The sequence below is a fragment of the Paenarthrobacter sp. DKR-5 genome (assembly GCF_018531425.1).
In the GTDB taxonomy this organism is placed as follows: Bacteria; Actinomycetota; Actinomycetes; order Actinomycetales; family Micrococcaceae; genus DKR-5.
Window position 1 is genome coordinate 111599 of sequence record NZ_JAHBOI010000001.1, and the last position, 57671, is coordinate 169269.

The 57671-nt window shown below is 67.7% G+C and carries 48 protein-coding genes and 1 tRNA gene (2 of these 49 running past the window's edge); 13 read left to right on the top strand and 36 right to left on the bottom strand.

Annotated elements, in window-relative coordinates:
• The 18 genes from tuf to rpoB all read right to left on the bottom strand — a co-directional run.
• Positions 1-1120, bottom strand: the 5' portion of a protein-coding gene (gene tuf / locus KIH31_RS00585) for an elongation factor Tu (protein ID WP_214425130.1). It extends 71 nt beyond the left edge of the window; the window shows 1120 of its 1191 coding nt (coding positions 1-1120); it begins with the start codon at positions 1118-1120; its stop codon lies off the left edge, out of view.
• A gap of 211 nt (positions 1121-1331) precedes the next feature.
• Complete coding sequence (gene fusA, locus KIH31_RS00590) at positions 1332-3434, bottom strand: elongation factor G (RefSeq protein ID WP_214425131.1); 2103 nt, start codon at positions 3432-3434, stop codon at positions 1332-1334.
• A gap of 63 nt (positions 3435-3497) precedes the next feature.
• On the bottom strand, positions 3498-3968 hold the full coding sequence (rpsG, locus tag KIH31_RS00595) for a 30S ribosomal protein S7 (protein WP_214425132.1): 471 nt from the start codon (positions 3966-3968) through the stop codon (positions 3498-3500).
• Positions 3968-4342, bottom strand: coding sequence for a 30S ribosomal protein S12 (gene rpsL / locus KIH31_RS00600; RefSeq protein WP_214425133.1), 375 nt, complete (start codon positions 4340-4342; stop codon positions 3968-3970). Before rpsL ends, rpsG begins: the two co-directional genes overlap by 1 nt.
• A gap of 329 nt (positions 4343-4671) precedes the next feature.
• Positions 4672-5478, bottom strand: coding sequence for an IclR family transcriptional regulator C-terminal domain-containing protein (locus tag KIH31_RS00605; RefSeq protein ID WP_214425134.1), 807 nt, complete (start codon positions 5476-5478; stop codon positions 4672-4674).
• Positions 5479-5486: 8 nt separating this feature from the next.
• Positions 5487-6167: a 3-oxoacid CoA-transferase subunit B gene (locus KIH31_RS00610; RefSeq protein ID WP_214425135.1), complete on the bottom strand. Its 681-nt coding sequence runs from the start codon at positions 6165-6167 to the stop codon at positions 5487-5489.
• Between the two features lie 14 nt (positions 6168-6181).
• On the bottom strand, positions 6182-6871 hold the full coding sequence (locus KIH31_RS00615) for a 3-oxoacid CoA-transferase subunit A (RefSeq protein WP_214425136.1): 690 nt from the start codon (positions 6869-6871) through the stop codon (positions 6182-6184).
• 10 nt (positions 6872-6881) lie between these two features.
• Positions 6882-8060, bottom strand: coding sequence for a thiolase family protein (locus KIH31_RS00620; RefSeq protein WP_214425137.1), 1179 nt, complete (start codon positions 8058-8060; stop codon positions 6882-6884).
• Positions 8061-8174: 114 nt separating this feature from the next.
• Positions 8175-8624, bottom strand: coding sequence for a 4-carboxymuconolactone decarboxylase (gene pcaC, locus KIH31_RS00625; RefSeq protein WP_307857488.1), 450 nt, complete (start codon positions 8622-8624; stop codon positions 8175-8177).
• The gene (locus KIH31_RS00630) at positions 8621-9418 is read right to left on the bottom strand and encodes an alpha/beta fold hydrolase (RefSeq protein WP_214425138.1); all 798 of its coding nucleotides are present in this window, start codon (positions 9416-9418) and stop codon (positions 8621-8623) included. The genes pcaC and KIH31_RS00630 overlap by 4 nt, the downstream gene beginning before the upstream one ends.
• On the bottom strand, positions 9415-10782 hold the full coding sequence (pcaB, locus tag KIH31_RS00635) for a 3-carboxy-cis,cis-muconate cycloisomerase (protein ID WP_214425139.1): 1368 nt from the start codon (positions 10780-10782) through the stop codon (positions 9415-9417). The genes KIH31_RS00630 and pcaB overlap by 4 nt, the downstream gene beginning before the upstream one ends.
• A gap of 3 nt (positions 10783-10785) precedes the next feature.
• A complete protein-coding gene (pcaG, locus tag KIH31_RS00640) occupies positions 10786-11382 on the bottom strand; it encodes a protocatechuate 3,4-dioxygenase subunit alpha (RefSeq protein ID WP_214425140.1) in 597 nt (198 codons plus the stop codon).
• Positions 11375-12199, bottom strand: coding sequence for a protocatechuate 3,4-dioxygenase subunit beta (gene pcaH, locus KIH31_RS00645; protein ID WP_214425141.1), 825 nt, complete (start codon positions 12197-12199; stop codon positions 11375-11377). The genes pcaG and pcaH overlap by 8 nt, the downstream gene beginning before the upstream one ends.
• A 41-nt stretch (positions 12200-12240) precedes the next feature.
• A complete protein-coding gene (locus tag KIH31_RS00650; RefSeq protein WP_214425142.1) occupies positions 12241-14112 on the bottom strand; it encodes a bifunctional sugar phosphate isomerase/epimerase/4-hydroxyphenylpyruvate dioxygenase family protein in 1872 nt (623 codons plus the stop codon).
• 2 nt (positions 14113-14114) lie between these two features.
• A complete protein-coding gene (locus KIH31_RS00655) occupies positions 14115-15029 on the bottom strand; it encodes a shikimate dehydrogenase (protein WP_214425143.1) in 915 nt (304 codons plus the stop codon).
• A 121-nt stretch (positions 15030-15150) separates the two neighbouring features.
• Entirely contained in the window at positions 15151-16941 is a 1791-nt protein-coding gene (locus tag KIH31_RS00660; protein ID WP_214425144.1) for a N,N-dimethylformamidase beta subunit family domain-containing protein, read from the bottom strand.
• Positions 16942-17141: 200 nt separating this feature from the next.
• Entirely contained in the window at positions 17142-21041 is a 3900-nt protein-coding gene (locus KIH31_RS00665; RefSeq protein WP_214425145.1) for a DNA-directed RNA polymerase subunit beta', read from the bottom strand.
• 94 nt (positions 21042-21135) lie between these two features.
• The gene (rpoB, locus tag KIH31_RS00670) at positions 21136-24654 is read right to left on the bottom strand and encodes a DNA-directed RNA polymerase subunit beta (protein WP_214425146.1); all 3519 of its coding nucleotides are present in this window, start codon (positions 24652-24654) and stop codon (positions 21136-21138) included.
• 467 nt (positions 24655-25121) lie between these two features.
• On the opposite strand from rpoB, the gene KIH31_RS00675 reads away from it, so the two are divergent.
• Together KIH31_RS00675 and KIH31_RS00680 are read left to right on the top strand one after the other, a co-directional pair.
• Positions 25122-26312 (top strand): acetyl-CoA C-acetyltransferase, encoded by a 1191-nt coding sequence (locus tag KIH31_RS00675; RefSeq protein WP_214425147.1) that lies wholly within the window; start codon positions 25122-25124, stop codon positions 26310-26312.
• Positions 26313-26314: 2 nt separating this feature from the next.
• Complete coding sequence (locus KIH31_RS00680) at positions 26315-26800, top strand: aminoacyl-tRNA deacylase (RefSeq protein ID WP_214425148.1); 486 nt, start codon at positions 26315-26317, stop codon at positions 26798-26800.
• Positions 26801-26920: 120 nt separating this feature from the next.
• On the opposite strand, the gene rplL is transcribed toward KIH31_RS00680, so the two are convergent.
• The 13 genes from rplL to KIH31_RS00745 all read right to left on the bottom strand — a co-directional run bounded on the left by rplL (position 26921) and on the right by KIH31_RS00745 (position 40290).
• Positions 26921-27301, bottom strand: coding sequence for a 50S ribosomal protein L7/L12 (gene rplL / locus KIH31_RS00685; RefSeq protein WP_214425149.1), 381 nt, complete (start codon positions 27299-27301; stop codon positions 26921-26923).
• 60 nt (positions 27302-27361) lie between these two features.
• Positions 27362-27955, bottom strand: a complete 594-nt coding sequence (rplJ, locus tag KIH31_RS00690; RefSeq protein WP_214425150.1) for a 50S ribosomal protein L10 — start codon at positions 27953-27955, stop codon at positions 27362-27364.
• 266 nt (positions 27956-28221) lie between these two features.
• Positions 28222-29439 carry an MFS transporter gene (locus tag KIH31_RS00695; RefSeq protein ID WP_214425151.1) on the bottom strand — a complete coding sequence of 406 codons (1218 nt, stop codon included), beginning with the start codon at positions 29437-29439 and terminating at the stop codon, positions 28222-28224.
• A 26-nt stretch (positions 29440-29465) separates the two neighbouring features.
• The gene (narI, locus tag KIH31_RS00700; protein ID WP_214425152.1) at positions 29466-30224 is read right to left on the bottom strand and encodes a respiratory nitrate reductase subunit gamma; all 759 of its coding nucleotides are present in this window, start codon (positions 30222-30224) and stop codon (positions 29466-29468) included.
• Positions 30224-30859 carry a nitrate reductase molybdenum cofactor assembly chaperone gene (gene narJ / locus KIH31_RS00705; RefSeq protein WP_214425153.1) on the bottom strand — a complete coding sequence of 212 codons (636 nt, stop codon included), beginning with the start codon at positions 30857-30859 and terminating at the stop codon, positions 30224-30226. Before narJ ends, narI begins: the two co-directional genes overlap by 1 nt.
• The gene (gene narH, locus KIH31_RS00710) at positions 30849-32543 is read right to left on the bottom strand and encodes a nitrate reductase subunit beta (RefSeq protein WP_214425154.1); all 1695 of its coding nucleotides are present in this window, start codon (positions 32541-32543) and stop codon (positions 30849-30851) included. Before narH ends, narJ begins: the two co-directional genes overlap by 11 nt.
• Positions 32543-36259: a nitrate reductase subunit alpha gene (locus KIH31_RS00715; protein ID WP_214425155.1), complete on the bottom strand. Its 3717-nt coding sequence runs from the start codon at positions 36257-36259 to the stop codon at positions 32543-32545. Before KIH31_RS00715 ends, narH begins: the two co-directional genes overlap by 1 nt.
• Positions 36260-36344: 85 nt before the next feature.
• On the bottom strand, positions 36345-37430 hold the full coding sequence (locus tag KIH31_RS00720; protein WP_307857489.1) for a GNAT family N-acetyltransferase: 1086 nt from the start codon (positions 37428-37430) through the stop codon (positions 36345-36347).
• 149 nt (positions 37431-37579) lie between these two features.
• The gene (gene rplA / locus KIH31_RS00725; protein ID WP_214425156.1) at positions 37580-38287 is read right to left on the bottom strand and encodes a 50S ribosomal protein L1; all 708 of its coding nucleotides are present in this window, start codon (positions 38285-38287) and stop codon (positions 37580-37582) included.
• A 116-nt stretch (positions 38288-38403) separates the two neighbouring features.
• Complete coding sequence (rplK, locus tag KIH31_RS00730) at positions 38404-38832, bottom strand: 50S ribosomal protein L11 (RefSeq protein WP_214425157.1); 429 nt, start codon at positions 38830-38832, stop codon at positions 38404-38406.
• 132 nt (positions 38833-38964) lie between these two features.
• Positions 38965-39735: a transcription termination/antitermination protein NusG gene (gene nusG / locus KIH31_RS00735; RefSeq protein WP_214425158.1), complete on the bottom strand. Its 771-nt coding sequence runs from the start codon at positions 39733-39735 to the stop codon at positions 38965-38967.
• 94 nt (positions 39736-39829) lie between these two features.
• Positions 39830-40114 (bottom strand): preprotein translocase subunit SecE, encoded by a 285-nt coding sequence (secE, locus tag KIH31_RS00740; RefSeq protein WP_214425159.1) that lies wholly within the window; start codon positions 40112-40114, stop codon positions 39830-39832.
• Positions 40115-40217: 103 nt separating this feature from the next.
• Positions 40218-40290, bottom strand: a tRNA-Trp gene (locus KIH31_RS00745).
• 230 nt (positions 40291-40520) lie between these two features.
• Here KIH31_RS00745 and KIH31_RS00750 point away from each other — a divergent pair.
• The 4 genes from KIH31_RS00750 (at position 40521) to KIH31_RS00765 (ending at position 44120) form a co-directional block, all read left to right on the top strand.
• Positions 40521-41720: a pyridoxal phosphate-dependent aminotransferase gene (locus tag KIH31_RS00750; protein ID WP_214425160.1), complete on the top strand. Its 1200-nt coding sequence runs from the start codon at positions 40521-40523 to the stop codon at positions 41718-41720.
• Between the two features lie 181 nt (positions 41721-41901).
• Positions 41902-42156 (top strand): PspC domain-containing protein, encoded by a 255-nt coding sequence (locus tag KIH31_RS00755; RefSeq protein WP_214425161.1) that lies wholly within the window; start codon positions 41902-41904, stop codon positions 42154-42156.
• A gap of 207 nt (positions 42157-42363) precedes the next feature.
• Positions 42364-43389 carry a 6-phosphofructokinase gene (locus KIH31_RS00760; RefSeq protein WP_214425162.1) on the top strand — a complete coding sequence of 342 codons (1026 nt, stop codon included), beginning with the start codon at positions 42364-42366 and terminating at the stop codon, positions 43387-43389.
• 35 nt (positions 43390-43424) lie between these two features.
• Positions 43425-44120, top strand: coding sequence for a GNAT family N-acetyltransferase (locus KIH31_RS00765; RefSeq protein WP_214425163.1), 696 nt, complete (start codon positions 43425-43427; stop codon positions 44118-44120).
• Here KIH31_RS00765 and KIH31_RS00770 read toward each other — a convergent pair.
• From KIH31_RS00770 to KIH31_RS00785, 4 genes are all read right to left on the bottom strand, one after another.
• Positions 44117-45637 (bottom strand): DHA2 family efflux MFS transporter permease subunit, encoded by a 1521-nt coding sequence (locus KIH31_RS00770; protein ID WP_214425164.1) that lies wholly within the window; start codon positions 45635-45637, stop codon positions 44117-44119. The two genes, KIH31_RS00765 and KIH31_RS00770, sit on opposite strands and share 4 nt — an antisense overlap.
• Positions 45638-45755: 118 nt before the next feature.
• Positions 45756-46835, bottom strand: a complete 1080-nt coding sequence (locus KIH31_RS00775) for a folate-binding protein YgfZ (RefSeq protein ID WP_214425165.1) — start codon at positions 46833-46835, stop codon at positions 45756-45758.
• A gap of 57 nt (positions 46836-46892) precedes the next feature.
• Positions 46893-47492 (bottom strand): FABP family protein, encoded by a 600-nt coding sequence (locus tag KIH31_RS00780; protein WP_214425166.1) that lies wholly within the window; start codon positions 47490-47492, stop codon positions 46893-46895.
• A 152-nt stretch (positions 47493-47644) separates the two neighbouring features.
• Positions 47645-48379, bottom strand: a complete 735-nt coding sequence (locus tag KIH31_RS00785) for a permease (protein WP_214425167.1) — start codon at positions 48377-48379, stop codon at positions 47645-47647.
• A gap of 153 nt (positions 48380-48532) precedes the next feature.
• Here KIH31_RS00785 and KIH31_RS00790 point away from each other — a divergent pair, with 153 nt between their 5' ends.
• The 7 genes from KIH31_RS00790 (at position 48533) to asd (ending at position 56480) form a co-directional block, all read left to right on the top strand.
• Positions 48533-49237, top strand: coding sequence for a response regulator transcription factor (locus KIH31_RS00790; RefSeq protein WP_214425168.1), 705 nt, complete (start codon positions 48533-48535; stop codon positions 49235-49237).
• Positions 49238-49552: 315 nt separating this feature from the next.
• Positions 49553-50557, top strand: coding sequence for a mycothiol synthase (gene mshD / locus KIH31_RS00795; RefSeq protein ID WP_214425169.1), 1005 nt, complete (start codon positions 49553-49555; stop codon positions 50555-50557).
• Between the two features lie 61 nt (positions 50558-50618).
• Complete coding sequence (locus tag KIH31_RS00800) at positions 50619-52844, top strand: RNA degradosome polyphosphate kinase (protein ID WP_214425170.1); 2226 nt, start codon at positions 50619-50621, stop codon at positions 52842-52844.
• A complete protein-coding gene (locus tag KIH31_RS00805) occupies positions 52844-53836 on the top strand; it encodes an NUDIX hydrolase (RefSeq protein WP_214425171.1) in 993 nt (330 codons plus the stop codon). The genes KIH31_RS00800 and KIH31_RS00805 overlap by 1 nt, the downstream gene beginning before the upstream one ends.
• Before the next feature lie 136 nt (positions 53837-53972).
• Positions 53973-54776, top strand: coding sequence for a thymidylate synthase (locus KIH31_RS00810; RefSeq protein ID WP_214425172.1), 804 nt, complete (start codon positions 53973-53975; stop codon positions 54774-54776).
• Entirely contained in the window at positions 54773-55312 is a 540-nt protein-coding gene (locus KIH31_RS00815) for a dihydrofolate reductase (RefSeq protein WP_214425173.1), read from the top strand. Before KIH31_RS00810 ends, KIH31_RS00815 begins: the two co-directional genes overlap by 4 nt.
• A gap of 40 nt (positions 55313-55352) precedes the next feature.
• The gene (asd, locus tag KIH31_RS00820) at positions 55353-56480 is read left to right on the top strand and encodes an aspartate-semialdehyde dehydrogenase (protein ID WP_214425174.1); all 1128 of its coding nucleotides are present in this window, start codon (positions 55353-55355) and stop codon (positions 56478-56480) included.
• Positions 56481-56487: 7 nt separating this feature from the next.
• Here the strand turns inward: asd and KIH31_RS00825 are convergent, their stop codons facing one another.
• Positions 56488-57671, bottom strand: the 3' portion of a protein-coding gene (locus tag KIH31_RS00825; protein ID WP_214425175.1) for an MFS transporter. It continues 4 nt past the right edge of the window; only the last 1184 of its 1188 coding nucleotides appear in the window; its start codon lies off the right edge, out of view; the stop codon is at positions 56488-56490.

A 57671-nucleotide genomic window follows, 5' to 3' on the forward strand; every position in this document is an offset into this window, starting at 1 on the left:
CCTCTTCCATGGCGATGGGCTGGATGAGCTCAACGGTCATCTCAGTGTTGTCGCCGGGCATGACCATTTCAGTACCCTCGGGGAGGGTGATGACGCCGGTCACGTCCGTGGTGCGGAAGTAGAACTGCGGGCGGTAGTTCGAGTAGAACGGGTTGTGACGCCCACCCTCGTCCTTGGACAGGATGTAGACGTTCGCCTCGAAGTCGGTGTGCGGGGTGATCGAACCCGGCTTGACGACAACCTGGCCACGCTCGACATCTTCGCGCTTGATGCCGCGGAGCAGCAGGCCACAGTTCTCGCCGGCCCAAGCCTCGTCGAGCTGCTTGTGGAACATCTCGATACCGGTAACCGTGGTCTTCTGGACCGGACGGATGCCGACGATCTCGACCTCGGAGTTGATGGCCAGGGTGCCACGCTCTGCACGGCCGGTGACGACGGTTCCACGACCGGTGATCGTGAAGACGTCCTCGATCGGCATCAGGAACGGCTTGTCCTTGTCGCGAACCGGGTCCGGAACGTTCTCGTCCACGGCGTCCATCAGGTCCTCAACGGACTTGACCCACTGCGGGTCGCCTTCCAGAGCCTTCAGGCCCGAAACGCGGACAACCGGAGCGTTATCGCCGTCGAAGCCCTGCGAGCTCAGGAGCTCACGAACTTCCATTTCGACGAGGTCGAGGAGCTCTTCGTCGTCAACCATGTCGGACTTGTTCAGGGCAACCAGCAGGTAGGGAACGCCAACCTGGCGGGCGAGCAGCACGTGCTCGCGGGTCTGGGCCATCGGACCGTCGGTAGCGGCAACCACGAGGATCGCGCCGTCCATCTGGGCTGCACCAGTGATCATGTTCTTGATGTAGTCAGCGTGGCCGGGAGCGTCAACGTGTGCGTAGTGGCGCTTTTCGGTCTGGTACTCGATGTGCGCGATGTTGATCGTGATACCGCGCTGCTTCTCCTCAGGAGCCGCATCGATCTGGTCGAAGTTGAACTTCTCGTTGATATCCGGGTACTTGTCAGCAAGCACCTTGGAAATGGCAGCGGTCAACGTGGTCTTACCGTGGTCAACGTGACCAATGGTGCCGATGTTGACGTGCGGCTTAGTCCGCTCGAACTTTGCCTTCGCCACTGGTTCCTCCTAGAACGTTTTGTAGACACATCCACTTCCAACCGCGGGATTTGCGATTGAAACCAGAGCAAGTCTACTTGGGGGGCTGTTATTTGTTGAAATTGCTCTGCACAGGCCGCCCAGCTTATCGCCTTTGGCCTGCGGTTGGGGTTGGCGCCGCCCTCCTCGAAGGAGGCGGCCGGCGCCAACCGCCGGAACTAACGCCGGGAGATTACTCGCCGCGGGTCTTCTGGATGATCTCGTCGGCAACTGCCTTCGGGACCTCCACGTAGCTGTCGAACTGCATCGAGTAGACTGCGCGGCCCTGGGTCTTGGAGCGCAGGTCGCCGATGTAGCCGAACATCTCGGAGAGGGGCACATTGGCGCGGATTACCTTCACGCCACTTGCGTCCTCCATGGACTGGATCATGCCGCGGCGCGAGTTCAGGTCGCCGATGACGTCACCCATGTATTCCTCAGGGGTGCGCACCTCGACGGCCATCAGCGGCTCAAGCAGGACCGGGTTGGCGCGACGTGCGCCTTCCTTGAACACCTGGGAGCCGGCGATCTTGAACGCCATTTCCGAGGAGTCGACGTCGTGGTAAGCGCCGTCGATCAGGCTTGCCTTGACACCCACCAGCGGGTAGCCCGCCAGGATGCCCATCTGCATCGCGTTCTGGATACCGGCATCCACCGAGGGGATGTACTCGCGCGGAATGCGGCCACCGGTGACCTTGTTCTCGAACTCGTAGAAGGTGCCGTCCGTGGTGTCCAGGGGCTCGAAAGTCACCTGAACCTTCGCGAACTGGCCGGATCCACCCGTCTGCTTCTTGTGGGTGTAGTCGACCTTCTCGACCTTCTTCTTGATCGTCTCGCGGTAGGCAACCTGCGGCTTGCCCACGTTGGCCTCGACCTTGAACTCGCGGCGCATGCGGTCCACCAGGATGTCCAGGTGGAGCTCGCCCATGCCGGCGATAACCGTCTGGCCGGTGTCTTCGTTGAGGGAGACCTGGAAGGTCGGGTCCTCTTCGGAGAGCTTCTGGATGGCCGTGGAGAGCTTCTCCTGGTCACCCTTGGTCTTCGGCTCGATGGCCACCGAGATCACGGGCTCCGGGAAGCTCATGGACTCGAGGACGATCGGGTTCGCGGGATCGCACAGGGTGTCACCGGTGGTGGTGTCCTTCAGCCCGATCGCGGCGTAGATGTGGCCGGTCGTGATTTCGTCGACCGGGTTCTCCTTGTTGGCGTGCATCTGGAAGAGCTTTCCGATGCGCTCCTTCTTGCCCTTGGTCGAGTTGATGACCTGGGCGCCGGAAGCGGCCTTGCCGGAGTACACGCGGATGTAGGTGAGCTTGCCGAAGAACGGGTGGGTCACAACCTTGAACGCGAGGGCGGCGAACGGTGCGTCGGCGCTGGCGTCACGGTTGAGGATGATCTCCTCGTCCTTGACGTCGTGGCCCTGCACCGACGGGACGTCCAGCGGCGACGGCAGGTAGGAGACAACGGCGTCGAGCATCGGCTGCACGCCCTTGTTCTTGAACGCCGAGCCGCAGAGCACCGGGTAGAGCTCGGAGGCGATGGTGAGCTTGCGGATGGCGCCCTTGATCTCGGCGACCGTGAGCTCTTCGCCCTCGAGGTACTTCATCATCAGCTCTTCGTCCGCCTCGGCGACGGTCTCGAGCAGCTGGTGACGGTACTCGTCAGCCTTTTCCTTCAGGTCGGCCGGGATTTCCTCGACGGTGTACTTAGCGCCCATCTCGGTCTCGCCGCGCCAGTACAGCGCGCGCATCTCGACGAGGTCGACGACGCCCTCGAAGTCGTTCTCGGCGCCGATCGGCAGCTGCAGAACGAGCGGCTTGGCGCCCAGGCGGTTGATGATGGTGTCGACGGTGAAGTAGAAGTCGGCGCCCAGCTTGTCCATCTTGTTGACGAAGCAGATGCGGGGAACGTCGTACTTGTCGGCCTGGCGCCACACAGTCTCGGACTGCGGCTCCACGCCTTCCTTGCCGTCGAACACCGCAACGGCGCCGTCGAGCACGCGCAGGGAGCGCTCAACCTCGACCGTGAAGTCCACGTGGCCGGGGGTGTCGATGATGTTGATCTGGTTGTTGTCCCAGTAGCAGGTGGTAGCAGCGGAGGTAATGGTGATACCGCGCTCCTGCTCCTGTGCCATCCAGTCCATGGTCGAGGCACCGTCGTGGGTTTCACCAATCTTGTGGTTGATACCCGTGTAGAACAGAATGCGCTCGGTGGTGGTGGTCTTGCCGGCATCAATGTGGGCCATGATGCCGATGTTGCGGACCTTGTTGAGGTCGGTAAGCACGTCGAGTGCCACGGTTTCTCCCTTAGTAGGTTTGCTCAGCGGCGACGGCGGTCTCCCGCCGTCGCCGGCAGGCTATTACCAGCGGTAGTGAGCGAAGGCCTTGTTGGACTCGGCCATCTTGTGGGTGTCTTCGCGACGCTTCACAGCGGCACCGAGACCGTTCGAGGCGTCCAGGATTTCGTTCTGGAGACGCTCGGTCATCGTCTTCTCGCGGCGGGCCTTGGAGTAGCCGACCAGCCAGCGCAGGGCCAGGGCGGTCGAACGGCCCGGCTTGACCTCAACGGGCACCTGGTAGGTAGCGCCACCGACACGGCGGGAGCGGACCTCGAGGGTCGGCTTGACGTTGTCCATGGCCTTCTTCAGGGCGGCAACGGGGTCGTTGCCGGTCTTGGCGCGGGCGCCTTCGAGGGCACCGTAGACAATGCGCTCGGCGGTGGACTTCTTGCCGTCAACCAGAACCTTGTTGATCAGCTGCGTGACCAACGGGGAACCGTAAACGGGATCAACTACGAGCGGCCGCTTGGGGGCCGGTCCCTTGCGAGGCATTACTTCTTCTCCTTCTTCGCGCCGTAGCGGCTGCGGGCCTGCTGGCGGTTCTTGACACCCTGGGTGTCGAGGGCGCCGCGCACGATCTTGTAACGGACACCGGGCAGGTCCTTCACACGGCCGCCGCGCACCAGCACGATGGAGTGTTCCTGCAGGTTGTGGCCGACACCGGGGATGTAAGCGGTAACTTCGACGCCGCCGTTGAGGCGGACACGGGCGACCTTGCGCAGAGCCGAGTTCGGCTTCTTCGGGGTCGTGGTGTAGACGCGGGTGCAGACGCCGCGGCGCATGGGGCTGCCCTTAAGCGCGGGAGCCTTGGTCTTGGAGACCTTGGGTGAGCGGCCCTTGCGGACCAGCTGCTGAATCGTAGGCACTTTCGTGTTCTCCGTATTTTCCGGAACCGCCGGCGGGCGGCTCTCCTTTTGCTTTGCCCCGCTCCTGCGTCCGGGAGGCCCGGGCGGTCGAGGCGAAGCACTTTTTCGTCGGATCGCATGCCCTGCTACCGTTCAGCGAGGTGAGTCACCCTAGGCATGCAAAAATGTGGCATTCGTTGCACAAGGACCCTGCAACCCGGAACCGGAAACCTTCGCGGCGAACCGACCGAAGGAACCTCTCATCCACTGCCACACTAACAATTGTCATCCAGTCTACCATGTGCAGCCCTCTCCCCCTGCACCGGGCCCGGACAGGCCCTCCGGCAGCCCTACAGGCTGGCCGCGAGGCTGGAGCGCGGCGACAGCGCCGCCAGGTCGGAACTGATGCTTCGCGCGGTCTGAAGGAGGCGCGGCAGCACGAAGTCGAGTTCGGTGCCCGGCTCGGACTGCGGCACCGGCATCGAAACGTTGACGGCGGCGACCACCCTGCCGTTGCGGCCGAGCAGCGGCGCTGCCACGGACCGCAGCCCGGCTTCGAGTTCCTGGTTCACCAGGGCCCAGCCCTGCTCGCGCACGGTGGCGATTTCGGCCAGGAGCGCATCCACGCTGTCGACGGTGCCCGGCGTGAGCTTGCGCAGCTCGAGGCCGGCCAGATACGCGTTCAGCTCCGCCTCGCCCAGGCCGGCGAGCAGCACCCGGCCCATCGAGGTCGCGTACGCAGGGAACCGGGTGCCGATATTGATGCCGACGGTCATGATCCGCCGGTAGGGAACCCGCGCAATGTAGACAATGTCCTGGCCGTCCAGAATCGAGGCCGACGTCGACTCCTTCACTTCCTGCGAGAGCGCCTCCAGGTGCGGCTCGGCAATCTGCGGCAACGTCAGCCCGGACAGGAACGAGTACCCCAGTTGCAGCACCTGCGCGGTGAGCGTGAACAGCCTCCCGTCCGTGCGGACGTAGCCCAGCTGCACCAAGGTCAGCAGGAAGCGCCGCGCGGTGGCCCGGGTCAGCCCGGTGCGGCGGGCGACGTCGGCCAGGGTCATTTCGGTGTTCTCAGCGTCGAAGGCGCGGATCACCGCGAGGCCCCGGGAGAGGGACTGGACGAACTGGTCGCTCGCCTGCGGGTTTTCGGTCATGTCTTAGCTTAGACAGACGAGGCCGCGACGGCGGACGAGTGCGCGGTCCCGTCGATGAGGTCGAAGCCGAGCAGGTCTTGAAGGTCCGCCACCTCCATCCCGAAGGTCTGCTCCACGGTGACGGTTCCGCCCGCCAGGCTGAAGACAGCGTATTCGGTGTAGACCCGGCTGACGCAGCGCACGCCCGTCAACGGGTAGGTGCAGCTGCGCACGAGTTTGGCGTTCCCCGCGCGGTCCTGCAGGTTCATCATCACGAAGACCGCCTTGGCTCCTGTGGCCAGGTCCATCGCTCCGCCGACGGCGGGAATCGCGTCCGGGGCCCCGGTGTGCCAGTTGGCCAGGTCGCCGTCCACCGACACCTGGAAGGCACCGAGCACGCAGACGTCCAGGTGGCCGCCGCGCATCATCCCGAAGGAATCCGCGTGGTGGAAGTAGGAAGCGCCGGGCAGTTCGGTGACGGGCACCTTGCCGGCGTTGATCAGGTCGGGGTCGACCTCGTCGCCATGGGCCTCCGGACCCATCCCGAGCATCCCGTTTTCGGTGTGCAGCACGATGCCGCTGCCTTCGGGCAGGTAGTTGGCGACCGTCGTCGGCTGGCCGATGCCGAGGTTGACGAACGAGCCCGGAGCGATGTCCGCCGCCACGAGGCGCGCCATCTCGTCGCGGGTGAGCTTGCGGCTGGTGTCCATGGCTGCCTCCTGGCTCACTGCCCGTCCCCGGGCAGCATTGATGTCGGGCTGATAGCGACCACGCGGTTGACGAAGATGCCGGGGGTGACAACGCTTTCCGGGTCGATCGCCCCGGTCGGGACGACGTCGGCGACCTGCACCACGCTGGTGGCGGCCGCGGCGGCCATGATCGGGCCGAAGTTGCGAGCGGTCTTGCGGTAGACAAGGTTTCCCATGCGGTCCGCCTTCAGCGCCTTGATCAGGGCGAAATCGCCGTGGATCGGGCGCTCGAACACGTAGCCCCGGCCGTCGATTTCGCGGGTCTCCTTGCCCTCGGCGAGCGGGGTGCCGTAGCCGGTGGGGGTGAAGAAACCGCCGATGCCGGCCCCCGCCGCCCGGATCCGTTCGGCCAGGTTGCCCTGCGGCACGAGTTCCAGTTCGATCTTTCCGGCACGGTACAGCGCGTCGAAGACATGCGAGTCGCTCTGCCGGGGAAACGAGCAGATCATCTTGCGCACCTGCCCGGCACCCAACAGGGCCGCCAGACCCGTGTCCCCGTTGCCGGCGTTGTTGTTGACGATGGTCAGGTCCTTGGCGCCGTTGCGCCGCAGGGCGTCGATCAGTTCGATGGGCTGGCCGGCGGTTCCGAAACCGCCGATCAGGATGGTGGCGCCGTCGGAAATGCCCTCGACGGCGGCGTCCGCGCTCTCGTGGAAGCTCAGCATCGGTTGCCCCTTACGCAGCGTTCTCAAGGACGACCGCCAGGCCCTGGCCGACGCCTATACAGATGGCCGCGACGCCCCACCGCTGTCCGGACGCCTGCAGGCTGCGTGCCAGCGTGCCCAGGATCCGGCCGCCGGAGGCGCCCAGCGGATGGCCCATCGCGATCGCTCCGCCGTGCGCGTTGACGATTTCCGGGTCAATGTCCCAGGCGTCGATGCAGGCCAGCGACTGCGCCGCGAAAGCCTCGTTCAGCTCAACCGCCCCCACCTCGGACCAGCCGATTCCGGCCCGCTTGAGGGCCTGGTTCGCGGCCTCCACAGGAGCGAACCCAAAGAACTGCGGGTCGATGCCTGCCGCGCCGCGGCCGGCGATGCGGGCCAGCGGTGCGGCACCGAGCTTCTCCGCCGCGGCCTCGCTGCCGAGCAGCACCGCGGAGGCGCCGTCGTTGAGCGGGGAGGCGTTCCCGGCGGTGATCGTGCCATCCGGCCGGAAGACCGTCGAAAGGCCTGCGAGTTTCTCCACCGTGGATTCCCGGATGCTCTCGTCGCGCTGCAGGCCGGCGCCGGGCACCGCCACAGTCAAATTGTCGTAGAAGCCGTCGGCCCAGGCGCGCGCGGCGAGCTGGTGGGAGCGGAACGAGAATTCGTCCTGGCGCTCCCGGCTGATCCCGTGCTTCTCCCGGAGCCGCTCGGTCGCCTCGCCGAGCGAAATGGTCCAGTCCTTGGGCATCGCCGGGTTCACCAGCCGCCAGCCGAGGGTCGTCGAGGCCAGGACCTGGTCCCCCGTCGGGTACGGCTTGGAGGTCTTGGGCAGCACCCACGGTGCGCGGCTCATCGACTCCACGCCGCCAACCAATACGACGTCGGCTTCATCCGCGTTGATCTGCCGTGAGGCGATGATCGCTGCATCGAGGCTGGACCCGCAGAGCCTGTTCACCGTGGTGCCGGGGACCGACGTCGGCAGGCCGGCCAGCAGGCTGGCCATCCGTGCCACGTTGCGGTTCTCCTCCCCGGCGCCGTTCGCGTTGCCGAAGACCACTTCGTCGATCTGCTGCGGATCGAGGGCCGGAACCCTGGCCACCTGTTCCTTGACCACAAGGGCCGCAAGGTCGTCCGGCCGCGTGCCCGCGAGGGCCCCGCCCAGCCTGCCAAAGGGCGTGCGCACGGCGTCGTAGAGATATGCCTGCTTCATCAAAGACTCCGGTGTCCTTCTGCGGGTGTTCCACCCGACTGGTTCTTGCTTGCCGGCTGCATCTCTGCCGCCTGCACCGATGTTCGCTTTGCGAACGGACGTGCGATATTTGAACTATAGGGAGGAGCGGCTGTCCGCGTCAAGGTCCCTGAAGACCTGCTGGGCGATCTTGAAAGCCGTGTTTGCCGCCGGCACGCCGCAGTAGACCGCGGACTGGAGCAGTATTTCCTTGAGCTCTTCCCGGCTGAGGCCGTTGCGCAGGCCGGCGCGGACATGCATGGCAAGCTCCTCGTGATGGCCGTGGGCGATCATTGCCGTGATGGTGATGGCGCTGCGCATCCGCCGGTCCAGCCCGGGACGGGTCCAGATGGTCCCCCAGGCGTACTGGGTGATCAGGTCCTGAAATTCCCCGGTGAACTCGTCCTTGGCGGCGTTGGCGCGGTCGACGTGGCTGTCGCCGAGGACGGCGCGGCGCACCGCCATGCCGGCGTCGTAGACCTCGCCCCGCGTCGCTTCGTGCCTGCTGATGCCGCTGTCGCCGGCCCCGGCCGGGCCCGCGCTCACCGCGCGGCCCCGTTGCGGCCGAAGAATTCCCGCAGCGCTTCTGCCGTGGCGGCCGGGGCCTCTGCGGGCGCCTGGTGCCCCACGTGCGGCAGACCCGTGGCGCTGCCGTCCTTGACGCCGCCGGCCACCAGGGCCGCGACCTCCTCGGAAGCCACCTCGTCCTCGTCGCCGTAGAGGGCCAACACGGGAACCCGGACGTCGTGCAACTGGCCGCGCAGGTCGAAGCCGGCGAGGGCCTCGCAACAGAAGGCGTAGCTGAAGCGGTCCGTGTCGGAGAGCGAATGCAGCAGCCGGCTCGCGACCGCGGGCTGCGCGGCGATGAAGTCCTTGGCGAACCAGCGGCGGGCAGAGCCGTCGACCATGACAGGCGTGCCTTGCGCCTGCACCGTCGCGCCCCGGACCCGCCACGACGCAGGATCGCCGAGCGCAGCCCCGGAACAAATCAGGGCCACGGCGGCCAGCCGCTCCGGCTTGTCATGCGCCAGCTGCAGTCCTACCGCCCCGCCCAGGGAGTTCCCCGCGTAGAAATGGGCTCCGGACTCCCCCGCGGCCTCGCGCACCGCCCGGTCCACCGCCTCCGCCAGCTCACCGACGGTGAACGGCTCGGCGGCGGCCGGACTGCGGCCGTGGCCCGGCAGGTCGACGGCGAGCAGGTCGAAGTCCTGCCGCAGCAGGGCCGCGGTCTCCGGCCACAGCGCGGCCGCCGAAGTTCCAAGCCCGGGCACGAGGACGAGCAGCGGTTTTCCCGTGCGCGCTTCCCCGAAGCGGCTCACGGTCAGTTGGGGAACGGTCATCGGTGAAGATCCTTTCCGTACCGGTGAAGTATGCGGTCGATGATGGCGCCGGCCTCGCCCAGGTACGCGGCCGGGTCAAGCAGCTGCCGAAGCCGGACGTCGTCGAGCTCCCCCTCGGGCAGGAGCGCCTTGAGGGAGTCGGCGAGCTCGCCGGGCCGTGCGGATGCCGAGCCGCTGATGACGGCCTGCACCCGGTCCCGGCCCGCGCGCGGACCGAGCTCGGCCATGATCCGCTCGCTGACGATCAGCGGACCGGCGTCGGAGAGGTTCCGGCCCATCCGCTCCGTGTGGACCTGCAGGCCCTCGAGCAGGGTGGCCGCGAGGGCTGCGGCTCCGCCGGCCAGGCGCAGCAGTTCGGTGAGGCTTTGCCATTCGGCGTGCCACGCGCCGTCGGGGCGCTCGTCGACGGCGAAGGCCGCTGCCGCGTGAAGCGTGGCGCACTGCCCCGGCGCCGCGATGGCGGCGCTGCGCACCAGCACCGCCAGGACCGGGTTCTGCTTCTGCGGCATGGCTGAGGATCCGCCCTTGCCCGGGGCAGCGGGCTCGGACACCTCGCCCACCTCGGGCCGGGACATCAGCAGGACGTCGGCGGCGATCTTGCCGAGCGCGTCCGTGACCGCCGTCAGCGCGTCGCCCAGGCCGGTCACCACCGCGCGCTGGGTGTGCCACGGGGCGACCGGCGAGGCCAGGCCGAGGTCCGCCGCGAGTGTGTCCTGGACATCCCAGGCGCTCACGCCGCGGCCGCCGGCGTACAGGGCCGTCGCGGCCATGGTGCCCGAGGCTCCGCCAAACTGCACGGGAAGCGGTTCGGCGGCGGCAAGGCGCTCGGCGGCTTGGCCGAGCCCCTCCAGCCAGTAGGCGGACTTCAGCCCGAAGGTGCCCGGCACGCTGTGCTGGGTCAGGGTCCGGGCGACCATCAGGTCCTGCCGGTGGCGTTGCGCCAGCCGGGCCAGTGCCTCCCGGCCGCGGTCCAGGTCGCGGCGGATTGCCGGAAGGGCCCGGGCGGCCACGAGCATCAGCGCTGTGTCGAGGATGTCCTGGCTCGTGGCGCCCCGGTGCACGTAGTCCCGGGTCCCCGCCGCGGTCCGGGCGCGCAGCCTTTTCAGCAAGGGGATCACCGGGTTTCCGCCGCCCTGCGCCTCAGCGGCGAGCGCCGGCAGGTCGTAGCCGGCGATGTCGAACCCCGCGGGGTCGAGCGCCTCGTCCGGCGCCAGGCCGAGGGTGACCTGGGCCGCCACGAGGGCGCGCTCGACGTCGAGCAGTGCCTGCCCGACGGCCCGGTCCGACGTCGCGGCCGCCGCCTCGGAACCGGCCCAGGCCGGGGCGAGGAGGCCGTGCGCGCTGAACTGCTGCCTGTCCGCCATGGGTCAGCGGCCCTCGAAGTCGAGGAAGACGGTCTCCCCTTCGCCCTGCAGCCGGATGTCGAAGCGCAGACCGCCGTCCGCGTCGCGGGTGGCGACCAGGGTGTCGCGGCGTTCCGGTTCGAGAGCGCCCAGCAGCGCGTCGGAGGCCAGCGCCTCCCCGCCTTCGGGCAGGTAGATGCGCGTGAACAGACGGTTCATCAGACCGCGGGCGAACACGGCAACCGCGATGAAGGGCGCCGAGCCGGGCGACGTCGGGCCAGGGTTGACCGTGGTGAAGGTGTAGCGCCCAACGTTGTCCACCGGCGCCCGGCCGAAGCCGGTGAAGGTGAAGCCGTCCCGCTTCAGCGACCCGGTCTCCTGCGCGATGCTGCCGTCGGCGTCGGCCTGCCAGATCTCGACGATGGCGTCCGGAACCGGAGTGCCGGCACCGTCGTACACCACGCCGTGCAGCCGGATGGCGCCCGGGTGGGCGCGGTCCACCAGTTCGGAGCCGCGTTCGAACGGCAGCGCGTAGCCGAAGAAGGGTCCCACCGTCTGGCCGGGGGTGGGGGGCAGCGGCTTCCTGCCGGTGCCGATCTGGGTCACGGGTGCCTCACTCATGCTCGTCGCCTTCCGGTTCGGCCCAGGTCTTCCCGGAGCCTGTCAACACAATGTCCCAACGGTAGCCGAGCGACCATTCGGGGCTCGTCAGCTCGTGGTCATAGCTGGCCACCAGCCGGTCCCGCGCGGACTGGTCGCGGATGGACTGGTAAATCGGGTCCAGCGGGAACAGCGGGTCGCCGGGGAAGTACATCTGCGTCGCGATGCGCTGGGTGAACGCGTTGCCGAACAGCGAGAAGTGGATGTGCGCCGGCCGCCAGGCATTGAGGTGGTTCTTCCACGGGTAGGCGCCCGGCTTGATCGTGGTGAACCGGTAGGTGCCGTCGTCGCCGGTGATGCACCGGCCCACCCCGGTGAAGTTCGGGTCGATCGGGGCCGGGTGCTGGTCCCGTTTGTGGATGTAGCGTCCGGCCGAGTTGGCCTGCCAGATCTCCACCAGCTGCCCGCGCACGGGGTGGCCCTCGCCGTCGAGCACCCGGCCGGTGACGATCATCCGCTCCCCCAGCGGTTCCCCGTTGTGCTGGATGGTCAGGTCGCTCTCGATCTCCGCGACGTCGCGGTGCCCGAAGGCCGGGGAGACCAGTTCGATGGTCTCCGGATCCGTGTGCCGGAGGTCCTTGGTCGGGTGGCGCAGGATGCTGCTGCGGTAGGGCGCGAAGTCGAGCCGCGGCTGGGCTTCGGGCGCTCCGGTCCGGTCAAGGGTGCGCTGGTACTCGCCGTGCAGCTGTGCGATCTCGTCGCTGATCTGCGCCTGGGTGCAGGCGGCGGCGTCGGACGAGTAGACCTCGGCTGCGTCGTCCACTTCGTGTGAACCCATTCTCTTCTCCTTTGAATAGTGCCGTTAGCGGTAAGGCGCCGTCAGCGGCGCTTGCTGTGCTCGTATTGCGCAGCGAGCCGCACCGGCGCGTTGGGGGCGCCGTACCCCTCGTAGTGCCGGCCGCGCTGGACGACTTCGAAGAAGACGCTGCCTACGGTGGCGGTGTAGAAATGCAGGAACTCCCCCTCGTCGTCCTCGTCGTAGAGCAGGTTCAGTTCCTGGAGCGTGCCCAGCAGGGCCGGCGGCACGTCGAGCCGTGCGCGCAGGTCGTCATAGTAGTTCTGCGGCACCGGCAGGAAGGCCAGCCCGCGTTCGAGCGCCCGCCGCGCGACGCCGATCAGGTCCTCGGTGGCGAGCGCGATGTGCTGCGGGTAGGCCGCGACGGCGGAGGGCCCGGATCCTTCCAGCGCCAACGGTGCGATGTTCAGCGCCAGGCGGACCCTCCCGTCGTCCGAGCGCATCACCTGGCTGCGCACCAGCCCGGTGGGGGCGGCGACGTCCTGCGAGGGCTGGGCCGTCAGCGACAGCGCGCTCTCGTAGAAGAGCACAGCTTCGTCGAAATGCTGCCACGGCTGCGCGAGGTTGATGTGGTCGATCCGGCCGATCAGGTCCGGGCCCGCGGGCGCGTCCGTTCCCGGACCGAACTCGCTGGTCCAGGCCGCCGTGCCGTCCGCGCTGCCCTGGCAGAGGAAGACCTCCGTGGAATCCGGGGCGGCGAACGCCTGCAGGACCTCCTCGTCCGCCTGGCTTTGCCGCGGCACGGGCACAGCGCGCAGCTGGAGTGCGCGGGAGGCAGCCACCAGGGGGTTGGCAACGTCGAACCCGATCGCCGAGATGGCCGGCTCATGGCCCTGGGCCTGTTGCTCATTGACGACGATCCGGGCGTTGCCCTGCGTCCACAGCTGCACCGGCTTGGTGCGGTGCCGGCCGTCGAAGCGGAATCCCAGCTGGTGCAGGATCGCTTCGAGCTCGGGGGCGTCGACGGCGCGGACCTCGGCGAAGTTGAACCCGGAGGGCTGGTCCACCCGCGGCAGCGTGGCGAGCTTCATCGCCCCTGGAACCGGCGCGGCGCCTGCGGCCGGCGCCGTTTCGTCGCGGAGCCGGTGCGCTGCCTGTTCTTCGAGCCAGATCAGGGAGCGCATTGCATCGACGGCGGTGCGGTCCACCGGGCTCTGGCGGAACACGTCGTTGAACACCTCCAGCGACACCGTGCCGGCATAGCCGCTGCGGACCAGGTGCGCCATGAACCCGGGGAGGTCCCAGCTGCCCTCCCCCGGGAACACCCGGTGATGCCGGCTCCAGGACAGCACGTCCATCGACAGCTGCGGCGCGTCGGCGAGCTGGACGAAGAAGATCTTCTCCGGGTCCAGCGACTCGATCGGCGCCGGGTCCCAGCCGCGGGAAAGAATGTGGAAGCTGTCCAGGCAGGTGCCCAGCGCCGGGTGCCCCACGCGTTCGACGAGGCGGCAGGCGTGCTCGAAGTCCGAGACGTTCCGCCCCCACGCGAGCGCCTCGTAGGCAATGCGGATCCCGTGCGCCGCGGCCAGCTCTGCTGCTTGGCCGAGCTGGTCCGCTGCCAGTTCATCGTTGTCTTCCAGCGCCGTGGCGACGTTGCTGCAGAACAGGATGGTGTCGGCCCCGAGGTCTGCCATCAGGGCGAACTTCGCCTCGGCGCGGCGCAGGTTGCGTTGGAGCTGCTCCGGCGCCACGCCTTCGAAATCGCGGAACGGCTGGTACAGGTCGATGCCCAGGCCTTCGTCGGCTGCCATCCGCGCAATCTCGGCGGGGCTGTACCGGGAAACAACCAGATCGTTCTCGAAGATTTCCACCCCGTCGAACCCGGCGCGCGAGCAGGCCCGAAGCTTCTCGTCCAGGCTGCCGCTGAGGCAGACGGTTGCAATTGAGCGGCGCACTGTCAGCTGACTCCGGTCCGCAGGTTTTCGGCGTCGACCAGCTCAAGGAAATGGCGGCGCATGCGGGCCGCGTCCGGTTCGACGCCGGTGAAGAGCGCGAAGGCGTCCGCCGCCTGGTGGACCGCCATCCGGCCACCGTCGAGCACGGCGCAGCCCTTCTCCCGCGCGCGCCCGATCAGCTCCGTTTCAAGCGGGCGGTAGACGACGTCGGCGACCCACTGCCGGGGCGCGAGCAGGTCGACGTCGACCGGTACGCCGGGGTGGCTGTGCATTCCAATCGGCGTGGCGTTGACGAGGCCGTCGGCGTCGGCCAGCTGGTCCTCGACGTCGCTGGCGGAGACGGCGACCACCTGCTGGTCCGGGAAGACGGCTGCCAGGGAACCGGCCCGTTCCTGGGCCCGGGTCCGGTCCACCTCGGACAGCACGAGGGTCTGCACACCGCTCTTGAGCAGGGCATAGGCGACCGCAGACCCGGCGCCTCCGGCCCCGAGCTGCACCACTTTGCCCTTCCGGGCGCCGGGAAGGCCCTCCGCCAGCGCTGCAGCGAAGCCGGAGTGGTCCGTATTGTGTCCGATGAACCGGCCGTCGCGGATCAGCACGGTGTTCACCGCCCCGAGACGGCGGGCGTCGTCGGAAATCCCGTCGAGGAACGGCAGGACGAGCTGCTTGCAGGGGTGGGTGATGTTCAGCCCGTTGTAGCCCATCGTGCGGGCCTGCTGCAGCAGGGTACCGACCGTTTCCGGGGCGAGGCCGAGTTCCGTGAGATCGAGGATCCGGTAAACGTACCGCAGCCCGTTCGCTTCGCCCTCGCGTTCGTGCATGGGCGGCGTCAGCGAGGCGCTGATGCCTTCACCGATAAGGCCCACGAGGTAGGCAGGTTTCCCGAGGGGCGACGTCGCCTCGGCGGTCTCATTCATCGGTGGCGCTCTTTCCCGGCTGTCCGATGCAGCCTCGTGGATGAATACTGAGTGACACCGGTTACATTAGCGCAAAAGTTCGAATGGCGCATCCAGGTTCATCATGCGAACACTTGTCTCCTCAACTGCCGATGCGAACCGGCCCGAAGGACAACACATGCCTGCCCCTGCGCGAGACCTCCAGCAGGATGTTTTGGGTGACCTGCCGGGCAAACGCACGCGACCGCGCCGGCACCGCCGGGTCCGCCTGGGACCGCAGCCAGTTCAGCGAGGCCATGTTCACCACCAGGGCCCCGGAGCGGGCCTTGTACACCGTGGATGAAGCCCATCCTTTCCTCGTGTGGTCACCGGACTCGGGGGACCGCGCAAAAATGTGCAGGTTGGCGGGGTACTTGAACTGCGGATACTCCTTGTGTGAATAGACGAAGTCGGTCTCTCCGCCGCTGATGCCAAAGTAAGTATCCCCGCGCACGGCCCCTGTGCCCGCGTAGGCGAAAAACGCCGGGTCGCTGACGGTGAAGATCCCGGTGGAGTTCAGGTCCCCGTACATGGCACCGGTCAGCGAGCATTCCGGCTGCGGCCGGGGTTCCTGCCGCCACAGGACGGTCGCCAGCTCAGGCTGGCGCCGCGCCAGAGGATCCAGCACCGCCTTCCGGTAGCAGACCAGCACCCTGTCGGCGCCGTTCCGGGAAGGTTCCGTGCGCGCTCTCCAGTACACGTTGTTGGCTCCGAAAAACACGACGTTGACGCCGTGGTCACGCGCCGCCTCGATGCCGTGGCGCAGCGACGGCGGCCAGTACTCGGAATGTGCGGCGAAGACGACGGCGGCCGCTTTGGCCAGCCGTCCCGCATAACGGGAGAGCCGGGCCTCCGTGGTGTAGGCCAGGGCCATCCCCGTTCCGCGGATGCTTTCCGCCGCCCGGATCAGCGGCGCGTTGTGCGTCTCGAACTCACCGAAGTTGGAGTACGGGCGGTCGAAGGAGACCTTGTAGGAGCGACTGGAGGCGCGCCCGTCGGCTCCCCGGTAGAGGCTGTAGCCGCCCCACTTGTTGTAGGCCTGCATGGTGAAGTCGTTGAAGACGAGCACCGTCTTTCCGTCGAAGGACGCCGATTCGACCACGAGCGGCACCCTGTGGCTCAGTCCCCCGCCGGCCGTGAGCACGAGGTAGTAGAACCCTTCCGGCCAGTGCGTGGTGTCGATCGACGTCGTCGACTTCCACCGGCATGACACGGTCCGGGTCTTCCGGTCCAGGTCGGGCTGCCGCTGCCGGGAGACCTTCACGGGGCCGGATTCCCAGACGAGCCGCTGTCCCGCTCCGCCGTAGTCGCCGAGCCGGAAGGCCATGATCCGGATGACCTTGCGCGTGGAGGTGGCGTACAACTGCACTTTGCGCCGCGCCGCCGTGGAGGCGTGCTGGCCCAGATAGGCGGCGAGCCGGCGGTCCGAGGTCGCTCCGGCGGGCAGCAGCCGGCCCGGCGACCCGGGCTTCCGGTTCTCGGCGCCGTAGCTGAAGGGGGCGCCGACGGCGGTGACCGGGAGGTGCGGCACCGGGGGGACCGCGGCGTCGGGCGGCGCCGGGGACCGCGTGGCTGCGCTGGCTTGGCTGGCCTGGCTGGACAGGCTGGGCGCGCTGGCCGGGCTGGACGGGCTGGACGGGCTGGACGGGCTGGCCTGGCTGGCCGGGCTGGACGGACTGGACGGGCTGGCCTGGCTGGACGCGCTGGCCTGGCTGGACGCGCTGGCTTGGCTGAACGGCCGGGGGTGCGGGTCGTCGGCACAGGAAGCCAGAGCCAAGGCCGTGAACGAGAGGCCGGCGCCGAGGAAGGCGCGTCTGCTGACCGCTTCCGGCGCACCGCAGCGCTCGGCGCCGCGGCCGCCGCCGGCGCCCCGCTGTACCTGTTTCCCGTCCACTGGCCGCCCCCGCGTCCCTGCCGCGCCCCTGCGGGCGCGGCCTCATAACGAAGAGAACCCACTAGGCGTTACTGCGGCGTTACTGCCCGGGCCGGCGCCGGGGGAAGACGAAAAGGGCCCCGCACCGTGAACGGTGCGGGGCCCTTTTCGCGTCGCCCCGGGAGGACGCGGCTCAGGCCGCGGTTCCCGGGAGCGGACGGTTAGCGCAGGTCGCTGCCGAAGTCATAGTCATCCAGCGGGATGGCGTGGAACTCCGGGGCGAGATCGCCGTTGGCGCTGTCGTAGGAGAAGTCGCTGAACGCGCTCGGGCCGGTGAACAGATTGGCCTTCGCTTCCTCAGTCGGCTCGACCGTGACATTGGTGTAGCGCGGCAGGCCGGTGCCGGCCGGGATGAGCTTACCGATGATCACGTTCTCCTTCAGGCCCAGCAGCGGGTCGCTCTTGCCTTCCATTGCCGCCTGGGTCAGGACCCGGGTGGTCTCCTGGAAGGAAGCGGCCGACAGCCACGACTCGGTGGCCAGCGACGCCTTCGTGATACCCATCAGCTCCGGACGGCCGGCAGCAGGCTGCTTGCCCTCGGAGACCACGCGCCGGTTCTCGTCCTCGAAGCGGCTGCGCTCAGCCAGTTCGCCCGGGAGCAGATCCGATTCACCGGACTCGATGACGGTCACGCGGCGGAGCATCTGGCGGACGATGACCTCGACGTGCTTGTCGTGGATGCCGATACCCTGCGAGCGGTACACAGCCTGGACCTCGTCCACCAGGTGCTTCTGGGCGGCACGCGGGCCGAGGATGCGCAGGACCTGCTTCGGGTCCACAGCGCCTTCGACCATCTGCTGGCCGACGGAGACGTGGTCCCCTTCGGAGACGAGCAGGCGTGCACGGCGCAGCACCGGGTAGGCGATCTCTTCCGAGCCGTCGTCCGGGGTCAGCACCAAGCGGAGCTGACGCTCGGTCTCCTCGATGGTGACGCGGCCGGCCGCTTCCGCGATCGGTGCCACACCCTTCGGAGTACGGGCTTCGAAGAGCTCCTGGATACGGGGCAGACCCTGGGTGATGTCGTTGCCGCCACCGGCGGAGACAGCACCACCGGTGTGGAAGGTACGCATCGTCAGCTGGGTGCCGGGCTCACCGATCGACTGCGCGGCGATGATGCCGACGGCCTCTCCGATGTCCACGGTCTTGCCCGATGCCAGCGAACGTCCGTAGCACAGCGCGCAGGTTCCGACGCTCGACTCGCAGGTCAGCACGGAGCGGACCTTGACCTCGGTGACGCCGGCGCCGAACAGTTCTGCGATCAGCACGTCCCCGACATCGGCGCCCGCGGTGGCGAGCACGTTGCCCTTCGCATCGACCACGTCGGTGGCGAGGGTGCGTGCGTACACGCTGTTCTCGACCTCCTCGTGCAGCGTCAGTTCGCCGTTGACGTCCGCCACGGCGATCGGCAGGGTCAGGCCGCGTTCGGTGCCGCAGTCCTCTTCCCGCACGATCACGTCCTGCGAGACGTCCACCAGACGACGGGTCAGGTAACCCGAGTTGGCGGTACGCAGCGCGGTGTCGGCCAGACCCTTACGGGCACCGTGCGTGGCGATGAAGTATTCCAGCACCGACAGGCCCTCGCGGTAGGAGGACTTGATCGGACGCGGGATGATCTCACCCTTCGGGTTGGCCACCAGGCCGCGGATACCCGCGATCTGGCGGACCTGCATCCAGTTACCACGGGCGCCGGAGGACACCATGCGGTTGATGGTGTTCATCGGCGAAAGGCTCTCGCGCATCACCTGGGCGATTTCGTTCGTCGCCTTGTTCCAGATGTCGATCAGTTCCTGGCGGCGCTCTTCGTCGTCGATCAGGCCCTTCTCGTACTGCGCCTGGATCTTGGCGGCCTGGTTCTCGTAGCCCTCGAGGATCGCAGGCTTGGAGGCCGGCACCTCGATGTCGGAGATGGCCACAGTCACGCCCGAGCGGGTCGCCCAGTAGAAACCGGCGTCCTTCAGGTTGTCCAGCGTCGCGGCGACGACGACCTTCGGGTACCGCTCCGCGAGGTCGTTGACGATCGCGGAGAGCTGGCCCTTGTCGGCCACCTTCTCAACCCACGGGTAGTCCTCGGGCAGGGTGTCGTTGAAGACCACCTGTCCCAGCGAGGTCTGGATCAGCGCCGGCGTCCCGGGCTCCCAGCCTTCCGGGGCGGGACGGTCCGAGCTCGGCACGAAGCCTTCGAGACGGATCTTCACCTGGGAGTTCAGGTGCAGTTCGCCCGCGTCGTGAGCCATAATCGCCTCGGCGGGGGTGGAGAACACACGGCCTTCGCCGGCGGATCCCTCGCGCTTGGTGGTCAGGTGGTACAGACCGATGATCATGTCCTGCGAGGGCAGGGTGACCGGACGTCCGTCGGAAGGCTTCAGGATGTTGTTCGAGGACAGCATCAGGATGCGGGCCTCGGCCTGGGCCTCCGGGGACAGCGGCAGGTGCACAGCCATCTGGTCGCCGTCGAAGTCAGCGTTGAACGCGCCGCAGACGAGCGGGTGCAGCTGGATGGCCTTACCCTCAACGAGCTGCGGCTCGAAGGCCTGGATGCCCAGACGGTGCAGGGTTGGTGCGCGGTTCAGCAGCACGGGGTGCTCGGTGATGATCTCCTCGAGCACGTCCCAGACCTGCGGACGGTAGCGCTCGACCATGCGCTTGGCGCTCTTGATGTTCTGCGCGTGGTTCAGGTCCACGAGGCGCTTCATCACGAACGGCTTGAAGAGCTCCAGGGCCATCTGCTTGGGCAGACCGCACTGGTGCAGCTTCAGCTGCGGGCCGACGACGATGACCGAACGGCCGGAGTAGTCGACGCGCTTTCCGAGCAGGTTCTGGCGGAAGCGGCCCTGCTTGCCCTTGAGCATGTCGCTCAGGGACTTCAGCGGACGGTTTCCGGGGCCCGTAACGGGACGGCCGCGGCGGCCGTTGTCGAACAGCGAGTCAACAGCTTCCTGGAGCATGCGCTTTTCGTTGTTCACGATGATCTCGGGGGCACCGAGATCCAGCAGGCGCTTCAGGCGGTTGTTGCGGTTGATCACGCGGCGGTACAGGTCGTTCAGGTCGGAGGTCGCGAAGCGGCCGCCGTCGAGCTGGACCATCGGGCGCAGTTCCGGCGGGATCACCGGGACGGCGTCGAGCACCATGCCGAGCGGGCTGTTGTTGGTGGTCAGGAACGCGTTGACGACCTTCAGGCGCTTCAGGGCGCGGGTCTTGCGCTGGCCCTTGCCGTTCTTGATCGTGTCGCGCAGGGACTCCGCTTCGGCTTCCATGTCGAAGTTCTCGAGGCGCTTCTTGATCGCCTCGGCACCCATGGAGCCTTCGAAGTACAGCCCGTAGCGGTCGCGCAGTTCGCGGTAGAGCGCTTCGTCGCCCTCGAGGTCGGCGACCTTGAGGTTCTTGAAGCGGTCCCACACCTGCTCGAGGCGCTCGATCTCGGCGTCGGCCCGCTTGCGGATGTTCGCCATCTGGCGGTCCGCGGAGTCGCGCGCCTTCTTCTTGTCGGCAGCCTTGGCGCCCTCACCCTCGAGCCTAGCCAGCTCGTCCTCGAGGTCGCGGGCGATGCCGGCGATGTCCGAGTCGCGGGTGTCGACCAGCTGCTTCTTCTCCAGGTCGTGCTCGGCCTGCAGGTTCGGCAGTTCGGCGTGACGGTTTTCCTCGTCGACGCTGGTGATCATGTAGGCAGCGAAGTAGATGACCTTCTCGAGGTCCTTCGGTGCCAGGTCAAGGAGGTAGCCCAGGCGGGAAGGAACGCCCTTGAAGTACCAGATGTGCGTGACGGGGGCAGCAAGCTCAATGTGGCCCATCCGCTCGCGGCGGACCTTGGCGCGGGTGACCTCGACGCCGCAACGCTCGCAGATGATGCCCTTGAAGCGCACGCGCTTGTACTTGCCGCAGTAGCATTCCCAGTCGCGGGACGGGCCGAAGATCTTCTCGCAGAAGAGGCCGTCCTTCTCGGGCTTGAGAGTGCGGTAGTTGATGGTTTCCGGCTTCTTGACCTCGCCGTACGACCAGTCACGGATTTCTTCCGCGGTCGCGAGGCCGATCTGCATGAGGCCGAAGGAGGATTCGCTGGACATGTGGTCCCTGTTCTCTCTTGTTCTCTAAATCTGAATGTCTAAGGGGATACGGGAAGAGGTGGGGCGCCGTCCCGAGGGGGACGGCGCCGTCGCACTAAACCTCTTCGACAGAACTCGGCTCGGCCCTGGAGAGGTCGATGCCCAGTTCTTCCGCGGCCCGGAAGACTTCTTCATCCGAGTCACGCATTTCAATCGAGCTGCCGTCGGTCGAGAGCACCTCGACGTTCAAGCAGAGCGACTGCATTTCCTTGATCAGCACCTTGAAGGATTCGGGGATACCCGGCTCCGGGATGTTCTCGCCCTTGACGATGGCCTCGTACACCTTCACGCGGCCGTGGATGTCATCGGACTTGATCGTCAGCAGTTCCTGGAGCGTGTAGGCAGCGCCGTACGCTTCGAGCGCCCACACTTCCATTTCACCGAAGCGCTGGCCACCGAACTGTGCCTTACCACCCAGCGGCTGCTGCGTGATCATCGAGTACGGGCCGGTGGAGCGTGCGTGGATCTTGTCGTCGACAAGGTGGTGCAGCTTCAGGATGTACATGTAGCCCACGGAGATCGGGTCCGGGAACGGCTCGCCGGAGCGGCCGTCGAACAGACGGGTCTTTCCGGAGGAGTCGATCAGGCGCACGCCGTCGCGGGTCACGTTGGTGGAGTCCAGCAGGCCGGAGATTTCACCTTCGAGCGCGCCGTCGAACACCGGGGTGGCGACGGTCGTCGGACCGGTTTCACGAGGCAGGTTCGGCAGGGCCTTGACCCACTCCGGCTCACCCTCGATCTTCCAGCCGGTCTTGGCGATCCAGCCCAAGTGGGTTTCAAGCACCTGGCCGACGTTCATGCGGCCGGGCACACCCAGCGGGTTCAGCACGATGTCCACCGGGGTTCCGTCGGCCAGGAACGGCATGTCCTCGATCGGCAGGATCTTGGAGATGACACCCTTGTTGCCGTGGCGGCCGGCGAGCTTGTCGCCGTCGGTGATCTTGCGCTTCTGGGCCACGTAGACGCGGACGAGCTGGTTCACGCCCGGGGGCAGCTCGTCGTCGTTGTCGCGGTCGAAGACGCGGACGCCGATGACGGTTCCGGACTCGCCGTGCGGGACCTTCAGGGACGTGTCGCGGACCTCGCGGGACTTCTCGCCGAAGATCGCGCGCAGCAGGCGCTCCTCCGGGGTCAGTTCGGTCTCGCCCTTCGGGGTGACCTTGCCGACCAGGATGTCCCCGGCCTCGACCTCGGCACCGATGTGGATGATGCCGCGCTCGTCCAGTCCGGCCAGGACTTCCTCGGACACGTTCGGGATGTCACGGGTGATTTCCTCGGCACCAAGCTTCGTGTCGCGGGCATCGATCTCGTGCTCCTCGATGTGGATGGAGGAGAGGACGTCCTCGGACACGAGGCGCTGCGAGAGGATGATCGCGTCCTCGAAGTTGTGGCCTTCCCAGGACATGAATGCCACGAGCAGGTTCTTGCCGAGCGCCAGCTCGCCCTTGTCCGTCGCGGGGCCGTCGGCGATGATGCCGCCGACCTCGAGGCGCTGTCCTTCATCGACCAGCACGCGCTGGTTGTAGGAGTTGCCCTGGTTGGAACGGGCGAACTTGTTGATCCGGTAGTTCGTCTCCGTGCCGTCGTCGTTGAGCATGACGACCAGGTCGGCGGAGACCTCGGAGATCACGCCGGCCTTCTTGGCGATGACGACGTCGCCGGCGTCAACCGCGGCGGCGCGCTCCATGCCGGTGCCCACGACGGGCGCCTCGGAACGGACCAGCGGCACGGCCTGGCGCTGCATGTTCGCACCCATGAGGGCGCGGTTGGCATCGTCGTGCTCGAGGAACGGGATCAGGGCGGTTGCCACCGACACCATCTGGCGCGGGGAAACGTCCATGTACTCGACCTCGTCGGCCGGGATCAGCACCGGCTCGCCGCCACCACCGCGGGCACGGACGAGGACCATCTCTTCGCTGAAGCGGTTGTTCTCGTCCAGCGGCGCGTTGGCCTGGGCGATCACGACCTCGACCTCGTCGTCAGCGGTGAGGTAGTCCACCTGGTCGGTGACGAGGCCGCCCTCGACCTTGCGGTACGGGGTCTCGATGAAGCCGAACGGGTTGATGCGGCCGTAGGACGCGAGCGAACCGATGAGGCCGATGTTCGGGCCTTCAGGGGTTTCGATGGGGCACATGCGGCCGTAGTGCGACGGGTGGACGTCACGGACTTCCATGCCGGCGCGGTCGCGGGAGAGACCGCCCGGGCCCAGCGCGGACAGGCGGCGCTTGTGCGTCAGACCGGCGAGCGGGTTGTTCTGGTCCATGAACTGCGAGAGCTGGGAGGTTCCGAAGAACTCCTTGATCGCCGCCACAACGGGCCGGATGTTGATCAGCGTCTGCGGGGTGATCGCCTCAACGTCCTGCGTGGTCATGCGTTCGCGGACGACACGCTCCATGCGGGACAGGCCGGTGCGGACCTGGTTCTCGATCAGCTCGCCGACAGCGCGGATGCGGCGGTTGCCGAAGTGGTCGATGTCGTCCACCTCGACGCGCAGCTCGTGCGGCTGGCCGTCGCGGACACCGGGGAGGGTCTTCTCACCGGCGTGCAGGGCAACGAGGAACTTGATCATCGCGACGATGTCGTCGATGTTCAGCACCGACGCATCCGGATCGCCCAGCGGCTTGTCGACGCCGAGCTTGCGGTTGATCTTGTACCGGCCGACCTTGGCCAGGTCGTAGCGCTTCGGGTTGAAGTACAGGTTGTCCAGCAGGTTCTGGGCAGCCTCGACCGTCGGCGGCTCGCCCGGACGCAGCTTGCGGTAGATGTCCAGCAGCGCGTCTTCGCGGGTCTCGGTCGGATCCTTCTCGAGGGTTGCGCGCATCGAGTCGTACTCGCCGAAGGTTTCCAGGATCTGGCCCTCGGTCCAGCCGAGCGCCTTGAGCAGCACCGTGACGGACTGCTTGCGCTTGCGGTCGAGGCGGACGCCGACCTGGTCGCGCTTGTCGATTTCGAGCTCGAACCAGGCGCCGCGGGACGGGATGATCTTCGCGGTGAAGATGTCCTTGTCGCTGGTCTTGTCCGCGGCACGCTCGAAGTAGGCGCCCGGTGAACGCACCAGCTGCGAAACAACAACACGCTCCGTGCCGTTGATGACGAAGGTTCCCTTTTCGGTCATCAGCGGGAAGTCGCCCATGAACACGGTCTGCTGCTTGATTTCGCCCGTGTTGTTGTTCATGAACTCGGCCTTGACGTACAGCGGCGCGGCGTACGTGGCGTCGCGGTCCTTGCACTCGGCCATGGTGTACTTCGGGTCAGCGAACTCCGGCTCGGAGAAGCTCAGGGACATGGTGCCCTGGAAATCCTCGATCGGGGAGATCTCCTCGAAGATGTCAGCCAGCCCGGAGGTGGTGGCAACGCTCTGGTCGTTCTTCGCGACAGCCTGGGCGACACGTTCCTGCCACCGTTCGTTTCCGATGAGCCAGTCGAAGCTCTCGGTCTGAAGCGCAAGAAGATTAGGAACATCGAGAGGTTCGTGAATCTTTGCGAATGAAATCCGGCTTGCGGCACCGTCAGTGCTGTTGGCTCCGGACTTGTTGCTAGCGGTTTCGTTATTAGAGGTGCTCGAGGCGACCAAGAGGGATCCTTCCACAGACCTTCAGGCTTGTTCCGCGCTCCCCCGCATGACACCCGTGTCTGCCTGGTCCGCACCGCCGCCCGGAGGGGCAAAACGACATAGATCAGGCAAAGCCCACCGCTATATGAAGGCTGAAGGTTAAGAGGGAATACGCAAAGATCTACGCTACGCCAAGAAGGCCCCGTTGTCCAGTGGACACGGGGGCAGGACCCGGGAACCGCCGCAAGCGGCGATGGACCGGGCGGAAGCCGTCACGGATTGCACGAGGGGTCAGACGCGTCATCTGGAACATCCACCTACATCCAAGGCAGAAGGCCGGTGGGCCAACAGCAAAATAATCTTCCCAATCCCTGCGCAGGTCAAATGGACACGCCAAGTGGCGCCCCCGGGGAGGCTGGCATAGCGTTGGTGCTGAGCAAGGACGCTCGGGCGCGCCTGCCGCGTTCCGCCGACCGAAAGTGAGCATCATGAGCAACCCCAATGACGTTGTCATCCTCGCCGGAGCGCGAACGCCGCAGGGCCGGTTGAACGGCCAGCTGGCCGGCTTCACCGCAGTCGACCTGGGCAGCTTCGCCATCAAGGGTGCGCTGGAACGCAGCGGAGTGGCGGCATCCGACGTCGACGCCGTCATCATGGGCCAGGTGCTCCAGGCCGGGGCCGGCCAGAACCCCGCCCGGCAGGCCGCAATTGCCGCCGGCATCGGCTGGAATGTGCCGGCCGTGACGACCAACAAGGTCTGCCTCTCCGGTCTCGCGGCGGTCACCGACGCAGCCCGCCTGCTGCGCAGCGGCGAGGCACGCGTGGTGGTGGCCGGCGGCCAGGAATCGATGACGCGGGCGCCGCACGTGCTGCCCGGATCCCGGCAGGGCTGGACGTACGGCTCGGTCCAGATGCTCGACGTCGCGGCCCACGACGGCCTGACCGATGCGTTCGACGGCGACTCCATGGGCCTGTCCACCGAGCGCCGCAACCTGACCCTTGGCATCGACCGCGCTTCGCAGGACAAGGTCGCTGCCGCCTCGCACCAGCGCGCCGCGGCGGCCTCCGAGGCAGGGGTCTTCGAAGCGGAAATCGTCCCCGTCACGGTTCCGCAGCGCAAAGGCGAGCCGCTGGTGCTGACCGCGGACGAGGGCATCCGGCCGCAGACCACGGCCGAGACCCTGGCTCCGCTGAAGGCGGCATTCGCCACCGACGGGACGATCACCGCCGGCAACAGCTCCCCGCTCTCGGACGGCGCCGCGGCCCTGGTCCTGACGACCCGGGGCTACGCGGAGGAACACCACCTGGAGTGGCTCGCCGTCGTCGGACGGCCCGGCCAGGTCGCGGGCCCGGACAATTCGCTGCACTCGCAGCCCGCCAACGCCATCAAGCAGGCCGTGGAGCGCGCAGGCTGGTCAGTGCAGGATCTGGACTTCATCGAAATCAACGAGGCCTTCGGCTCGGTTGCCGTGCAGTCGCTCAAGGAGCTGGACTACCCGCTGGAGAAGTGCAACATCCACGGCGGCGCGATCGCTTTGGGGCACCCGATCGGCGCCTCGGGCGCGCGGCTGGCCCTGCACGCCGCCGCGGAGCTCGGCCGCCGCGGGTCCGGCAAGGCCGCCGTCTCGCTGTGCGGCGGCGGCGGCCAGGGCGAAGCGCTGCTGCTCTTCCGGGATTGAGCATGGGACCTGCACCCGAGGGGCTCAGTGGCCGCGAACGTTTCCTCGCGGACGCCCGGGCCCGCGGGGTGGCGGTGCAGCTGGTCAGCCGGCCGGACGCACGCAGCCTGGCGGAAGCCGCCGACCTGCTGGGCATTGAGCCGGCGGACATCGTCAAGTCCCTGGTGGTCAAGCATCAGGACGGCACTTTCCTCTTTGCTCTCATCCCGGGAGACCGGCAGATCTCGTGGCCGAAGCTGCGAGCCCTGCTGTCTGTGAACAAGCTCTCCATGCCGCACCAGGACGTGGCGCTGGAAGCAACCGGCTACGAACGCGGAACCATCACCCCGCTGGGCAGCACGACCCCGTGGCCGGTCTACGCCGACTCCTCGATTGCCGGCCGCCGGATCGCAATGGGGGCTGGCGAGCATGGCTACAGCGCGTTCGTCGACGCCGACGACCTGGTCCGCGGCCTGGAGGCAACCATCGCTGACATCAGCGACCGCTAACGACTGCGGCGGCTGGGAACGCTGCGGCGGCCGCGAAGGCTGCGTCCACGCAAAAGGCCCCGCACCGCGACGGTGCAGGGCCTTTCGGCTGGAACAAACCGCTCAAGCGGCTGCCGGGTGTTACTTGAGGGTAACGGTGGCGCCGGCTTCTTCGAGCTGAGCCTTGGCCTTCTCGGCAGCTTCCTTGGTGGCGCCTTCGAGGACGGCCTTCGGAGCGCTGTCGACCAGGTCCTTGGCTTCCTTCAGGCCCAGGGAAGTCAGGGCGCGGACTTCCTTGATCACTGCGATCTTCTTGTCGCCGGCAGCCTCGAGGATGACGTCGAAGTCGGTCTTCTCTTCTTCGGCAGCGGCCTCACCGGCACCGCCGGCCGGGCCGGCGACGGCCACAGCGGCCGCGGTGACGTCGAAGGTCTCTTCGAACAGCTTGACGAACTCGGAGAGCTCGATGATGGTCAGTTCCTTGAAAGCTTCAATGAGCTCTTCGTTGCTGAGCTTCGCCATGATTGGCGTCCTTCCTTTAGTGGTGCCTGCGCACCGAGAATATGGGGGTGGTGAAGAGGATCAGTTCTCTTCGGTGGCGGCTTCGGCGGCGGGTGCCTCTTCAGCTGCGGCTTCGGCGGCGGGTGCCTCCTCGGCCTCAGCGGCCTCGGCTGCGGGAGCAGCCTCGCCACCTTCTTCCTCGAGCTTGATGCGCAGGGCATCGATGGTGCGGGCCAGGGCCGCCATCGGAGCCTTGAGGATGCCGGCGACGCGGGCAAGCTGGTGCTCGCGGGACTCCAGGGCTGCCAGGGCGGCGACCTCGGAGGCGTCAAGGGACTTGCCCTCGAAGATGCCGGTCTTGATGATCAGCTGCGGGTTGGCCTTTGCGAAGTCCGTGAGGCTCTTGGCTGCTGCAACCGCGTCACCCTTGATGAACGCGATTGCGGTCGGGCCGGCAAGCTGGTCGTCGAATGCATCGACTCCGGCTTCCTTGGCGGCGATCGCAGTCAGGGAGTTCTTGACGACCGAGTACTTGGAGTCCTGGCCGAGTGAACGACGAAGCTCCTTGAGCTTCGCAACGCTAAGCCCGCGGTATTCGGTTAGGACTGCAGCGGTGGATTCCTTGAAATCGTTGGTGATCTCAGCAACCGCGGCTACCTTTGTTGGCGTTGCCATAACCCTCCTTCCGGGATGAAATGCCGGTCAGTTCGGGTCCGTTCACAAAAAACGCCCCGCGCAGACGCACGGGGCTTGAGGCTTGTTCCGGATCATCCGGCAAGCAAAAGCTTCGTATCACCTGCGCAGGCCGCCCTCTACGGGACTTTCGGTTGGCACTCCGCGGAACCGATTTTCGGCCTGCGGGCACCAACGACCGACGGTCTTTGGTCCTTCAAGCGTACGGGATGCGCGGGTGCACTCCAAATCGGGTGCCCGGAGCGCTCTCAGGCGGGTTGCTGCACGTGCCCCCGTGCGCGCCGTCGTCCGATGAGCAGGGCGAAAGCCAGGGCCACGACAGCCGTCCCCGCCAGGAGCAGGAGACCGATCGCGTAGCTGTGCTCAGCCGCGTTGTAGGTGGCGCCCATGACCAGGGGCGGGAAGTAGCCGCCCAAACCTCCCGCCGCGCTGACGACGCCAGTGACCGCCCCGACTTTTCCTGCCGGCGAGCCGATCCCCACCCACGCGAAGACACCCCCGGTTCCGAGTCCCAGCGCCGCGGCCATCGCGAGGAAGGTTGCCCCGGTGGCCACCTCACCGACAGGCTGGAGGTTGACGACGAAAGCCAGTCCCGCCACGGCAGCGAGCGAGAAGGCGACGACCGCCCGCGGCCCGGTGCGGTCGGCGATGATGCCGCCGACGGGTCGCGCTATCACCGCCGCGAGAGCGAATCCCGCCGTGCGGCTGCCGGCGTCGGCGAGATTGAAACCGTAAATGTCGCGCAGGTACGTGGGCAGGTAGGTGCAGAACGAGACGAAGCCGCCGAAGACGACAGCGTACAGGAAGCACATCTGCCACGTCACCGGAAGTCTCGCCGCTTCGACCAGCTTCGGAACCACAGGTGCCGTGCTGGCCTGGCGGGCCGGGGATTCCCGGAGGAGGAACCAGCAGCCGAGCCCAGCCAGGGCCAGCAACCCGGCGATGACCAGGTGGGTGGGCACGTAGCCGATCGATTCGACCAGCCGCGGGGTGAGGAAGGCCGAGAGCGCCGTCCCGCCCATGCCCATGCCGAAGACACCTGTGGCGAAGCCGCGCCTCGGCGCGGCATACCAGGCGCTGACGAACGGAATGCCCACCGCGAAGACAGTGCCTGCTACCCCCAGCAGGAAGCCGAAGACGAGCAGGAGCCAGAAGGATTTCACGGTGCCGGCCAGCGAGACGAGCAGCACCGGCGGCACCGTCGAAAACAGGATGACCGTGAACATCACCCGGCCGCCGAGCTTATCCGTCAGCGCGCCGACGACGATCCGGCCGAGCGAGCCGACCAGCACCGGGGTGGCGACCAGCAGGGAGGTCTGTGCCGCGTTGAGGGAGAGCTGGCCGGCGTACTTCACGCCCAGCGGCGCGATGATGGTCCAGCCCCAGAAGCCGACGGCCGAGGCCAGGGTCGCCAGGATGAGGTTCCGCCGGTTGCCCTCCAGCGGGTAGATGAGTGCAGCGGACATGGCGGCCTCCTGGGGATGCGGGCGGTTCAACGGTCCCGGTCGGCAGTGCCGACTTGGGACCAGCCGCGCTGGCGGGCGCGGGCACCGGCGACCGGCCGCTCGTCGCGGCTGCGGTAGACGATGTAGGGCCGGAAAAGGTAGTGCAGCGGCGCGGTGAAGGCGTGAACCAGGCGGGTGAAGGGCCAGAGGGTGAACAATGCCATGCCTACGAGGGTGTGCAGGTGGAACGAGAACGGCGCCTCGGCCATCGCGCCGATGTCGGGCTGCAGGATGAACAGCGACCGGAACCAGGGGGAAACGGTCTCGCGGTAGTTGTTCTGCGGCGTCTCGGGCGCCCCGATGCTGGCCACGGTCGTCCACAGTCCGAGGAGGATCGCCGCCGCCAGCACGACGTACATCAGCTTGTCGTTGCGCGTGGTGGCCATGAAGACCGGGCCCGTCCGCCGGCGGCGGTAGATGAGGATGGCGAGTCCGCCGAGCGTGCAGATGCCGGCGAGGCTGCCCACGAGCAGCGCGTTGAAATGGTAGATGCCCTGGCTCATGCCCACCGCCTCGGTCCACGCCATGGGGATGACGAGACCGAAGAAATGACCGGCGATCACGAACAGCAGGCCGAAGTGGAACAGCGGCGAGCCGATCCGCAGCAGCCGGGATTCGTAGAGCTGCGAGGAGCGCGTGGTCCAGCCGAACTGGTCGTAGCGGTAGCGCCAGATGGAGCCGCCGACCAGCACGGCCACCATCACATAGGGCAGTACTCCCCAGAGCAGGATGTCGAGCAGCGCCATCAGGAGCCTCCAGTCAGCGGAAGGAGCCGGGGATCGTACGGGTCAAGACCGACGGACTCCCGCGGAGGTCCGTACCCGGCCAGTTTCATGACCGCGTGGCGGTCCGCCGGGGACGGGCCGGGCAGCACCGAACAGACCGCTTCCACCGCGGCGGCGTAGGGCGAGCCTGCCTCCCCGAGGGCGAGCCGCAGCAGCTCCAGGCCCGCCCGGTACTGCTGCAGCAGGGCCGTTCCCTTGCCCAGATCCGCCACCGCAGCGAATTCGAGCACCATCGGCAGGTAGTCGGGAAGCTCCCCGTGGGTGTCGACCAGGAAGCCGCTGTCCCGGTAGGCCTGCTTGAACCCGGCAAGCGCCTCCCCGCGCCGCCGGGTGTCGCCGTCGGTCCAGTAGCTCAGGTAGAGAGCGTGTTTGCGGGTCAGGTCGAAGGTGTCGACATACCGCCGCTGCAGCCCGGACAGCGGCTCGTTGCCCAGGTGCTCCAGCAGCGGAAGCAGCGCCCGTCCCTGCCGCCCCGCGCCGCCCGCGGCGGCCTGCCGCAGCAGCGGCACCCGGCCGGGCAGCTGCTCATCCGGATAGGACAGGCAGATGGAGGTGACCTGGTAGAAGACCCTCAGGCCCTGGCTGTCACTGGCCATCGCCCTCGGTGTCCTTCCGCCCGGGGTCTGAAGGCTTTTCCGGGAAGAGTCCCTCGGGCACGCCCTCGCCGTCCCAGTTCAGCAGGTTCACGCGCCCCTGCAGCCTGCCCGGTTGCGCGAAGTCTTCCGTGGTCTGCCGCTGTTTGAGGGCGTGGAAGGTCTCCACTGCCACCGGCGTCGGCCGGCCGCTGGCTTCGCCGAAGGCTCCCGACGGGTACATGCCCGGGCCTTCCTCGAAGTTCAGCGAACAGCCCAGCTCCTCGAGATCGTGGGCCTGTTCCACGTGTGCTTTGGGGATCACGTAGCGTTCCTCGTATTTCGCAATCGCCATCAGGCGGTACATGGCGTACAGGGACTCGCCGTCCATGCCCACGGAGGCGGCAATGGCGTCGTCGGGGTCGTTGCCCAAGGTGATTCCGCGCAGGTAGGCACGCATCGCGGCCAGCTTGCGCAGCACGTCGGTGACGACGGCGGTGTCGCCCGCCGTGAACAGCTCGGCCAGGTACTCAACCGGGATGCGCAGCGCCTCGATGGCACCGAACAGGTTGCCGCGGTCTTCTGCGTCGTGGCCCTGTTCCCGGAGCAGGTCCACCACCGGGGAGAGCGGGGGGACGTACCAGACCATCGGCATGGTGCGGTACTCCGGATGCAGCGGCAGCGCCACCCGGTACACCTTCGCCAGGGCGTAGACCGGCGAGCGCCGGGCGGCATCCATCCAGTCCTCCGGGATGCCCTGCTCCCGGGCGCCGGCGATCACGTCCGGGTCGTTCGGGTCCAGGAGCAGGTCCAGCTGGGCCTCGTACAGCTCGCGCGGGTCGGCCCGGGACGCGGCGGCGGTGACGGCGTCGGCGTCGTAGAGGAACAACCCGAGATAGCGCAGCCGGCCCACGCAGGTCTCCGAGCACACGGTGGGCAGGCCGATTTCCACCCGCGGGTAGCAGAAGGTGCACTTCTCCGCCTTGCCCGTCTTGTGGTTGAAGTAGATCTTCTTGTACGGGCAGCCCGTGACGCACTGGCGCCACCCGCGGCACCGGTCCTGGTCCACCAGCACGATGCCGTCTTCCTCGCGTTTGTAGATGGCACCCGAGGGGCAGGACGCCATGCAGGAGGGGTTGAGGCAGTGCTCACAGATCCGCGGCAGATAGAACATGAAGGTCTGTTCGAATTCGAACTTGATCCGGTCCTCGGATTCCCGGCGCACCTTCTCCACCAGCGGGTCGAGATGGCCCAGCTCGGCCGTGCCGCCAAGGTCGTCGTCCCAGTTCGCGGACCAGGTGATCTTGGTGTCCTTGCCCGTGATCAGCGATTTGGGCCGTGCCACGGGGAAATCGTTGCCAAGCGGAGCCTGGACGAGGTTCTGGTAGTCGTAGGTCCACGGTTCGTAGTAGTCCTTGAGTTCGGGCTGGACCGGGCTGGCGAAGATGCCCAGCAGCTTCCGGACGCGGCCGCCCGCCTTGAGCTTGAGCCGGCCGCGCTTGTTCAGCTCCCAGCCGCCGCGCCACTGCTCCTGGTCCTCGTACCGGCGCGGGTAGCCCTGCCCCGGACGCGTCTCCACGTTGTTGAACCAGACATATTCGACGCCGGCCCGGTTGGTCCAGGCCTGTTTGCAGGTGACCGAGCAGGTGTGGCACCCGATGCACTTGTCCAGGTTCATCACCATGCCCATTTGTGCCATGACGCGCATCAGTACCGGACCTCCTGCGACCGCTTGCGGACCGTGGAAACCATGTCGCGCTGGTTTCCGGTGGGACCGAGGTAGTTGAACGCGTAGCTGAGCTGGGCGTATCCGCCCACCAGGTGCGTGGGTTTCACGAGCAGGCGGGTCACCGAGTTGTGAATGCCCCCGCGGCGGCCCGTGGTCTCCGACTTGGGGACGTCGATGGTGCGCTCCTGCGCGTGGTAGACGTAGGCCACGCCCTCGGGCATCCGGTGGCTGACGATGGCGCGGGCCACCAGCACCCCGTTGGCGTTCACGCACTCCACCCAGTCGTTGTCCGCGACGCCGATCGCGCCGGCGTCCACCGGGCTCATCCAGAGCGTGGGCCCGCCGCGGGAAAGCGAGAGCATCAGCAGGTTGTCCTGGTACTCGGAGTGGATCGACCACTTCGAGTGCGGTGTCAGGTACCGGAGCGTGATCTCGGCGGCGCCGTCCGCGCCGAGGCGGGGCTCCCCGAACAGCCGGTGCATGTCCAGCGGAGGCCGGTAGATCGGCAGCGCCTCGCCGACGTCGCGCAGCCAGTCGTGGTCCAGGAAGAAATGCATCCGCCCGGTCAGGGTGTGCCAGGGCTTGAGCCGCTCGACGTTGACCGTGAAGGGCGCGTACCGGCGGCCGCCGGTTTCGGAGCCGGACCATTCGGGCGAGGTGATCACCGGGACCGGCGCCGCCTGTGTCTGGGCGAAGCTGACGCGCTTCTCTTCAGAGCCTTCCGCGAGGTCCGCGAGCTTGCGTCCGGTGCGCCGTTCCAGTTCACGGAAGCCCTGGACGGCGAGCTCGCCGTTGGTGGTGCCCGAGAAGCTCAGGATGGCCTCGGCCAGCTTGGCGTCCGTGTCGATGGCGGGCCGGCCGTCCGCGGCGCCGCCGAACATCACGCCGTTGGCGCCGGCCAGCCGGGCGGTCTCGTGGTCCATGCGGTAGGTGACGCCCTTGACCGTGAACCCGAGCGTGTCCGCGAGCGGGCCGACGGCGGCGAGCTTGTCGGCGATGGCCGTGTAGTCGCGCTCCACCACCGTGAAGACCGGCGCATTGCGGCCGGGCTGCAGCGGTGTTGCGCCGTCCCGCCAATCGCGCACCACCCCTCCGGGCTGGGCGGTCTCCCCGGGCGTGTCGTGCTGCAGCGGGACGCTGACCAGGTCCCGGCGCACCCCCAAATGGGTGCGGGCCTGCCGGGAGAACTCCTCTGCCAGCAGGTGGAAGGTGTCGAAGTCCGTCTTCGCTTCCCACGGCGGGTCGATGGCGGGGCTGAACGCGTGCACGAAGGGGTGCATGTCGGTCGAGGACAGGTCGTGCTTTTCGTACCAGGTCGCCGCGGGGAACACCAGGTCCGAGAGCAGGGTGGTCGAGGTCATGCGGAAGTCCGCGGACACCAGCAGGTCCAGCTTTCCCTCGGGCGCCTCGTCGTGCCAGGCGACATCGCGCGGACGGATCTCCGAGCCATCCTCCGAGCGCATCACGTTGTTGACGGTCCCCAGCAGGTGCTTGTTGAAGTACTCGCTGCCCTTGGCGGAGGAGCCGAGCAGGTTCGAGCGCCACAGAATCAGCGTGCGCGGCCAGTTCTCCGGCGCGTCCACGTCCTCCACCGCGGACCTCAGCTGCCCGGACTGGAGTTGTTCGGCGATGTACGCCGCCGGGTCCGCCGCCCGTCCGCCGTCGACCGCGGCGGCCGCGTCGTCCGCCACTTCCAGCGGGTTGCGGTTGAACTGGGGGTAGAACGGCATCCATCCCAGCCGGGCCGACTGCGCGATCGTGTCCGCGGTGTGCATCCCCTTCAGATGGCCCTCGGCGAGCGGGGAATTCAGTGCATCGGTGCTGTAGCCGTCGGACCGCCACTGGTCGGTGTGCATGTACCAGTAGCCGGTGCCGATCATCGTGCGGGGCGGCCGGCTCCAGTCCAGCGCGTTGGCCAGCGACAGCCAGCCGGTCAGGGGCCTGCACTTTTCCTGCCCGACGTAGTGCGCCCAGCCGCCGCCGTTGCGCCCCATCGCCCCGGTCAGCAGCAGCAGCGAGAGGATTGAGCGGTACGTCGCGTCGCCGTGGAACCACTGGCAGATGCCGGCGCCCATGATGATCATCGAGCGGCCGCCGGAATCCTCCGAGTTCTTCGCGAATTCGCGGGCGATCCTGATGCACTTCGCCGCCGGGACGCTGGTGATCTCCTCCTGCCACGCCGGGGTGTACGGGGTGGCAGGGTCGTCGTACCCGGCCGCCCACTGCCCGGGCAGGCCCTCCCGGCCGACGCCGTACTGGGCGAGCATGAGATCCAGCACCGTGGTGACCATCCGGCCCGCGACGCGCCGGACCGGGACGCCGCGGCGCAGCACCGAACCGGAGCCGTCCGCGGCCTCGAAGCAGGGCAGCAGCACCTCGGCTGACTCGCCGGCTTGCCCGTCCCGGCAGGACAGGGCGGGGACGACGTCGCCCAGGTCCAGGTTCCATTTGCCCTCCCCCGAGGCGCTGTAGCGGAAACCGAGGGAGCCGTTCGGTACCGCCGGCTGCCCCGTCGCGGAGTCCAGCAGCACCGTCTTCCAGTCGCTGTCCGGGTCCGTTCCGCCGAGGAGGTCGGCCTCGGTGAGGAACTTTCCCGGGACCAGGCCGAGCCCGTCCGGGTGCTCCTGGAGGGTGACGAGGAACGGAAGATCCGTGTACCGGCGGGCGAAGTCCTCGAAGAACGGCACGGTCCGGTCCACGTAGCATTCCTTGAGGATGACGTGTCCCATGGCCATGGCGAGCGCGGCGTCCGTGCCGGCCTGCGCCGGCAGCCAGTCGTCGGCGAACTTGGTGTTGTCCGCGTAGTCCGGGCTCACCGAGACAACCTTCGTGCCCCGGTACCGCACCTCCGTCATCCAGTGCGCGTCCGGGGTGCGGGTCACCGGCACGTTGGATCCCCACATCATGAGGTAGGTTGCGTCCCACCAGTCGCCGGACTCGGGCACATCGGTCTGGTCGCCGAACACTTGCGGGCTGGCCACGGGCAGGTCCGCGTACCAGTCGTAGAACGAGGTCATCACGCCGCCGATCAGCTGGATGAAGCGGGTGCCCACACAGTGCGAGACCATCGACATGGCGGGGATCGGGGAGAAGCCGGCGCAGCGGTCCGGGCCGTAGGCCTTGATCGTGTGCACGTGCGCGGCAGCAGCGATTTCCACTGCCTCGCGCCAGCTGATCCGCACCAGGCCGCCCTTGCCGCGGGCCTGCTGGTACGTCCGCCGGCGCTCCGGGTCCCCGACGACGTCGGCCCATGCCAGCACCGGGTCCTTCAGGCGGCTGCGCGCCTCCCGGTACATTTCCAGCAGAACGCCGCGGGCGTAGGGGTAGCGCACGCGGGTGGGCGAATAGGTGTACCAGGAGAAGGCGGCGCCCCGCGGGCACCCGCGGGGCTCGTATTCGGGCCGGTCGGGGCCGACGGACGGATAGTCCGTCTGCTGGGTCTCCCACGTGATGATGCCGTCCTTGACGTACACCTTCCAGGAACACGAGCCTGTGCAGTTCACGCCGTGGGTGGACCGGACCACCTTGTCGTGGCTCCACCGGTCCCGGTAGAACACATCCCCCTTGCGGCCCCCCTCCCGGAACACCGCGCGGCCGTCGTCGGTTTCTTCCCAGCGGGAGAAATATCTGCCGAGCGCCAGAATCGCGTCCGAGGCGGGCCCGTCGAGTCCGGGTGTGCGTGGTCCAGCAGCCATGGGGCCGAATCTAGGTGTCGCACGCTACCGGCGAGTAGGGCCCAAATCCCCTAGCGGCCCTCCGACGGGATGCGATAGGGGCAGCTCAGTAGACCAGCGGCTTCTGCCACTGGCCGGTGAAACCGGCCGGCGTGTAGCCGAGCATCTTGTTCACGGTCAGCATGTAGGTGTTCTCCGCGGCGTTCCAGGTGTAGATCCTGCGCGCCTGCGGGTGCAGCTCCTGCAGCTGTTCCATGTTCGCGGCCTTGATCAGCAGGCCGAGCTTGTTGCCCCGGTGCTGCGGCACGACGACGGTGTCCCCCTGGAACACGACGCTGCTGTCCCTGCCCATCACAGTGATCACGGTGAACGCCACCAGATGACCGGTGGACACGTCCTCGGCGGCGCTGACGACGGTTGACCGGCCCTGCAGCGTGGTGATCGCCTCGGCCTCACGGACCCGGCCGGCATCCCAGGCGAGCGTCTGCGCCAATTCGATGCTCTGGTCCTCCGGCCCCACGTGCAGCTGCAGCGCAGCGAAGTCCTCGACCCAGCGGTCCGGGCAGGCATCGGCCCATCCGTGCATCCGGTAGCGGCCCGACGCCGTCTCCTCCGCCTCGGAGCGCAGCTGCCGGAGCAGCTCCTGCGGCAGCGGCAGCGCCAGCATGCTGAACTGCGAGACCTGCTCCAGTTCGTAGCCGGCGCGCTGCGCGAACGCTGCCTCGCGGCTGTCCATCGGCAGCGAGCCGGAGCCGCTGGCCGCGGCGAGCCGTCTGCCCAGGGCCGCCTCCGCGGACGCCGGGTGGCTGGTTTCGACGAAGACGTGGCGGCGCATCTCGCCGCGCGCATAATCCTCGGCGGCCGCCAGCAGTTCCCGGCCCACTCCGCGGTGCTGGTAGCCCGGCAGCACGTCCATTGTCAGTTCCGCGAGCCCGGTATCCTCCGCCAGCGGCATCGAGATACCCACGCGGGCCACGATCCTGTCGTCGAGGCGGCCCACCAGCACCACGTAGCGCTCGTACGGGTCCCGGAACATCTGCAGCATCTCGTCGGCGGTGTAGGCCAAATCATCGTTGCCCCAGGTCCAGACGCGTACCTGGCGCGCCACTTCCACCATCTCAAGGAAATCGGCGGCGTCGGGCTGATCAAGCGAATCGGGGACCCACAGCTGCTCAATGCGGAGCTTATCCACCTCTTCCTGCTTCCTCCCATGACGCCGGACGGGATCTGCCGCCCGGCGACCGCTGATGGGCTCAACTCTGCCACACTGGGGGCAAAACGAAAGGGATCCCGGACAGCCTGGGCTGTCCGGGATCCCTTCGAAACGGTGAGTCCGCGAGCTTACGCTTCGGTGAGCACCTTGGTCACGTTCGGGTCCACGGTGATGCCGGGGCCGAAGGTGGTGGAAACGGTCGCCTTCTGGACGTAGCGGCCCTTCGCGGCGGACGGCTTCAGTCGCAGGACTTCCTCGAGCGCTGCGGCGTAGTTCTCGGTCAGCTTCTGGGCGTCGAAGGACACCTTGCCGATGATGAAGTGCAGGTTCGAGTGCTTGTCGACGCGGAAGTCGATCTTGCCGCCCTTAATGTCCTGGACTGCCTTGGCGACGTCATTGGTCACGGTGCCCGTCTTCGGGTTCGGCATCAGGTTGCGGGGGCCGAGCACCTTGCCCAGGCGGCCGACCTTGCCCATCAGGTCCGGGGTGGCGACGGCGGCGTCGAAGTCGGTCCAGCCGCCCTGGATCTTCTCGATCAGGTCGTCAGAGCCGACGAAGTCGGCGCCGGCTGCCAGAGCGGCCTCGGCACGGTCGCCCGTGGCGAAGACCAGCACGCGGGCGGTCTTGCCGGTGCCGTGCGGCAGGTTGACGGTGCCGCGCACCATCTGGTCCGCCTTGCGGGGGTCGACGCCGAGGCGGAAGGCCACCTCAACCGTCGCGTCGAACTTGGAGGGGTTGGTCTCCTTGGCGAGGCTGATGGCCTCGACCGGGGCGTAAAGCTTCTCGCCGTCGATCTTGGCGAGAGCTGCCTCATATGCTTTGCTGCGCTTTGCCATGCTGCTTGTTTCTCCTTGTGCAGTTGTGGTCTGCGGACCGCGCCGGCCCTGCCACACGCCGCCGGACCTTGTTGCCGGCGGACTTGGAAGTAATGCGGGTACTGCTGCTGCCGAAATTATTCGACGGTGATGCCCATGGAACGGGCGGTGCCGGCGATGATCTTGGCCGCGGCCTCGACATCGTTGGCGTTCAGGTCCTCGAGCTTGGTCTGGGCGATTTCGCGCACCTGATCCTGGGTCAGCTTCGCCACCTTGACGGTGTGCGGGGTTGCGGAACCCTTCTGCACGCCCGCAGCCTTCTTGATCAGCTCAGCGGCCGGCGGGGTCTTGGTGATGAAGGTGAAGGAACGGTCTTCGTAAACCGTGATCTCCACCGGGATGACGTTTCCACGCTGGGATTCCGTCGCGGCGTTGTACGCCTTGCAGAATTCCATGATGTTGACACCGTGCTGGCCAAGCGCAGGACCGATCGGAGGAGCCGGGTTGGCGGCACCTGCCTGGATCTGCAGCTTGATGAGGCCGGTGACCTTCTTCTTGGGAGCCAATGTAGGTCCTTTACGTTCAATAACTGTCCTGGGACACAGGAGCGTGCCGCAGGGGGTTGACCGCCCTGGCGAGGCAGTCGCCGCGCCGCAGCCGCAAAGCAGGCGGCGGCGGCGCGAAGCTTACAAATTCTACTAGATCTTCGAGACCTGGTTGAACGAGAGCGTCACCGGGGTCTCGCGTTCGAAGATCGACACCAGCACCACCAGTGTCTGCGACTCCGGCTTGATCTCCGAGATCGTGGCGGGCAGGGTCTCGAACGGGCCCTCCTTGACGATGACCGACTCGCCGATTTCGAAGTCGACGTTGATCGGGGCGGCGGCAGCGCGCGACGGCTTGCCCTTCTCCGCCTGCTGCTCCTCGAACACCGGGGCGAGCATCGAGTAGACCTCGTCGAGGCGCAGCGGGACGGGGTTGTGCGCGTTGCCGACGAAGCCGGTCACGCCCGGCGTGTGGCGGACGGCGCCCCAGGAGGCGTCGGTCAGGTCCATGCGGACCAGCACGTAGCCGGGGATGCGCACGCGGTTGATCACCTTGCGCTGCGCGTTCTTGATCTCGACGACTTCCTCCATCGGGACCTGGATTTCGAAGATGTAGTCTTCCATGTCCAGGGTCTGGATGCGGGTCTCGAGGTTCGCCTTCACGCGGTTCTCATAGCCGGCGTAGGAATGGATGACGTACCAGTCACCTTCCTGGCGGCGCAGCTTGGCCTTGAACTCTTCGGCCGGGTCGGCAGGAGCGGCCGCAGCGGCGTTTTCGAGGGCGTCGGACTCTTCGCCCGCGGCCTCCGCGTCGGCTTCGACGTTGTCGGCGGCAGCTTCCTCAGCGCCGGTCTCGACGTCGGCGGCCTCGGCCTGCTCGGCGGCGGCTGCTTCTTCAGCAAACTCGAGCTCTTGCTCAGACACTTGGTCTCCTGCTTTCCTGATGCGTGTGTTGTACGGCTCCACCCGGCCGGCGCTGGCCGGCGGACCGCCGGGCCAGCCGAAGCAAACCGGGGCCTTACTGCCCGGTCGTGCCGGACCCGCCGAAGATCCACCCGATGGCGGAACCGAAGGCAAGATCCAGGACGGTGACGATCACCATCATGATGATGACGAACACCAGCACAACAAGGGTGTAGTTGACCAGCTCCTGACGGGTCGGAGCAACTACCTTCTTCAGTTCGCCGATGACCTGGCGGACAAAGAGAGCGATACGGGCGAAGAATCCGGGCTTGGCGCCCTTCTTCGCGGGGCGGCCCTGCGAGCTGCTGGCAGCTGTGTTGGTCACCTGGTCCTCACTCAATCTCCGTTACCGGTCATCGGCGTCTCTTGCCGCTCTTTCGCCGCGCCACGGGACGTGAACGGAATTTCAATTCCGGGACCAGCCCCGTGGTCACAGCCCTGCGCAGGGCAGACAGGACTCGAACCTGCAACCTGCGGTTTTGGAGACCGCTGCGCTACCAATTGCGCCACTACCCTTCGGATCATCCCGCCCCGCCGCTGCCCGCCCTCAAGGCGCGCACCAATCAAGGTGAGATCAATACCGGAGATCAAGTCTACGCAATCCGGAGCCGTACGTCGAACCGGGCCTCCCAGCGGCCTGCCGCACCCCCGGGCGCGGACGGGCAGGCGACTACAGTTGGACTGTATCCGCCCTCCATCCCCGGGACAGCCTCGCCCCGCGGGTCCGCTAGCGAACCAGGAATCTCATGCCGCGCATTTCGCAACGAATCGGCTCCATCGCGGAGTCAGCCACTCTCGCCGTGGACGCCAAGGCCAAGGCGCTGAAGGCCGCAGGACGTCCGGTGATCGGGTTCGGCGCCGGGGAACCCGATTTCCCGACGCCCGGGTACATTGTCGACGCCGCCGTCGACGCCGCCCGCCAGCCCCGCTACCACCGCTACTCCCCTGCCGCGGGCCTGCCGGAGCTGCGGGCCGCGATCGCCGAGAAGACCAGGCGCGATTCGGGCTACGTCGTCGACCCTTCCCAGGTGTTGGTCACCAACGGCGGCAAGCAGGCCGTCTACGAGGCTTTCGCCACCCTGCTCGACCCGGGCGACGAGGTGCTCGTCCCCACTCCGTACTGGACCACGTATCCGGAAGCGATCCGGCTGGCCGGAGGGGTGCCGGTTGACGTGTTCGCCGGCCCCGACCAGGGCTACCTGGTGAGCGTGGACCAGCTGGAGGCGGCCCGGACCGAGCGCACGAAAATCCTGCTGTTCGTCTCCCCCTCCAACCCGACCGGGGCCGTGTACAGCCCGGAGCAGGTCACCGCGATCGGCCAGTGGGCCGCTGCCAACGGGCTGTGGGTCGTCACGGATGAGATCTACGAACACCTCACCTACGACGGCGTCCCGTTCACCTCGATCGCCACGGCGGTGCCCGAGCTCGGCGACCGGGTGGTCGTGCTCAACGGCGTAGCGAAGACCTACGCGATGACCGGCTGGCGCGTGGGCTGGATGATCGGTCCGGCCGACGTCATCAAGGCCGCCACCAACCTGCAGTCGCACGCGACCTCTAACGTGGCCAACGTGTCCCAGATCGCGGCCCTCGCCGCCGTTTCCGGTCCGCTGACGGCGGTGGACGAGATGAAGGTGGCCTTCGACCGGCGCCGCAAGGCCATTGTGGCCGGGCTGAACGCGATCGAGGGCGTCGACTGCCCGACGCCGCACGGGGCGTTCTATGCCTATGCGGATGTGCGCGGCCTGCTCGGCAAGGACCTTGGCGGTGTCCGCCCGGAAACGAGCGCGGAACTGGCGGCGCTGATCCTGGACAAGGTCGAAGTCGCCGTCGTTCCCGGCGAGGCGTTCGGACCGAGCGGGTACCTGCGGCTCTCCTATGCCCTCGGCGACGAGGACCTCGCCGAGGGCATCCGCCGGCTGCAGGAGTTCCTCGGAACCGCACGCTAGCGCTCACTTCCAGGGGCTCGCTGCCGCTTATGACACGGTTTCCCGCTTATGACGCGCCGGAAACCGTGTCATAAGCGGGAAACCGCGTCATGGCCGCGTCGCGGGTGGTTGGGCGTGCTGACGGCCCTGCGCCAGCAGGCTACCCGTGACAAACAGCCCCGGGACAAGGAATTCTGATTCCATGGAAAAGTTCTTCAGCGTCATTCGCAGCATCGGCCTTAACCGTGGACCCAACCGGTGGATCGGCGGCGTCTGCGGCGGAATCGCCGCGAAACTGAATGTTGACCCCACGCTGGTGCGGATCATCTTTCTGGTCCTCGCCCTGCTGCCCGGGCCTGCCGTGGTCTTCTACATCCTCGCCTGGATCCTGCTTCCGGACAGCGCCACCGGCCGCATCCTGCTCGAATCCTGGCTGCGCAACAAGTCGGTTTCGTAGCCGCCGGCGCCCGGCCGGCCCCTCAGCCCGCGGACCGTCGCTGCCCGCGGGCCGCTGGGTTGTCACGGATGGGTTGTTACCGATGGGTTGTTACGGAGCGAATGTTAGCTGGCGCACAGTGCCGTGCCGGATACGTCTAGAATCGTTTAGCGAGCTCAACGGGGCGCTCCTGAGTTAATAATCCCAACCCAAGGACCCGGGCCCACTATGAAAATTGGCATCCTTACCAGCGGCGGCGACTGCCCCGGACTGAATGCGGTTATCCGCGGAGCAGTGTTGAAGGGCATCAAAGTCCACGGTCAGGAGTTCGTCGGTTTCCGCGACGGCTGGCGAGGCGTGGTCGAAGGCGACGTGATGGAGCTGCCGCGGCAGAGCGTGCGGGGCATCTCGAAGCAGGGCGGCACCATTCTGGGCACCTCCCGCACCAACCCGTTCGAAGGCAGCGGCGGTCCCGAGGTCATCAAGGACAACCTCAAGCGCCTCGGCATTGACGCCATCATCGCCATCGGCGGTGAAGGCACGCTGGCCGCGGCGAAGCGGCTCACGGACGCAGGCCTGAAGATTGTCGGTGTTCCCAAGACCGTCGACAACGACCTTGATGCCACGGACTACACCTTCGGCTTCGACACCGCCGTGCAGATCGCCACCGAGGCGATCGACCGCCTGCGCACCACCGGCGAGTCCCACCACCGCACGATGATCGCCGAGGTCATGGGCCGCCACGTGGGCTGGATCGCCCTGCACGCGGGGATGGCCTCGGGCGCCCACGCCATCCTGATCCCGGAGCAAAAGGTGTCCATGGACCAGGTCACTGAATGGGTCAACGAGGCCCACGACCGCGGGCGCGCCCCGCTGGTCGTCGTCGCCGAGGGCTTCGTTCCCGAAGGCCAGGAAACCCCTCACTCCGAGCGCGGCCTCGACACCTTCGGCCGGCCCCGGCTCGGCGGCATCGCCGAGCAGCTGGCCCCCGAGCTGGAGGCCCGCACCGGCATCGAGACCCGCGCCACCGTGCTCGGGCACATCCAGCGCGGAGGCGTGCCCTCGGCGTTCGACCGTGTGCTCGCCACCCGTCTGGGCATGGCCGCCATCGACTCGGTCGTGGACAAGCGCTGGGGCACCATGGTGTCGCTGAACGGGACGGACATCGTCCACGTCGGCTTCGACGCCGCCCTGGGCAACCTGAAGGTCGTCCCGCAGTCCCGCTACGACGAGGCTGCGATCCTCTTCGGCTAGCGGCCGCAGGCAGGGTGCTCGGCTAGCGTAGAAGCATGAGTTTCGACGCCGCCAGCATCCCGATCGTGCATCTCGCCTGGGCGCGGCTGCTCGGCTGCCCGGACGATGCCCTCGTTCCGGGCGCCGTCCGCCTGGAAATCCCGGACGAGAACGCCGAGGCGCTCACGTTCGTGCGGCTGTTCGGGGCCTCGGCCTTGCGCGGGCCGCGGTGGGCTCTGGACGCTGCGCGGGATCTTGCCGACGACGAACTGGCCCGGCACGCCACCCTGCTGCGGCTGACCCGGGACCACGGCGGCCACGGCCTGGGAGCCGCAGTGCTCTACTTTGCGGATGACCTCGAGCTGACCCAGCCGGAGCATGAGGTCACGGTCTCGCTCGATCGGGAGGATTCCGCGGCGCTGGAAGCACTTTGCCCGCCGGACGACGTCAACGAGGTGCGTCTCTCAGGCCAGGAGCACCAGTTCGTCCTGCTCGAGGATGACCGCCCGGCGGCCGGCGCGGGCTACGAGGAGCGGGCCGGCATCCTGGCCCAGCTGGGCACGCTCGTCGCTCCCGGCCTGCGCCGGACCGGCCGCGGCACGCTGATCGCATCCATTGCCGGGCACGAGGCGCTGTCGGCTGGCCTGGTGCCGCAGTGGCGGGCCGAGGTGAACAACACCGCGTCCCGCGCGACAGCGCGCCGGCTCGGCTTCGTCGAAGGCGGCAGCCAGACCAGCGTGCTGCTCGGCTAGCGGCCTTCCCCGGCGGCCGGGGCCGGCTGGCGCACCGCCGGCGTGCCGGCCGCGCCGGCGCCCCACTGCTGCACAGGCTTCGGCTTGGCGAAGAAGAGCACCACCAGCACGCCGATCAGGGCGATGCCGGCAGGCAGCAACAGGGACTGCGACATGGCGGTGGTGAAGCCCTCGTGCAGGAACCCGGGCAGCTGGCCGCCAAACTCGTTGGTCTTCATGGTGCCGCCGGGGGCCTGGGGAAGATCGGCGGCGAGCCGCCCCTGGATCAGCGCCGCGATGGAGGCGCTGCCCAGCACGGCACCGATCTGCCGGGTGGTGTTGTAGACCCCCGAGCCGGCGCCGGCCTGATGCGGCGGCAGGTTACGGGTGGCGGACGTCGACAAGGGCGCCCAGATGCCGGCGTTCGCCAGGCCCAGCACGGCGCTGGGAAGCAGGAGCAGCGCAATATTGACGTCGGGCGCGAGCAGCGCCGAGTACCAGAACAAGCCCAGCGCGAGGAGCATCAAGCCTGCTGCCGCAATGAATTTGGGGTTCACCCGGTCCACGAGCTTGCCCGTCACCGGCGCCAGGGCGCCGGAGATCACGGCCATCGGAACCAGCATCAAGGCGGACTGCGTGGGGGTGAGACCCCGGACGATCTGGTAGTAGAACACCAGCGGCAGGGACATGCTCGTGACGGTGAAACCGACGGTGGTGATGGCGGCGTTCGCCAGCGAGAAGTTCCGGTCGCGGAACAAACCCAGCGGCAGCAGAGGCTCGCCCTTGCCCACGCGCTGCCATACGACGAAGGCGGCGAGTACCACCAGCCCGGCGATAATCAGGGACCAGACGGACAGCGGCCCGACGATGGTGCCCCAGCTGTAGGTCTGGCCTTCCTGGATGCCGAAAACCAGCAGGAACATGCCCAGCGCGCTGAGCACGACTCCTACGATGTCGAAGCGGTGCGGGTGGGTGCTCAGCGCGGGCACGAAACGCAACGCGCAGAAGAAGGCGACGACGCCGATGGGCAGGTTGATGAAGAAGATCCATTCCCAGCCCAGGCCGTCCACGAGCACGCCGCCCAGCACGGGTCCGACCAGGGTGGCAACGCCGGCCACCGAGCCCCACAGCCCCATGGCGGCACCGCGGCGGTCCGGCGGGAAAATCCGCGTGATGACCGCCATCGTCTGCGGCGTCATCAGCGCCGCACCAAGGCCCTGGACGATGCGTGCGGTGATCAGGATGCCGATGTCCCCGGCCAGCCCGCACCAGACGGAGGCCGCGGTGAAGGTCAGCAGACCGGCCAGATAAAGCCGCTTCGGACCGAAACGGTCACCGAGGCGCCCGGTGATCAGCAGCGGCACCGCGTACGCCAGCAGGTAGGCGCTGGTCACCCAGATGACCGAATTGATGTCCGTGTGGAGGCCCTCCATGATCCGCGGGTTCGCCACCGAGACGATGGTCGTGTCGATCAGGATCATGAAGAAGCCGAGCACGAGCGACCACAGCGCCGGCCACGGCTTGGAAATCGGTTCCATCGGTTGTCCTTCTTGCTCATATCGCCGACCGCTCGTCGACGGCGACCGCTGACAATACCTCAACAGTGGTTCGGAACAGGAGCCGTCCTGGATGGAGGCGCCAGGATGCTCCGTCCGCTTAGTGCCGCTTGAGAAAACCGCTCTGCCGGCCTACGACCTGGCCGGCGTCCGGCGCCACGATGACCTCCTGCGACGCCGCATACAGTTCGCCGTCGTCGTCGACGGTCAGTGTCTCGCCGGGGTCCACTGTGCGCTTCACGACGGCCAGCGCTATCGGGCCCATTTCGTAGTGCTGGGCGGCCGACGTCACGGTGCCGACCTGCCTGTCGCCGGCCCGGACAACGCTGCCGACGGCGGGAAGGGTGTGCTGGGACCCGTCCACGTGCAGGAACACGAGCCGCCGCGGCGGATGGCCGAGGTTGTGCACCCGGGCGATGGTTTCCTGGCCCTTGTAGCACCCCTTGGCGAGATGCACAGCGGTCCGCAGCAGGTCCAGCTCGTGCGGAATGGTCTTCTCATCGGTTTCGGCGCCGCGGCGCGGACGCCAGGCGGCGATCCGGAGGGCATCAGCCGCCCAGGCCCCGGCAAGGGGCCTGTCCGCCAGGGCTTGCTCGAATTGTTCGGCGGGAATGAGATATTCGTACCAGCTCCGCTCGCGGCCCGGGTGGCGGTCCTCCTCGACAGCCGTGTAGGCGAAGCCGCCGGGGCCAACCTCCGGCCACGGGTCGCGCCAGACGAGGAACCCTTCCCAGCCCGCCACCGGAGCCGTGGAACCAGCGAGTGCCCACTGCCCCGTTTCGTCGGCGACCTCGACCCGCAGCATGAACTTCATCTTCGTCAGCCATTCGGCCAGCGGCGCTGCTTCGTCGGCTTCGACCAGCAGCCAGGTCTTGTCGCCGTCGTCGACCACCCTGGCGTCGAAGTCAATCCTTCCCTGCACGCTCAGCAGCAGCAGTTCGGTGCCGGTGCGGGGGCTCAGGCTGCCCACCTGCTGGGACGACAGCGTGTTGAGCCAGCTCAGCCGGTCCGGGCCTGCCACGGTGACGACGCCGCGGTGCGAGAGGTCGACGACGGCCCGCCCTTCGGCGAGGGCGCGCTGCTCGCGCAGCGGGTCCCCGTAGTGGGCGGCTACGCCGGCGTCGAGGCCGCCGGCCTCGACGGCGCCGGGGCGCGTCAGCAGGGGGCTCTGGTAGCTCATGAAAGAAGAACGTCCTTCGGGGTGGCGGGTATTCCGGCGGCGCCGGCGCGGCGCCGGTCAGGCAGTCTTTTTGAGGATGGCGGAGGCATGCGCCTCCAGCGGCTTGCCCGCCGCCGCAACGTCCCAGCGCCAGAACAGGTCCCCGTTGACCAGCCCGAAAATGCGGGTGGCGGCGTCATACTGCTTCGACTGCGCCCCGCGCATCACCAGATCCGTGGTGAGCTGGATCTGCGGGCCCTTGATCTGGCCGTAGTAGAGCTCGGCGATGCCGCCGGGGTGCACGATGGTGGCAGTGAGGTCGAACCCGCCGTCCTCATTGCGCAGCTTCTCGACGTCGTCCGCGGTGGTCAAGGCGGGAACGATGTCCGCCGGAATGAGGCCCGGTCCGCCGTCGGCGTCGTTGAGCTTGCGGTCCAGCGCCCAGAACCCGGTCTCCAGTGACAGGGGCCGGAGCTTCGTGCCGTCCTCGTCGGTCAGCCAGCTTTCCGCCGAATAGTGCAGGTAGGGCAGGCCATTCGTGCCGAAGATTACCCGCTGCGCGAAATGCTCGGAATCGGCCTCGCCGGCACCGAGCCGGCCGGTACCTTCCCAGGTGCCAATCAGCCAGGAAAGGGGAACGAGCTCCGGGGTGAGGTCAGTGGGAATCTCGATGGGCATGCGCGACGCCTCGGCGGAGTGTTACTTCTGGCCCTTGAACAGGCGCCAGACGACCAGGCCCGCGAACCATGCCATGGACAGGCCAGCAATCACCAGCAGGACGATGAAGAAGATTTCGAATCCCAGAACCGACATACCCGTATCCTAACGCGTTAAACGATGAGCAGTTTCTCGATGAAGTAGACCAAGGTGCCCAGGGCATAGACGGGAGCCAGGCCCAGGGCGAGGGCTGCGGGGAAGGTCCTGGGCATCCCGCTGAGCACCACCAGCCGGCGGAAGGAGACGAGCACCGCGCCGATGGCGACGCCGACGACGACAGCCGCCAGCACCGGGACATCGAAGAAGAGCAGGCCCGCCATCGGCCCCGCGAGGCCGGCGAGCACGATGCCGATCGGCGCCACGATCCTGTCCGGCCAGCGGATCAGGCCGGCCGCCAGGGCGAAGACACCGCTGGCACCGGTCACGAGCATCATCGGCCCGAGGCCGTTCACCCGGGCCGCAGCGATCCAACCGGCGCCAAGGCACGCCAGCAACACTCCGGTGCTGGCCCCCAAAGTGGATTCGAGCCGTTGCGCCTGGCCCGTGCCCCGCAGCAACTGCATGACGAAGACCGCTCCGATGCCGAGGGCGATGAACGCCGGCACCCAGCCCAGCACTCCGGGGACAGGCGAGAATGCTGCAGCGAAGGCCGCGCCGATCCCGGCCAGGGCGATGATGGAGCCGAGCGTCTTGCGCGCCGGCACGCCCAGATAATGCGGCCAGCCGTAGCCGACGACGGCGGCGGCGACGCAGGAGACCGCAAGCATCACCGTTCCGGGCCGGTAGGAGGCGGCGATGATTGCCGCCAGGCCCGCTATGCCGGCCAGGCCGATGATCGATGACTTCACCCTGCCATCCTGCCTTAAAGCTCCGTCGGCGTGCGAGACGCGCAATGTTCGGGCCGCCGGCGCCACGTGGGGCTATAATCAAACCCAACCTCGGCCCACCCAGCCGAGGCTGGGACGCCCAAGGATGCGCGCGCACGGCCCATTGGAGGAAACATGTCGCACATTCTGCTGCTAACAAACAGCCCCGGTTCATCAGTGGACATCCTGCCTGCGTTGGAGCTGCTCAACCACCGCATCCATATCCTGCCGGCCGAGCCTACCGCCCTGCTCGACACCGACCCCTGCGATATTGTCTTTCTCGACGCCCGCAAGGATCTTGTGGGGGCGCGCTCGCTCACCCAGCTCCTGAAGGCGACAGGCCTGAGCACTCCGCTGATTCTGATTCTGACCGAAGGCGGCATGGCGGCCGTGTCAGCGGTGTGGGCCGTGGAGGATGTGGTGCTGGACACCGCCGGCCCGGCCGAGGTGGAGGCCCGCATCCGGCTCGCGGTGGCCCGCAGTTCCATGCCGGACGAGGAAACGAACAGCGAGATCCGTGCCGCCGGCGTCGTGATTGATGAATCGAGCTACACCGCGCGGGTCAACGGCCAGGCGCTGAACCTGACGTTCAAGGAATTCGAGCTGCTGAAGTACCTGGCGCAGCACCCCGGACGCGTCTTCACCCGAAGCCAGCTGCTGCACGAGGTCTGGGGCTACGACTATTACGGAGGCACCCGGACCGTGGACGTGCATGTGCGGCGCCTGCGGGCCAAGCTCGGCGCTGATCACGAGAACCTCATCAGCACTGTTCGCAACGTCGGCTACCGGCTCACCCTGGCCCGGCTCCCCGAGGACGAACTGACCGAAGCCGACACCTAGGCCGCCCCGCCTCATGCCCTTGGCGGCTTCAGGCTTAACGTCAAAGGCTCCGACCCGGGCGGGTCGGAGGCTTTGACATCCTGGTGGAGGACATACGGGTCGAACGTATCAAAGGCACCCCACTGGTGCATCCCCCTCGTGGACGCCGGCCGTGCTGATGATCTTGTCCTGATCATCCCGACCGCTGTCCGGGATACCGACTATACCCGGGTGCTGCGCGGCACCCAAATCGGCGCGCCCGCCGGGGGTTCCGCGCCTCCCGGGGCACCGGCGGGGCCGGTCGACCGCCGCCTGTGCTGCCAGTAGCCTTGGCTCATGAGCCGAGCGATCTCCGAAAACTGGCCCGTCCTGACAGTCCGCGGCGCACCCGACGGCGAGCTGATCCGGGACATCACCGCCCTTGTCGCGGCATCGGCCGAGTCCGACGGCAACCCGCCGCTGTCCGAGCAGACCCTGGTGGACCTCCGCTCCGCGGACGCCGACGCCTCGAACCTGCTGACGCTCGCGCTCTATTCGCCGGAAGAGGAGTCGGACCCGGCCACAGCGCAGGATCTTGCCGGCGCCGCCGTCGTCACCCTCGAGCCGGACGGCACGGGAGTGCTGGAGATTGTGGTGCACCCCTGGTACCGGAACCAGGGCGTGGGGGCACGGCTGGTGGACACCCTCAAGTCCGTCCGCGGCCTCGACGGGCTGCACGCCTGGTCGCACGGCAACCACGAGGCGGCGGCCGACCTGGCGCGGCAGTACGGCTACGTGCCGGTGCGGGAGCTGTGGCGGATGCGGCTGACCCGTACGTCGGCTCCGATGCCCGCGGTCGAACTGCCCGAGGGCGTGACGCTGCGGGCCTTCGTCCCGGGCCAGGACGACAAGGCGTGGCTCGCTGCGAATGCCGACGCGTTCTCGCACCATCCCGAACAGGGCTCCATGACCCTGGGCGACCTGCGGGCACGGATGGCGGAATCGTGGTTCGACCCGGCCGGCTTCCTCCTCGCGGTCGATGCGCACGGGACGATCCTGGGCTTCCATTGGACGAAAGTGCATCCGCGGACCGGCGGCCACCCTGCGATGGGCGAGGTGTACGTCGTCGGCGTCACCGCCGCAGCCCAGGGCAAAGGGCTGGGCAAGGCACTGACCATCGCGGGCATCAACCACCTGCATGACGCCGGGCTGAGCGCCATCATGCTCTATGTGGACGCTGACAACCAGGCCGCGGTCGCGCTCTACCGCAAGCTGGGCTTCACCCGGTGGGACACCGACGTGATGTACGCACCGGCCTCCGCTGCCGAGGGCGCCGTCGCCACTGTTGCGACGCCCGCGTAACGCTGCTGCGGAACTTGTAATGTTGAGACCAGGAAGCACGCACCGCGACTAAGGAGTGAGCATGCAACCGGAATCTCTGGGCACGGCCACCAGTGCTGTCTTCGGCTCCTCCGAGGTCAATGCCGCCCGCGCCACCCAGGACCGCATCGACATCCCCGAGTTCGCGCCGACCATGGTCCCCGAGGGCGACATCCGCCCCGACCGGTTCCTGGACCGTGAGCTGAGCTGGCTTGCCTTCAACGCGAGGGTCCTGGAGCTGGCGGAGGACCCGGACCTGTTCCTGCTCGAGCGCGTGAACTTCCTCTCCATCTTCGCCTCCAACCTGGACGAGTTCTTCATGGTGCGCGTCGCCGGCCTCAAGCGCCGGATCGCCACCGGTCTCGCCGTGCCCTCGCCCGCCGGGCTGAGCCCGATGGAGGTGTTGGACCAGATCAGCGCCGCGGCGCACAAGCTGCAGGCCCGGCACGCGCAGGTCTTCGCCGAGCAGATCCGGCCTGCCCTCGCCTACGAGCACATCCACCTGGTCCACTGGAACGAGCTGGACGAGGCCGCCCGGGCGGAACTGAGCACGCTGTTCAAGGAGAAGGTGTTCCCGATCCTCACGCCTCTGGCGGTGGACCCGGCGCACCCGTTCCCGTACATCTCGGGGCTTTCGCTGAACCTGGCCGTCGTGGTGCGCAACCCGGTGAGCGACAAGGAGCTGTTCGCCAGGCTGAAGGTGCCGGACCAGCTGCCCCGCCTGATCTCCATCGACGGACCGCGTGCCGGCACGATCCCTGGCCGCGTCGCGCGCTTCATCGCGCTCGAGGAGGTCATCGCCGAGCACCTGGACCAGCTCTTCCCCGGCATGGAGGTGCTCGAGCATCACTCCTTCCGCGTTACCCGCAATGAGGACGTGGAGGTTGAGGAGGACGACGCCGAGAACCTGCTGCAGGCCCTGGAGAAGGAGCTGCTGCGCCGCCGCTTCGGACCGCCGGTGCGCCTGGAGGTCACCAACGACATCAACCCGAACATCCGGTCCCTGCTGGTGCGCGAACTCGGCGTCGAGGAGTCCGAGGTGTACGCCGTCCCGGGCCCGCTGGACCTGCGCGGCCTGTCCGTGATCGGCGGCATCGACCGCTCCGACCTGCGCTACCCCAAGCACGTGGCACACACCAGCCGCTACCTCAACGAGTCCGAAACCGCCAAGGCTGCGAACGTGTTCGCCGCGATGCGCCGCCGCGACATCCTCCTGCACCACCCCTATGACTCGTTCTCCACCTCGGTGCAGGCGTTCCTCGAACAGGCCGCGTCGGATCCGAAGGTGCAGGCCATCAAGCAGACCCTGTACCGCACGTCGGGCGACTCCCCGATCGTGGACGCGCTCGTGGACGCCGCGGAAGCGGGCAAGCAGGTGCTTGCCCTGGTGGAGATCAAGGCGCGCTTCGACGAGCAGGCCAACATCAGCTGGGCGCGCAAGCTCGAACAGGCCGGCGTGCACGTCGTCTACGGCATCGTGGGCCTGAAAACGCACTGCAAGCTCTCCCTGGTGGTCCGGCAGGAACTGGACGGGCTGCGCCGGTACAGCCACATCGGCACCGGCAACTACCACCCGCGCACCGCCCGGTACTACGAGGACCTCGGCCTGCTCACCGCCAACGAGCAGGTGGGCGAAGACCTCTCCAAGCTGTTCAACCAGCTCTCCGGCTACGCGCCGAAGTCGACGTTCAAGCGCCTGCTGGTCGCCCCGCGCTCGGTCCGCTCCGGCCTGATCGACAGGATCGAGCGGGAGATCTCCAACAGCCGTGCCGGGCTGGCCGCCCGCGTGGTCATCAAGGTCAACTCGATGGTGGACGAAGCGATCATCGACTCGCTCTACCGGGCCTCGCAGGCCGGGGTGCACGTGGACATCATCGTGCGCGGCATCTGTTCGCTGCGGCCGGGCGTGCCCGGGCTGAGCGAGAACATCACGGTCCGATCCATCCTGGGACGGTTCCTCGAGCACTCCCGGGTGTTCGCCTTCGCCAACGCCGGGGACCCGGTTGTCTACATCGGCTCGGCGGACATGATGCACCGCAACCTCGACCGCAGGGTGGAGGCCCTGGTGCAGCTGGGCAACCGCGAGGATGTTGCGGACGTCATGTCGCTGATGGACCGCTACGTCGATCCGCGCACGTCCAGTTGGCATCTGGACGAGTCGGGGGTATGGACCCGGCACCACCTCGACGAAAACGGTGAACCGCTCAGCGACGTGCAGTCCTGGCTGCTCTCCACCCGGTCCCGCCAGCGGTCAGCCGCCCTGCGCTGATGACCGAAGACGCTGGCATCCTCGAGGACAGCGCACAGCAGAGCAGCACGGAGACCGTCCCGCCCGCGGGGCCGGCGGACGTCCTCGCCGCCGGTGCGCTGTGCTGGCGCGCCCGCAAGGGCCGGCTCGAAGTGCTGCTGATCCACCGTCCGCGCTACGACGACTGGTCCTGGCCCAAGGGAAAGATGGATCCGGGCGAAACCGTCCCGGAAACGGCAGTGCGCGAAGTCCGCGAGGAAATCGGGCTCGAAATCACCCTCGGCCGGCCGTTGCCCACCATCAGGTATCAGGTCGCCGCCGGCGCAAAGGACGTGTACTACTGGGCGGCGAAAGCTGACGGTATGCGGGCCATCCCTGACGGCAAGGAAGTCGACGCTGTCATGTGGTGCGCCCCCGAGAAAGCCCTGGAGCTGCTCAGCAACCCCTCGGACCGGGAGCCATTGGAGGCTCTCTCCACCGCGCACGGCCGGGGCGACCTGGACACCTGGCCGCTGATCATCGTGCGCCACGCCAAGGCGAAACCGCGCTCGGCCTGGTCGCGCGCCGAAGGCGACCGGCCGCTGGCAGCCACCGGCCGCCGCCAGGCCCTGGCCGTGCAGCGGCTGCTGATGGCCTGGCAGCCGAGCCGTATCGTGAGCAGTCCGTGGCTGCGCTGCGTCGCGACGGTCTCCCCGTATGTGAAGGCGACCGGCACTAAGCTCAAGCTGGACGATGCGCTCACCGAGGCCAAACACCAGCGGCATCCGCGCAAGACCGCCGCCAGCGTGGAGGGCCTGTTCGACAAGCACCGCCCGGTGGCGGTGTGCACGCACCGGCCGGCCCTGCCGACAGTGCTGGCCCAGCTCGCCGGGCACATGCCGGGCCGCCTGCGCGCCCTGCTGCCGGAGACCGACCCCTACCTCACACCGGGTGAAATGATCGTCCTGCAGGTCAGTGCCAGCAACAACAGCCGCATCGTCTCCTACGAGAGATACAAGCCCTTCGACGACTAGGACACCGCGCGAACGGCCACCAACGGCGGGCTCCACGCACCGGAAGCCGCCGTTACCGGCCGTTCGCGCACCGGGCCACAAAGCCGCTGGCCGCAAAGCCCCTGGCCGGGAAGACCGCGCCGGATAGACTGGGCCGGTGACTATTCCCACCCCGTACGAAGACCTGCTGCGCGATGTGATGGAGCACGGCACGCCCAAGGGCGACCGCACCGGCACGGGCACGCGGAGCGTCTTCGGGCGCCAGATCCGCTTCGACCTGGCCGAGTCGTTCCCGCTGATCACCACCAAGCGCGTGCACTTCAAGTCAGTGGCCCTGGAATTGCTCTGGTTCCTGCGCGGGGACTCCAACGTGTCGTGGCTGCAGGAGCGCGGGGTGAAGATCTGGAACGAGTGGGCCGACGAGCACGGCGAGCTCGGACCTGTCTACGGCGTGCAGTGGCGTTCCTGGCCGACCCCCGACGGCGGGCACATCGACCAGATCGCGCAGGTCGTCGAAAGCCTGAAAAGCAACCCCGATTCGCGCCGGCACATTGTCTCCGCGTGGAACGTCGCCGAAATCTCCAAGATGGCGCTGCCGCCCTGCCACGCGTTCTTCCAGTTCTACGTGGCCGACGGCAAGCTCTCCTGCCAGCTCTACCAGCGCAGCGCCGACATGTTCCTCGGCGTCCCGTTCAACATCGCCTCCTATGCCCTGCTTACCCTGATGGTCGCCCAGCAGACCGGGCTGGAACCGGGCGAGTTCATCTGGACCGGCGGGGACACCCACATCTACGACGACCACGTCGAGCAGGTCACCGAACAGCTCACCCGCAGCCCGTTCCCCTACCCGACCCTGCGGCTGCGCCGGAAGCCCGACTCCATCTTCGACTACGAGCTGGAGGACTTCGAGGTCCTGGACTACCAGCACCACCCCGCGATCAAGGCGCCGATCGCGGTATGAGCAGGCAGGAAGCCGGACCGCGGATCGGGATGATCTGGGCGCAGACGCTCGGCGGCGTGATCGGCGCGAACGGCACCATGCCCTGGCACCTGCCGGAGGATCTCGAGCACTTCCGGCGCACGACGAACGGCCACCCCGTCGTCATGGGCCGCAGGACCTGGGACTCCTTCCCGGCCCGCTACCGGCCCCTGCCTGGCCGCACGAACATCGTGATCACCGGCCAGCAGGACTGGGCGGCCGACGGCGCCGTCGTCGTGCACTCCCTCGACGAAGGCCTGGCGGCGGCCCGGACGGCTTCGGGCAGCGACGAGATCTGGGTCCTGGGCGGCGGCAAGGTCTTCGGCGAGGCAGCACCGGGGGCCGACACCGCCGTCGTCACCATCATCGATTCCCACGCGGCCGGAGACACCCACGCCCCGGAACTCGGACCGGACTGGACCCGGCAGCTCTCCGACCCCGCCGACGGCTGGCACACCTCCCGCAACGGCACCCGGTACCGCTTCGAACACTGGACCCGCACCCCGGGTGTGGCGTAACCAACTGCGGGTGCCGGCGGCCGGCCGGTAAAATGGCCGCATGACTTCTTCCGTGGGCTTCGTCGGTTGGCGCGGCATGGTCGGTTCCGTCCTGATGCAGCGCATGCAGGACGAGAACGACTTTGCCGACATCAACCCCGTCTTTTTCTCCACCTCCAACGCCGGGGGTGCCGCGCCGTCGTTTGCCGCCGGCGCCGGGTCGCTCAAGGACGCCTACGACGTCGGCGCGCTGGCGAAGCTGCCCATCATCGTGACCGCGCAGGGCGGGGACTACACCAAGGAGGTGTACCCGAAGCTGCGCGCCGCCGGCTGGGACGGCCTCTGGATCGACGCCGCCTCCACCCTGCGCATGGACGAGGATTCGATCATCGTCCTCGATCCGGTGAACCGCGACGTCATCGACGCAGGCCTGAGGTCCGGCGTGAAGAATTTCATCGGCGGCAACTGCACCGTTTCCTGCATGCTGATGGGCCTTGGCGGCCTTTTCAAGCAGGGCCTGGTCGAGTGGGGCACCTCGATGACCTATCAGGCGGCCTCCGGCGGGGGTGCGCGCCACATGCGCGAGCTGCTCAACCAGTTCGGCGCCCTCAACGGGGCCGTCGCAGACGAATTGGCGCACCCGTCCTCGGCCATCCTGGAGATCGACCGCAAGGTGCTCGCCGCGCAGCGCAGCCCGGAACTCGATGCAAGCCAGTTCGGCGTGCCGCTGGCCGGCTCGGTGATCCCGTGGATCGACGCCGACCTCGGCAACGGCCAGTCCAAGGAAGAGTGGAAGGGCGGCGCCGAGACGAACAAGATCCTCAAGGGCGCCGGCTTCGAGGACCACCGCATCCCGTTCGATGGCCTCTGCATCCGCATCGGCGCCATGCGCTCGCACTCCCAGGCCCTGACCTTGAAGCTGACCGAGGACCTCTCCGTGGCGGAGATCGAGAAGATCATCGACGCCGACAACGAGTGGGCCAAGGTGGTGTCCAACACCAAGGAAGCGTCCTTGGAGCAGCTCACCCCGATCGCCGTCACCGGAACGCTGGACATCCCGGTGGGCCGGATCCGCAAGCTGGAAATGGGCCCGGAGTACATCAGCGCATTCACCATCGGCGACCAGCTGCTGTGGGGCGCCGCGGAACCGCTGCGCCGGATGCTCAAGATCGCCATCGGCACCCTCTGAACCGGGTCTAGGCCGCCGGACGCCTCAGCAGGGGCACGAAGACGGCCAGGGCGACCACCTGGGTGGCGATCGTGAAGGCTGTCAGGCCGGGCAGCGACACCGCATAGAGCGCGCCGATGACCGTTGAACCGGCAAGCCATGCAACGCCGTAGATGGCGGTGAAGATGCCGTAGCCGGTGCCGCGCCGGTCCCGCGGTACGAGATCCGCGACGGCGGCGCGCAGCGTTGATTCGTGGATGCCCAGGGCGGCACCCCAGACCGCGGCACCCACCCAGATCAGCGCCGGCGCCGTGGCGAAGGACAGGAATGGCACCGCAGCCGTCAGCGGCAGCGCAATGAGCAGCCCGCGCAGCCCGATCCTGTCATAAAGGGCGCCGGACCACAGGGCCGCCAGCGCCGCCGCCCCCATGGACACCGCATAGGTGACCGGGATCAGCGCCGCCGGGATGACCTTCTGCACCTCAATGTGGTAGGAAATCACGCCGAAGGTGGCGAAGCCGGACATCGAGACGGCGGTGAAGGCGCTGTACCACCAGAACCGCGCCGGCAGGGGGGCCCTTCGGACGGCCTGCGCCGCCGTGCCGGAGGCATGGGCCGGCTTGTGCGGGTCAAAGCGCTCCGGTGCAGGGACGGCGCCCCGGAGCAGGACGACGGCGGCCAGGGCCAGCGCGCCGGGGATGGCGAGGACGCCGAACCCTGCCTGGTACCCGGAAATGGCAATCATCAGGCTGACCAGGAGCGGGCCGACGAGGGCCCCCGACTGGTCGAGGGCCTCATGGATCGCAAAGGCTTTGCCCCTGCCGATCGCGGACCCCGCATGGGAGAGCATGGTGTCCCTGGCCGGGGTGCGCACCGCCTTCCCGAACCGCTCGGCCACCACCAGCCCCGCGGCCTGCCACAACGACGCAGCCACCGCCAGCAAGGGCACGGCGACGACGGTGAGGGCATAGCCGGCGATCGTCAGCGGCCAGTACCGGCGGGTCCGGTCGGCCAGCGGTCCGGTGGCCAGGCGCAGAACCAGGGCCACGGCTTCGCCGAGGCCGGTGATGAACCCGACCAGGGCGGCCGAGGCGCCCAGGGTCGCCAGGTAGGGACCGGTGATCGAACGGGCCCCCTCGTAGACGACGTCGGCGAGCATGCTGACGACGCCGAAGGCGAAGACGAATCCCACGGGTCCGAACCGGTTCTGAC

Coding starts and splice junctions, on each gene's coding strand:
- KIH31_RS00695 (WP_214425151.1), bottom strand. CDS start 29,439: ATGTCCGCTGCACTCATCTACCCGCTGGAGGGCAACCGGCGGAACCTC.
- KIH31_RS00780 (WP_214425166.1), bottom strand. CDS start 47,492: ATGCCCATCGAGATTCCCACTGACCTCACCCCGGAGCTCGTTCCCCTT.
- rplL (WP_214425149.1), bottom strand. CDS start 27,301: ATGGCGAAGCTCAGCAACGAAGAGCTCATTGAAGCTTTCAAGGAACTG.
- rplA (WP_214425156.1), bottom strand. CDS start 38,287: ATGGCAAAGCGCAGCAAAGCATATGAGGCAGCTCTCGCCAAGATCGAC.
- KIH31_RS00775 (WP_214425165.1), bottom strand. CDS start 46,835: ATGAGCTACCAGAGCCCCCTGCTGACGCGCCCCGGCGCCGTCGAGGCC.
- KIH31_RS00620 (WP_214425137.1), bottom strand. CDS start 8,060: ATGAAGCAGGCATATCTCTACGACGCCGTGCGCACGCCCTTTGGCAGG.
- KIH31_RS00800 (WP_214425170.1), top strand. CDS start 50,619: ATGCAACCGGAATCTCTGGGCACGGCCACCAGTGCTGTCTTCGGCTCC.
- KIH31_RS00605 (WP_214425134.1), bottom strand. CDS start 5,478: ATGACCGAAAACCCGCAGGCGAGCGACCAGTTCGTCCAGTCCCTCTCC.
- KIH31_RS00765 (WP_214425163.1), top strand. CDS start 43,425: ATGAGTTTCGACGCCGCCAGCATCCCGATCGTGCATCTCGCCTGGGCG.
- KIH31_RS00760 (WP_214425162.1), top strand. CDS start 42,364: ATGAAAATTGGCATCCTTACCAGCGGCGGCGACTGCCCCGGACTGAAT.
- narJ (WP_214425153.1), bottom strand. CDS start 30,859: ATGGCCAGTGACAGCCAGGGCCTGAGGGTCTTCTACCAGGTCACCTCC.
- KIH31_RS00805 (WP_214425171.1), top strand. CDS start 52,844: ATGACCGAAGACGCTGGCATCCTCGAGGACAGCGCACAGCAGAGCAGC.
- KIH31_RS00770 (WP_214425164.1), bottom strand. CDS start 45,637: ATGGAACCGATTTCCAAGCCGTGGCCGGCGCTGTGGTCGCTCGTGCTC.
- KIH31_RS00750 (WP_214425160.1), top strand. CDS start 40,521: ATGCCGCGCATTTCGCAACGAATCGGCTCCATCGCGGAGTCAGCCACT.
- KIH31_RS00610 (WP_214425135.1), bottom strand. CDS start 6,167: ATGGACACCAGCCGCAAGCTCACCCGCGACGAGATGGCGCGCCTCGTG.
- rpsG (WP_214425132.1), bottom strand. CDS start 3,968: ATGCCTCGCAAGGGACCGGCCCCCAAGCGGCCGCTCGTAGTTGATCCC.
- narI (WP_214425152.1), bottom strand. CDS start 30,224: ATGGCGCTGCTCGACATCCTGCTCTGGGGAGTACTGCCCTATGTGATG.
- asd (WP_214425174.1), top strand. CDS start 55,353: ATGACTTCTTCCGTGGGCTTCGTCGGTTGGCGCGGCATGGTCGGTTCC.
- mshD (WP_214425169.1), top strand. CDS start 49,553: ATGAGCCGAGCGATCTCCGAAAACTGGCCCGTCCTGACAGTCCGCGGC.
- pcaB (WP_214425139.1), bottom strand. CDS start 10,782: ATGGCGGACAGGCAGCAGTTCAGCGCGCACGGCCTCCTCGCCCCGGCC.
- KIH31_RS00615 (WP_214425136.1), bottom strand. CDS start 6,871: ATGCTGAGCTTCCACGAGAGCGCGGACGCCGCCGTCGAGGGCATTTCC.
- KIH31_RS00755 (WP_214425161.1), top strand. CDS start 41,902: ATGGAAAAGTTCTTCAGCGTCATTCGCAGCATCGGCCTTAACCGTGGA.
- KIH31_RS00630 (WP_214425138.1), bottom strand. CDS start 9,418: ATGACCGTTCCCCAACTGACCGTGAGCCGCTTCGGGGAAGCGCGCACG.
- KIH31_RS00715 (WP_214425155.1), bottom strand. CDS start 36,259: ATGGCTGCTGGACCACGCACACCCGGACTCGACGGGCCCGCCTCGGAC.
- pcaG (WP_214425140.1), bottom strand. CDS start 11,382: ATGAGTGAGGCACCCGTGACCCAGATCGGCACCGGCAGGAAGCCGCTG.
- narH (WP_214425154.1), bottom strand. CDS start 32,543: ATGCGCGTCATGGCACAAATGGGCATGGTGATGAACCTGGACAAGTGC.
- KIH31_RS00680 (WP_214425148.1), top strand. CDS start 26,315: ATGGGACCTGCACCCGAGGGGCTCAGTGGCCGCGAACGTTTCCTCGCG.
- KIH31_RS00655 (WP_214425143.1), bottom strand. CDS start 15,029: ATGAATGAGACCGCCGAGGCGACGTCGCCCCTCGGGAAACCTGCCTAC.
- KIH31_RS00815 (WP_214425173.1), top strand. CDS start 54,773: ATGAGCAGGCAGGAAGCCGGACCGCGGATCGGGATGATCTGGGCGCAG.
- KIH31_RS00790 (WP_214425168.1), top strand. CDS start 48,533: ATGTCGCACATTCTGCTGCTAACAAACAGCCCCGGTTCATCAGTGGAC.
- KIH31_RS00675 (WP_214425147.1), top strand. CDS start 25,122: ATGAGCAACCCCAATGACGTTGTCATCCTCGCCGGAGCGCGAACGCCG.
- rplJ (WP_214425150.1), bottom strand. CDS start 27,955: ATGGCAACGCCAACAAAGGTAGCCGCGGTTGCTGAGATCACCAACGAT.
- pcaH (WP_214425141.1), bottom strand. CDS start 12,199: ATGGGTTCACACGAAGTGGACGACGCAGCCGAGGTCTACTCGTCCGAC.
- KIH31_RS00665 (WP_214425145.1), bottom strand. CDS start 21,041: ATGTCCAGCGAATCCTCCTTCGGCCTCATGCAGATCGGCCTCGCGACC.